Here is a 57671-nt window from a genome sequence, read left to right on the forward strand (position 1 = left end):
GGGCGAATCGGTTAAGATCGCGCACCTGGCGCGGCGGATGATCTCCCTGGCGGGCTTCGAGCCGGAGAAGGACATCAGGATCGAATACACGGGTCTGCGTCCGGGCGAGAAACTGTACGAGGAGGTTCTGTCGAACAAGGAGAACACGCTTCCGACGACGCACGACTGGATACGTATCGCCAAGGTTCGGGAGTATGACTACGGGGAGGCCTGCGGCGTTGCCGAAGAGCTGGAGACGCTGTCCCGAAAGGTGGAGATTCCCGACATGATACGGCTTATGAAGCGGACGGTTCCCGAGTTCAAGTCGAAAAACTCGAGGTTCGAGGTATATGACAAATAATCTTCAAGTGCCACGATATGGCCATTGATCAGCCAGAAGTAAGTATTGCGCTGGATTATATGTAACAATCCGTTTGTATTTAAGCAACGCTTGTTTTTAGATTGTTATTCTTTTGATTATTTAGTTTCTTGATTAGTTGCACACTTCTAACGGCGTGCTGCTACTATCTTAATCAGGCATCAAAGATATTCTTCCTGGTATTGACCATATTTTCTACGCAACAGTATTGAGGCATTATGTTTATTATCCACTGTTTGTATGAATTACGCTCCCCGATGCCCTTTTCTGCAATAGCACCATTTTCAATTCCAAATATTTAAGAAAATTTAACCATATACTTCTATTGTTATTTCTACTGTACAGGTAATCTGATTAAATCGCTTGTAAAGAGCTTTTCGTGGTGTCGTTCAATACGGCCATCAGAACCAAATTAATCCGCGAGAATATGAGAAATTTTGAAGACCTCCAAATTGCTGTAGCCGGTACCGGTTATGTCGGTTTGAGTATTGCAACTCTTTTGGCACAACACCACAAAGTGACTGCTGTTGATATTATTCCTGAAAAGGTGGAGAAGATTAACAATCGTATCTCGCCGATACAGGACGAGTATATTGAAAAATACTTCGCAGAAAAGGAACTCAACCTTACTGCAACCCTTGATGGAGCATCCGCTTATAAAGATGCAGATTTTGTAGTTATTGCTGCACCTACCAACTATGACCCTGTAAAGAACTTCTTCGATACACACCATATTGAGGATGTGATTGACCTCGTTCTTTCTGTTAATCCAAAGGCGACAATGGTAATCAAGTCAACGATTCCTGTTGGCTATTGCCGTTCACTCTATGTGAAATATGCTCAAAAGTTTGCACAGATGGAACCTCTTGCAGATGGCAAACGTCGTGAGTTCCGTTTGCTGTTCTCTCCTGAATTCCTTCGAGAGAGTAAGGCACTCGAAGACAATCTCTGGCCTTCACGTATCATCGTTGGTTATCCAAAGATGATGTCAGAGGAATGGGAGGAAGAGAATGAGGCAATCCGCAAGATTCAAGGCAATCACATGGAAGAGTCTGCCGAGATATTCGCAAAGCTTCTTCAGGAAAGTGCCATCAAAGAGAATATCGACACTCTTTTCATGGGATTGAAGGAGGCCGAAGCTGTAAAACTCTTTGCCAACACCTATCTTGCTCTGCGTGTCAGCTATTTCAACGAGCTCGATACCTATGCAGAAGTGAAGGGACTTGATTCAGCTGCCATCATCCAGGGCATCGGTCTCGATCCTCGGATCGGTACTCACTATAACAATCCATCGTTCGGCTATGGTGGTTACTGTCTGCCGAAGGACACAAAGCAGTTGCTCGCCAATTATGCAGACGTGCCACAGAACATGATAACTGCTATTGTAGAGAGTAATCGTACCCGTAAGGGTTATATCGCAGATGCAGTACTTCGCAAAGCCGGTTGGTACGATTATAGCACAAATAATCAGTATGATGGCAAAAAAGAGCCTGTTACTATTGGAGTATATCGTTTGACGATGAAATTACACTCCGATAACTTTCGTAAAAGTGCCATTCAAGGCATTATGAAGCGTATCAAAGCAAAAGGTGCTAATGTGGTAATCTATGAGCCAACACTTGCTGATGGTGAAAACTTTTTCGGGTCACTGGTAGTGAACAACCTTGCTAAATTCAAGGCTCTGTCTAATGTAATTATTGCAAATCGTTTTGATGATTACTTGAGTGATGTGGAGGAGAAAGTTTATACACGTGATATATTTCGTCGCGATTAATTGCATGATTTGATAATAATAATCCATAGTGTATTTGAGAAGTGCATGTGCTTAAGTAATTGGTATTTATATTGTTGTGTTTAACGGTCAACTGTGTGGAATTGATTGGCATAATTTTATAGAGCGATCTAATTCTGAATTCCTTAAAAATTTCGTATAGTCTCATCGGATCATGAAGTAGTCGCAGAGTTGCGAGAATGGTTCCGATACATTTTCGGCAATGGCGATATTTGGATGCTGCTGGCAATAATCGTATTGATTGCGTTGCGTAGGTATTTTCCCCAATAATATGGCTACTCTTGAATAGATTTAACTATGCGTCGGCACTCAAATACCCTTGGTCTCCCGGTAAGATACGATGATTGTAAAGTTCTTTGACATTTTGATAAATAATGCAACATCGTGAATCGCTTCCTTGTAAACAGGGAAGTGCGAATTATGGCTGATCCCTATCATTTCTAACACATGCTATGTACGAGCAAACGTCTATTCCAAGGTTCTGTCAAGCACTTGTGAAGCATATTTGTATAGACACAATATTCTGTGATGGAGTTGTAAGCCCACGTTAATCTGAACTTTCAAACTATCGGTCAGCCTTCGAAATAGCTGACATCCTGAGTCAAGGATTTCAGCCGGTGAGAATAACGTTTTATGGATTCATGCTAACTGCACGATGGTTAATTAATAACAATAAAAAGTTAATATGAGCATCTTTACAGGTAAGACCCTTATGATTACCGGAGGGACAGGTTCATTCGGTAATGCAGTATTGAATCGTTTCTTGAAGACTGATATTGCAGAAATCCGTATTTTCTCTCGTGATGAGAAGAAACAGGATGATATGCGTCATGAATATCAGATAAAGTATCCTGATGTTGCGCACAAAATCAAGTTCTTTATCGGTGATGTACGAAGTCTTCAGTCATGTCGAAATGCTATGCCTGGTGTTGACTATATTTTTCATGCAGCAGCCTTAAAGCAAGTTCCTTCCTGTGAGTTTTTCCCAATGGAAGCCGTAAAGACTAATGTAATTGGCACAGACAATGTCCTTACTGCTGCTATTGAGGCAAAGGTTGGTGCAGTAATCTGTCTTTCAACGGATAAAGCAGCGTATCCAATTAATGCGATGGGTATCACCAAAGCCATTGAGGAGAAAATCGCAGTAGCAAAGAGCCGTTATTCCGGCGACACCAAGATCTGCTGTACTCGCTATGGCAACGTAATGTGCTCACGTGGTTCTGTTATTCCACTTTGGATCGAACAGATCCGCAACGGCAACCCGATTACACTGACCGAACCTAAAATGACCCGCTTCATCATGTCGCTCGAAGAAGCCGTTGATCTCGTCCTCTTCGCCTTCGAACATGGCCAGAACGGAGATATACTTGTTCAGAAGGCGCCTGCTTGTACTATTCAGACTCAAGCAGAGGCTGTATGCGAACTTTTCGGTGGTAAGAAGGAAAATATCAAGGTTATCGGTATTCGTCATGGTGAGAAACTGTACGAGACTCTCCTGACTAACGAAGAGTGTGCCAAGGCAGAGGATATGGGAGATTTCTATCGTGTGCCAGCCGACAATCGCTCTCTTAATTATGACAAGTTCTTTACAGAGGGCGATAATAAACGTTGTGAACTTAAAGAGTTCAACTCTGATAACACTCGTCGCCTGAACCTTACGGAAACTAAAGTTAAGATTGCCGCTCTTGAGTATGTTCAGAACGAATTGAACGGTATTTTTAATCTTGCTAAATAGAATAAATGAAGGTTTTGGTTACAGGGGCAAAAGGTTTTGTCGGTAAAAATCTTTGCTCTCAACTCAATAACATCAGGGAAGGCAAGGCTCGCTGGTACGAAGGTGTACAGGTAGATGAAGTCTTCGAGTATGACCTTGGTAATACCCAGGAAGAACTTGACCGCTTTTGTGCTGAAGCTGATTTTGTTTTCAACCTTGCCGGTATCAACCGTCCACAGAATCAGGAAGAGTTCATGCAAGGCAATTTCGGTTTTGCCGGCGTCCTGCTTGACACACTGAAGGCACATAAAAACAGCTGTCCCGTGATGCTCTCTAGCTCTGCCCAAGCTTCCCTCACTGGTCGTTTTGGCAATTCTGAATATGGTTGTAGCAAGAAAGCTGGTGAAGACCTCTTTCTCCAGTACGGACGGGAAATAGGGGCCAAAATGCTCATCTACCGCTTCCCAAACCTTTTCGGTAAGTGGTGTCGTCCTAATTATAATAGTGCCATTGCTACCTTCTGTAACAATATTGCCAATGATCTCCCAATTCAGGTTAACGACCGCAGTGTAGAGATGGAAGTCCTTTACATTGATGATCTGGTAGATGAAATGCTTGGAGCCCTCATCGGCAAGGAACATCGTTGTGAGTTCGAAGGTCTCAACGTTGTTCCAACTGCTGGAGGAAAATATTGCTTTTGTCCCGTTACCCACAGAACCACTCTCGGAGAGATTGTGGACATCATCAATAAATGCGCTGTTTCTGTAAATCCACCAAAGAGTAAGGTGCAGACCGCAATGGCTGTGCCTCAAGGCAGCCTCGAATACAAGCTTATGACTACCTACCTCAGCTACCTGCCTCGGCACAAAGTTATCCACGACCTCAAAATGAACGTTGATCAGCGTGGTTCATTTACTGAACTTATTCATACGCTCAATAATGGTCAGGTTTCCATCAACATCAGCAAGCCTGGTATTACAAAGGGAGAACATTGGCACAACAGCAAGTGGGAAACTTTTATCGTAGTGGCCGGACATGGTCTTATTCAACTTCGTGAGGAGGGTACCAACGAGATCTGGAATTATGAAGTAAGCGGCGAGAAGATTCAGGCCGTCCACATGCTTCCAGGCTATACTCACAACATCATTAACTTAAGTGAAACCGAAGACTTGGTGACAGTAATGTATTGCAATGAGGTATTCAACCCCAATCGAGCAGATACCTATTTTGATCCAGTCGAAAAGGAATAAACTATGGCTGTTAAAACTCCCAAATTTGATTATAGCGACGTTAAGTGGCAGAAAAACGGTAAGTTGAAACTGATCATTATTGTCGGCACTCGCCCTGAAATTATCCGTCTTGCTGCTGTCATCAACAAGTGTCGCAAGTATTTTGATGTTATCCTCGCTCACACAGGCCAAAACTATGATTACAACCTGAATGGAGTGTTCTTCAAGGATCTCAAATTGAAGGATCCTGAGGTTTATATGGATGCAGTAGGAGATGATCTTGGTGCTACCTGCGGTAATATCATCAACTGCTCATACAAACTTTTTGTTCAGACAAAACCTGAAGGTGTCCTTGTTCTTGGTGATACTAACTCTTGTTTGAGCGTGATTGGGGCTAAACGTCTTCATATTCCTATTTTCCATATGGAGGCAGGTAACCGTTGTAAGGACGAATGTCTTCCAGAGGAAACAAACCGCCGTATCGTTGATATCATTTCTGACGTTAATATGGCTTATTCAGAGCATGCACGTCGTTATCTTGCGGAATGTGGACTTCCTCGTGAGCGTACATACGTGACCGGTTCTCCTATGGCAGAAGTGCTTCGCGGGAATCTTGTAGAAATTGAGGCATCAGATATACACCAGCGTCTTGGATTGGAGAAAGGCAAATACATTCTCCTCTCTGCTCATCGTGAGGAGAATATTGATACAGAGAAGAATTTCACCTCTCTTTTCACCGCTATTAATAAGATGGCAGAAAAGTATGATATGCCAATTCTCTACAGTTGCCATCCACGGTCGCGCAATCGTCTGGCTGCATCTGGATTCCAACTCGATCCACGCGTGCAGATTCAGCAGCCTCTTGGGTTTAATGATTATAATTGCTTGCAAATGAATGCTTTCTGCGTGGTGTCCGATTCGGGTACACTTCCCGAGGAAAGTTCTTTCTATGCTTCGATTGGTAAGCCAATTTCTGCTGTCTGTATTCGTACATCAACAGAGCGCCCGGAAGCTCTCGATAAAGCGTGCTTTATTTTGAGCGGTATCGATACCAAGGGACTTCTTCAGTCTATTGACCTTGCTGTCCAAATGACTGCAAATGGCAACCATGGTATTCCGGTACCTGACTATGTCGATGATGTATCCAGCAAGGTTGTCAAGATCATTCAGAGCTACGTTGGTGTAGTAAATAAGATGGTATGGCGTAAGGATGTGTTATAACTACATTGGCAGGCATATAATCGTGCACGTGAGAAATAGAAAGGGATAATATATGAAAAAAATAATGTTAGTCTTCGGAACGAGACCAGAGGCAATCAAGATGTGTCCGTTGGTGAAGGAGTTTCAGAAGCGTTCAGAGGAGTTTGAGACTATCGTATGCGTAACCGGCCAGCATCGTGAAATGCTTGATCAGGTGCTCAAAATCTTTGAGGTTACTCCAAACATCGACCTCAACATCATGAAACAGGGCCAGGATCTTACCGATGTGACAGCACACGTGCTCACAGGGCTTCGTGATGTGTTCAAGGAGTGTCGTCCTGATATAGTGCTCGTACATGGTGATACCACTACTTCAACCGCAGGTGCTCTTGCTGCATTCTATGCCCAGATTCCCGTAGGTCACGTAGAGGCAGGTCTCCGCACTCACAACATATACAGTCCTTGGCCAGAGGAAATGAACCGTCAGATTACCGGTCGTATCGCTACCTACAATTTCTCACCGACACCACTCTCCGAGAAGAATCTCCTTGACGAAAAGGCTCATGGCAATATCTACGTAACGGGCAACACGGTTGTTGATGCCCTCCATATGGTAGTTGACAAGCTCAAGACCGATGAGACTCTTGCTAAAGAGCAGGATAACGTACTTGCACAAGCTGGTTACGATGTTGCAAGACTTTCAAACGGAAAGAAACTTGTCCTTATCACAGGCCATCGTCGTGAAAACTTCGGCGACGGCTTCATTCGTATGGTGACCGCCATGAAGGACCTTTCAGAAAAGTATTCTGAGGTTGATTTCGTTTACCCAATGCACCTCAATCCAAATGTGCGCAAACCAATTCACGAGGTGTTTGGTGAAGACCTCACCCGTCCAAACTTCTTCTTTATCGAACCTCTTCAGTATCTCGAGTTCGTTCACCTCATGAGCATGGCTACTATTGTCCTTACCGACTCTGGTGGAATTCAGGAGGAGGCGCCAGGTCTTGGCAAGCCAGTTCTTGTGATGCGCGATACCACCGAGCGCCCTGAAGCTCTTGCGTCTGGTACTGTACATCTTGTAGGTACCGATTATGATAAAATCATGAATGAGGTCAGTATACTCCTCGACGATGCAGCCGCATATGAGAAGATGAGCAAGGCTGTAAATCCTTATGGTGATGGTCAGGCATGCCGCCGAATTGCAGACGTTCTTGCCGACAAAGAGACAGATCGTTATGGCGTGAAATAATCAACAAGATAATTAAAATAATACTTAATAATATGATTAATGTAATTGGATTGGGGTACATTGGGCTTCCGACTGCCCTTATGATGGCTTCTCACGGAGTGGAAGTTATCGGGACTGACTATAATAAGCAGCTTGTTGACACCCTTAACGCAGGTCACACGACCTTCAAGGAGGACGGCCTCGACGAACTCTTTCAAAATGCCCTCAAAGCAGGTATCAAGTTCACCACCGAGTACCAGAAGACAGATATGTACATTGTCTCTGTTCCAACTCCATACGACAAGTTCTCAAAGAAAGTTGACGCTTGCTATGTAGTAACAGCTGTTAAGGAAGTGATGAAAGTTTGTCTTAAAGGTGCAACCGTAGTTATAGAATCAACCGTTAGCCCTGGTACTATCGACAAATTCGTGCGTCCTATCATCGAGGAGAATGGCTTCGTGATTGGCGAAGACATCAACCTTGTGCATGCACCTGAACGCATCATCCCTGGCAATATGGTTTACGAGTTGATCCATAACAATCGTACCGTAGGTGCTGACTCTCGTGAGATTGGCAAGAAAGTGAAGTCTTACTATGCCAGTTTCTGCCAAGGCGATATCGTAGTTACCGATATTCGTACAGCTGAGATGACTAAAGTCGTTGAAAATACCTTCCGTGCTGTCAATATCGCCTTCGCCAACGAGCTTGCACGCATCTGCCGTCACGACGCCATGGACGTATACGAGATTATCCGTATCTGCAATATGCACCCACGTGTCAATATCCTCCAGCCAGGTCCAGGTGTAGGTGGTCACTGCATCTCTGTTGATCCTTGGTTCCTCGTAGGCGACTATCCTCAGCTCGCAAAGGTAATCGATGAGTCAATGAAGACCAACGATTCGCAGCCTGCTTTCGTTCTCAACCGCATCTATGAAATCATGGAGGAGAACAACATCACCGACAACCGCAAGGTAGGTCTCTATGGCCTTACCTACAAGGAAAATGTCGACGATTATCGCGAGTCACCAGCTCTCCAGATGCTCGAGGCTCAAGAGCGTCACCTTGCGCGGCCTCTTTGCTGCTACGATCCGTTCCTCGAGGAGCACAAGATTGCCGAGAACCAATACAACAACTTCGATGAGTTCCTGAACGATATGGATATGATAATTGTATTGATTAAGCACCAGCACATTCTCGACAACGAAGAGCGCCTGAAAGGCAAGGTCATTCTCGACTGTTGCAATATGCTGCATAAGATTGAGAAGATATACCACATTTGATGATAAGTGCAAATATATGATTATAAGAAATTTGCATGAAATGAGGGGGCGATAGTTCTCCCCGTCTATAATGCTGAAGAATATATTACGGATTGCCTGGATTCCATTCTCGCGCAAACTTATCCATACTGGAAAGCATATTGCATCAATGATGGATCGAAAGATAATACAGCATCCATTCTTGATGACTATGCAAAGAAGGATGCGAGAATCAGAGTCTTTCATACACCCAATGCAGGAGCGGCAAGTGCAAGAAACTTTGCTTTGAACAAAATAGAAGATGAAGAATGGATTTCATTCATAGACGCAGATGACTACATCGGACCTTCTATGTATGAATCCATTTTCAAAGCAATCGGAAATGAGCATATCGACTATGTGAGATTGTTCAGTCGTCGTACACCGCAAAGATATAATCCACAAGCCGTCAATTCTGATGAAAGCAAGAATGTTAATTATAAGATAGTCACAAGAGAAGAATATTTTGTCAATGAGAGTGTAGGAGGTTATACTCACAGCCTTTTCGTCAAAAAGGGTATTGTAGATGACCATCAGGTTTCGTTCCCTGAAAAGATGGTAATGTTAGAGGATCAGGCATTTTCAATAGCGTGTGCGACCCATGCAAAGAAGATTCTGATACTCGATCAGCCGAGAAATTATTTCTATTATTCTGGTAACGAATCTTCGATAACAAGAACGTCAAAAGATACAAGTGACGACATCATTCGATGTATAAATATTGTGTACAAAGCTTTCTTGGCAACAGGTTCAACGGCGATCATCAATGATTATTTCTACAGCAAGTACTTACCGGTTAAACTGGATTCTTTATACAGCAAGCGGCTTCATTACAGGCATATAAAGCTAACAGAGAGGCTCTTGCCAGAGATAAAATTACGTATCGGAAGACTCTCGTTTAAGACAAAAATAAAGTACATTATTGTCAAAATATTCAGATTGATATAAACATAATAGAATGCAGAAAGATAAGACCCGACTTAACTCAATAAGGGTGACGACTGCCGGAATTTCGGGGGGGGGAATTCGCATAGAATCAGTTATTTAGATGTTGTGAAAGGTGCGCTGATAATCTTGCTCGTGTTTGCACATTTCAGGTCGGCACTCAATAGAACTGATTTTAAGAATGATTATTTCGAATATGTGTATGGATGGAATTCTATTTTCACGTGTTTCTACATGCCGGCATTTTTCTTAATTTCCGGCTATTGCTCGAACTTCAGGAAAGACCCCAAGACATTTCTTAAATCCTTACTTAAAAGTTTAGTCCTTCCGCTTTTTGCACTATCATTGGTGAATGACACTATGTATGCTTTGATGGTGACTCATCAAGACATTTCCACAACTTTATTGAAAACAATAAAGAGTGGTGGTACACTATGGTTCATTCAGGCTCTTGTCATTGCTAAAGTAATTTGCTACAGTATTCAAAAGGTCACTGATGCTCTAATTATTATGCTTATCGCTACATTCGTCTTATTGATAGCAGGAGTGGCTTTGAACCAATTCAATCTCGGAAGCAATCCGTTCTATTATCAACACGGATTGGTAGCATCTTTCTTCGTAGCTCTTGGCCTCTTTCTCAAAGAAAATCAGTCGATCTACGAGAAAGCATTGAAGTATTGTTTGTATTCATATCCTTTGTTGGCATTGATCAACTTCTGGCGCAGCCCAAATATCACGGCCTCTCTATCGGTTTCACTCAAGACCATACCTCTCTTCTTAATACTTTCAGTCTGCGGAACTTTGTTCCTCATAGTAATATGTAAGAAGATAAAAAAGTGCAGTTTCCTTGAATTTTGGGGCCAAAACAGTCTGGTGGTATATGCACTTCACTTTGCTCCTCTGGTATACTTTTTCAAATTGTTTTACGCTTGGATACAGCCAATAAGCATACTATCCTTCGTCGGCGCTTTGTTATTGCTGTTAACAACCGAATACATGTTATGCTGCCTTCTAATGAAATTATTCCAGTATAAACCATTCAAGTGGTTGTTAGGGCGTTATTAAAAAAGAAAATGAGATGAATTCAATCAAGAAAGTTATCAAAGTATTAATTCCTTTCTACTCATCATTCGTTAAATCTGCAAGTTCAGGAGTGCATAATCAGTCCTATTGGAATTATATAAGGTTCAGGTTAATAGGTAGTTGTGGTAGAGGGGGGGGGTATTATCCAGTTCATCCGACATGTACGATTGCAAATGCAAGAAAGGTCTATGTGGGTTGTAACGCATCAATAGCACGGCCGGGATGCTATATACAAGGAGCAGGAACAGTTCATTTCGGAGATTATGTGCAGTTAGCGCCAAATGTAGGAATCTTGAGTGCTAATCATGATTTGTATGATCAGAGGAAATATAATGCAGCTCCGATAGTGATAGGGGATTACTCATGGATAGGCATGAATAGCATTGTTACAGCAGGTGTTGTTTTGGGACCAAGGACAATCGTGGCAGCGGGAGCTGTAGTAACCAAAAGTTTTCCTGATGGCTTTTGCATATTGGCAGGAGTGCCTGCCAAAGTCGTCAAGTATCTCGACAAGGAGTGTTTTCAACCTTGGCATTTAGAAAATGAATATTACGGATATATTCCGAAGGAGAAATTCGAATCCGTAAGAACGAAGTATTTAGATATATAGAATGTCGCTCGGGCAAACATCAAATTCCAAACAAGCCGCTTGGGTGGCTATTGGCAGTTTCTTTTCATTCATTGTAAGTATCATCAGTTCTATGATCCTGAGTCGATTTTTCGACAAAGGAGACTACGGAACCTACAAACAGGTGATGTATGTGTATAGCACTCTACTTGCAGTATTTACACTTGGTCTGCCTAAAGCATATGCATACTTTCTGCCAAAATACGCGACAAACTATTCAAGGGATATCATATCCAAGGTAACGAAGATCTTTTTTATTCTTGGAGCAGCATTCTCTCTATTTCTCCTGTGTTGTGCAGGCCCGATAGCATCCGTAATGAACAATCCGGATCTGAGGTCGGCATTGATCGTGTTTTCTCCAACACCATTTCTTCTGTTGCCTACAATGGGACTGGATGCTATTTACGCATCTTTTCGCAAGACTAAGTATTTGGCATATTACACGATAGCTACCAGAATTCTGACTATTATATGCATTGTTTTTCCGGTGGTTATTTTCTCAGGAAACTATATATGCGCTATTATTGGATTTGATATTGCTTCTCTGATAACGTTCTTCCTCGCTCTCTATTTGAAATCTTGGCCAGTAAAAGATGTAGAGCATCAAAAGAGTTCATTGACATATAAGGAGATATTCAAGTTTGCACTCCCGCTTTTATACGCATCCTTATGGGGCGTGATCATATCGTCGGCAACCCAGCTTTTTATTAGTAGATATTTCGGTAACGAGACTTTTGCAGAGTTTTCGAATGGATTCATGGAGCTACCATTGGTAGGAATGATATTGGGCTCTATATCCGCCGTTCTCCTCCCGGTTTTCTCTGGAATGGACAAAGGAGATGGAATGAGCAATGAGACTCTGGTTGTTTGGAACTCAGCTCTCTTGAAGTCCGCAAAACTCATTTTTCCGATGCTGATTTTTAGCGTCTTCTTCGCTGAACCGATTATGACCTGTATGTACGGAGATATATATGCTCAATCATCAATATACTTTGTCATTAAGAATTTGAGCGGACTATTTTATATTATTCCATTTTATCCGATCATTCTTGCTATTGGTAAGACTAACTCTTATGCCAATGCGCACATGATAGCAGCATTTATGATTGTAATGGCAGAATACGTTGTATGTAAAACTTTTGATTCTGCGGTTTATGTTGCGATAACTTCAGAGTTGTGCAAGCTGTTTAAAATCTGGCTCTTGCTGCGTGTCATTGCAAACTATGCACACAAGAAGATTACAGAGCTGTTGCCACCAAGGCCGATGACGATACTAATTATGATTTCGGTTTTAGCGTCATTACCACCATTTCTTCTTTTAGACTTTCTAAACATGAATAAGTTCATTGTGTTGTTTGTCTGCTTGGGATTTTTTTTGGTAGATTACTATGTGCTTTGTTGGATTTGCAAAGTTACTTATCGAGATATTGCAGGTGGGTTCTTAAAGAACAAATCAAGACTAAATGCAGTTGTGAAAATTTTACCATAAAAATCATACTTAATTGATGGTAGGCAATAATAATAGAGGAGAAAAATTCATATTGTTCCTCATAAATCCATTCATTTCAGCAATAACATCGATAAAAGATATTAGAGATGGAGTATCACACTGGTTCTTATATTTATGGTTTTTAGTGTTTGGTGTCGCTTTCTGTGCAGTAAGTGAGGCTGCGGATTCTTTTAGATATGTAGAAGATTTTTTAGTAGAACATAGCTATACCTGGTCTCAATATGTATTAGAGATCAATGAGTATTTCGCGTTTGAGTCGAATATCAAGGATATTTATACGTTGACGGTGAATTTCCTTGTTGGACGATTCTCCGATAATTACCATTGGACCTACCTAATATATGCAGCAGTCTTCGGTTTCTTTTACATCAAGTCGCTGAAGATATTCTTACGCCATAATAAGGTAAGTAATAACATAGTATTCTATGTATTGCTTTTCATGTTCTGTTATAGTAATCCTATATACAATATCAATGGAGTGCGTTTCTGGACGGCAGCCTGGATAGGTGTATATGTTGCACTCAACTTTTTTGTCGAAAAAGATTATAAGAAGATTGTACTTCTGTTGCTGATGCCATTAATTCACGGGGCTTCAGTCGTTTGGGTGGCAATTATGGCAATTGCATTATTGTTGAGCCGATTCCAGAGTGTGACAATAGTACTTTTTATTGCTTCGTCCTTTGTATCTGCAGTTTCCTATTTGAATGTATTAAACGACTATTCTTTTCTATTGCCACAATTCATGCAAAATCAGATATGGTCGTATACAGAGTCAGAGATGGCGTTGGAGCGAATGAGTGGTGTGAGTGAATATGGGGCTGCTTATGCAGACTTCTTGATTGCATTGCCCGGATATTTTCATATACTATTGTCTTTTTTACTTATTATCAATCGCAGGAAGATAAACCGGAATCCACATGCGGGTCATCTATTGACTATCATGCTTGCATTGGCAGCTATAACCAACTTCCTTTCTGGAATTCCATCGATGGGGAGATTTCAATATTTTGTAATTCCATTCTTGGTTATTGTTTGGGCGCAGAACTATGAAATCTTAAAGAAATATGATAAATACTTCTATGTAGTTCCGTTCATTTATGCTTACTCTCTTCTTTATTGGTATCGACGAATGAGCGCTATTACCGAACTTTATCTATACGCATTTCCAGCTCCATTAACAGTAATAAAATATCTTTTCTTATGAAGATCTTGATTATATCAAATCATGCATATCCCGCACAGGGGCCTCGAGCGTTTCGCACGACTGAACTCTCTGAACAACTTGTGAAGATGGGGCATGAAGTGATTCTCTATACGGTTCACGGCAAATATGACTATACCCAATATGTCAAAGATACGGGAGTAATCAGACGCGACATAAATCCGAAATTTGCGACAGCCGCTAATGATGAGACAAAGAGATACAATCACTTTGATAAGTTTATGTTCCACTTTTTCCATCGTTTATTAATGTGGCCTCAATGCGAATTCCATTTTTCAGTAGGGAAGATTATCAAAGAAAATCCGAATATGGATATGCTGATTACCATTGCATATCCACATTCAATTCATTCCGGGGCTGCCCGTGCCAAAAAACTCTATCCAGAAATTTTCCCAAAGACCTGGATTTGCGATTGCGGAGACCCGTTTATGCTCAATCCGTTTATCAAAGCACCAAAATTCATGAAGCGTTTTGAGGATATGTGGTGCTCAATGTGTGATTATATTGCAGTACCTACCAAGGAGAGTTATAAGGGCTACTACGAGCGGTATTGGGGTAAGATCCGAGTGATCCCTCAAGGTTTTGATATCTCAAAGACTCCAATTGCGGAGTACAAAAAGAATGTTGTTCCTACCTTTCTCTTTATGGGGTCTATATATCCTGGTGTTCGCGATCCTCATTCATTTATGGACTATCTCCTAAAGTTTAATAAGCCTTATAGATTTATTATGATGATGCGCACTCCTCTTGAAGAAAAGTATGTAAAGGAGTCTAACGGTCAGATAGAGTACATCACAGGCAAAGGTCGCGAGGACGTGGTATGGGAGTGTAGTAAGGCAGACTTTCTGATCAACGTCACAAATCCATCGATGGTCCAAACTCCAAGTAAGTTGATTGATTATGGCATAGCAGGCCGCCCTGTGCTGGATGTGACGAATGATTTCTCTGACGCTTCTGCTTTCTTGAAGTTCTATGAAGGAGATTATTCGGGCGAGCGTAAGGTTGACTTCTTGGATAACTATCGAATCGAGAATGTTGCTCGTCGGTTTGTTGAATTAGAGAAATAGTGCGCTATGAGAATTAAAGGAAAAGAAATCAAGATAAAGCAGATATTCTATTTGGTTTTGTACTATGGCTTCGCTCGGTATTTACCTAAATCCAACACATTTGGCAATATAGGGGGTGAAATTCGTTACCTAATTTGTAAACAGATATTTAAGAGGTGTGGGAAGCATGTGAACATTGAGCGTAAAGCTTATTTTGCTTCAGGAGTAGATATTGAGATTGGCGACTATTCCGGTATCGGAATAAATGCCCAAATCCCCAACGGAACAATCATAGGGGATTATGTAATGATGGGCCCCAATTGCTTTATTCTCGATGTTAATCATGATGTCTCTGATGTGTCTCTACCAATGGCATTACAAGGAAGTACAGAAAAAAAGACTACTCAAATAGGTAATGATGTATGGATTGGCAGAGATGTACATATGACTCCTGGAAGAACTATTGCAGACGGATCCATCATAGCAATGGCATCAGTTCTAACCAAGGACTTTCCGCCGTATTCCGTTGTAGGTGGAAATCCTGCAAAACTAATAAAAAGTAGAAAATAGGTGAAAATACTATTAGCGACCTCATCCGTAACACCTAATGCGGGCATTCCTTCCTTCAATAGAGAGCTTTGTAGCCTTTTGAATGTGGAGAATGAGATGCATTTATTGGTCGATGAAAATATTGAGTCGTATAGAGGATATGCAAAGATATATTCTATAACCGGAATCAATATCTATAATTTTGAAGATGCGTCTGAACTTCTGAACAAATTGCAGGTTGAGAACTATGATGTGATAATCAATAGTAATTCACATATCATGTCGTTGTTAGCGGCATTTGTAGATGATAAGACACGTTTGATTACAGTATCTCATTCATTGGGTACGATGGATTGCGATAATGCAGCCTTCAATAACGAGTATATTGACAATATTATAGCATTGTCCAGCAGTTGTAAGGATTACATCAGCCATCGCTTCGGTATAAAGAATAACGACAAAATCAAGGTAGTGTTCAATTCTGTTGCAGATAATCCTGAAGCAGAGGCTATGAAAAAGTCCAAGATGGCAGCTGACAAAGTAAAGATTGTTTTTGCCGGAGGGTCTGCAGCAAGCAAATCTCCAGACCTTGTGGTTCCTATTGTACATAAGTTGTGTAAAACAAACTTGTCTTTCGAGTTCTATTGGTTAGGTATTACGACTCCTCCGCTTAAGAAATTCCAACCGTTTGATGATATTCGCCAGGTATTGCCAGAAGATGAAAGAGTGATAGTAACTGGTCTTATCCCTCAACAGAAAGCAGCGGAAATCATAGCCTCATGTAATGTATTCCTTGCTCCTTCTCGAAGAGAAGGTTTTCCAATGGCTTTGTTGGAGGCAATGAGAATAGGTTGTATTCCAGTAGTGTCAGACTTCAAAATTGCAAATCAGGAGATTATTCGAAACGGAATAAATGGCTACGTTATCCCTCACAAGGATGTAAAGGCATTTGTTGATCGGCTTTCTGATATTGTTAAGAATCATGAGAACTATAAGAGAGTATATGAGGAGTCCTATAAAACTTTTATTGAGGAGTTGAGTTTCCCCGTTTGGAGAAAGCGTATTCACTCTGTTATAATTGAGAATTCTGCAACTCATAAGCAAAGGACGGCAATAACAAAGTCTGCATTTAGAAAGGTCGTGTGGCGTTTCAAAATGCTCGATAAATGCAATCTCATCGAAAATCACATGAAAGAAGTTTTGCCTTGTGCAATCAAATTCTACATGTATTATACCAAACTAAATTAATATGCCAGTAGTTGAAGATAAAGGCAATTGGAGAAGCCAGTTGAATTCTAAATTAGCGAACATTATCGCTAATGTGTTGGGACAGCGCGTGAATTACACTATCCGTTATTATCGTCACCGTGGACATCTGCCTAATTTCAAGCATCCTAAAGATCTGTCGGAGAGAATTCTTTCATCAATGCTCTCGAAGGATTTCTTGAAGTATGCGGATTATGCAGATAAAGTGAAGGTGCGTGAGTATGTGAAGGCGAAGGGGCTTGAAGGGATTCTCCTGAAGCAGTTTGGTGCTTGGGAGAATGCCAGTCAGATTCCTTTTGACCAACTGCCTAACCGCTTCATCCTAAAAGCAAATAACGGTAGTGGTGGACACTATATTTGTACTGATAAGTCAAAGATAGATATTCTTACTGTCGTCAAGAATATGGATGCAACTCTTCTGGAAGTCTCACATCTTCGTAATACAGAGCCTCATTATTGCGCCATTAAGCCGATGATTCTAGCAGAGGAACTGATGGGTGATGGTGCTACTCTTCCTACTGACTATAAGTTCCACTGCATCAAAGGCAAGGTGGCAGATGTATTCGTGGTATGCGGGCGTGAGTCCGGAGCTAAATATTGCACATTGGACACTAACTGGCAACAACTCCCTTACACCAAGCCTGAATTTATGCCAGCAAGCATGCCGCCAAAACCTGAACACTTGATCGAGATGGTAACCCTTGCAGAAACACTCTCCAGCGACTTCGAATTTGTCAGAGTAGATCTCTACGATTTCGATGGAAAGATTTATTTCGGTGAGCTGACATTCAGCCCGTGGGGTGGCATCATGAATTCATACTCGAACGAGGGGGTAGAAATCCTCGGGCGTAAGTTTGACGAATAATCTTCAGTATGAAGTTTATTTTTTGTGGCGATTTCGTAAGCCAAGATCCTAAAAGCATACAGGTTGACCTGCGACTACAGAATTTGTTTAAAGATGCAGATTATGTGGCAGTCAATTTTGAAGCCCCTGTGAGAGGTGTGGGAAAGCCGATATGCAAAAGTGGGCCTTCGTTGACTCAATCAGAAGACTCTCCAGCATTCATTGAAAATCTTGGCGTCAATATTATCATGCTGGCGAACAATCACATGATGGATCAAGATCAGGAAGGATGTGAGGCGTCTATTAAGGCATTCAAGGGTGAAACACGTATCATTGGTGCAGGCTGTTTTGATGACGCATACCGTCTGCATGTTATAGAGAAAGATGGTGTTAATGTTGGCCTCTTATGCTTGGTTCACAAGGAGTTTGGTGCTTTAGGGCTCGATGCAACGTCATTGGATTACGGTACTGCATGGATCAATCATCCTATGGTAAATAAGACCATCCTGAATGCAAAGAAGGTGTGTGATGTTTTGGTTGTGCTTCCTCATGCAGGTGTGGAAGATATGGTCGTTCCTCTTCCAGAGTGGAGAGCTCGCTACAGGGAGTTTGTCGACATGGGAGCCGACGCAGTTATCGCATCTCATCCACATACTCCACAAGGATGGGAAGAGTACAAGGGGAAAATGATCTACTACAGCCTTGGCAACTTTTTCTTCCAACTCTTCTCTAGTCAGCATGGAGCAAATTGGTATAAGGGTTTGGTAGTTGAGATGAACATCGATGAGAACAAGAATCTTTCCTTCGATGTGCATAATACAAAATTCTCAAAATTTAGTCTTGAACATGATGAAAGTATGGAATGTAAGAAGTACAATGACTACTTGTGCGAACTCTTGAGCAATGAAGACAAGTATTGGGATTATTTGAATAGGGACCTCAAAGCTCTTTGGCCAGAATATAAACTCTACCTGCTCAGAGGTTTGGCAGCGATTGCTCCAACTACCAACATACACGTTCTTTCTCATGCAGCCTATGGTTTGCTGAAAGGTCCGGATATCCCGATGATGCTCAATAATTTTCAATGCGAAAGCCATCGGTGGGCAATTGAGAGGATGTTAAGAATGCAGTAACATCAAATATAGATTTCTAATAGCATAAGTGGATGCGACACATTGCAATTCGATGCTGTCTGCCAAAGCCGAAATAGAAATGTAATTATATGGCAAAGAAAATTGCGATGCTCTTCCCTTATGCACCATCATATAGGGAAGCGATATATAAGTTGATGGACAAAGAACTGGATGTGGATTGGTTCTTCTGTGGTAATGCGAAGCGTAATCTGAAGTTGTTCGATTACTCTTTGCTCAAGCATTGTGACCTATCCATGGAAGAGACGAAAGTTCTAGGCACAGTCGTGTACTATAAAGGAATCAAGAAGCTAAACCTTCAGCGGTATGACGCTATTATTTGCCCAGGAGTTATTCGAAGTTTATCTGAGTGGTGGCTCCTTCAGAGAATGGGAAAGGGTATGAATTATTCCAAGATTTATCTATGGACTCATGGATGGTATGGCAAGGAATCTCGTTTTCAAAAGATCGTCAAAAAATTTTTCTTCAAAAAGGTGGATGGTTTCTTCTTATATGGAAACTATGCCAAAAGTGAAATGATTAAGAATGGCTTCGATGCTAGAAAACTTCATGTTATTAGGAACTCGCTTGATTACGATAAGCAGTTGGAACTTCGCAATAGCATAGTTGAGTCTAATATTTACAAAGAGCATTTCAAGAATGACTTTCCAACAGTCGTCTTCATTGGCCGTTTAACTTCCGTCAAGAAACTTGATCAGATTGTAAAGGCCGTAGGCATTCTCAAGCAAAAGGGCGAGAACTATAATATCGCTTTTGTTGGGGATGGTGAAATGCGTCAATTATTGGAAGCAGAAGTTGCTAAATATCAACTTCGGGATAATACGTGGTTCTACGGTGCATGCTTCGATGAGAAAACGAATGCCGAACTCATATATAATGCAGACCTTTGTGTAGCTCCTGGCAATATCGGACTTACAGCAATGCATGTGCTGATGTTCGGTTGTCCTGCTATTTCCCACAATAACTTTAAGCGGCAGATGCCTGAGTTTGAGTCAATCATTCCTGGACAGACGGGAGACTTCTTTGAATATGACAACGTTGATGACCTTGCTCGTAGTATCTCGCGGTGGTTTGCTTTAAAAAGCGGGTGCCGTGAGGAGGTTCGTAAGACATGCTACAAGGAGATTGATGACTATTGGAATCCACACTATCAGTTGAATCTCATTAAAAAAGTGTTTGAGGGTAAATGAAATCAATGGATATTAAATACTTGATTTTTAGCGATATGGCTCGGTGTGAGGGGGGGTATCCTTCGTGCGCATCTTTCGTAACGTCTTTCTCGCAAGGAACTCCAGTCTAAAATTTATTTTTTGGTTCAGGTGCTGTAAGTCGAATAATCGCGTTATTCGCACATTTGCAAAGATTCAACGAGTTAGACTAACAAGAAAGTACGGTGTCCAGATTTCGGAAATGTGCACTATAGGCCCGGGGTTGGAACTACCACATTGTTTACCGATAGTTGTTCACTATAACGCCAAAATCGGAAAAAACTGCACGTTGCATCAGTTTGTGACAATAGGCGGTAATGGCAGAGGAAAAGCCCCGATAATCGGAGATAATTGTTTTGTTGGTGCTGGGGCTGTAATTATTGGTGACATAAAGATTGGTAATAATGTAACAGTAGGAGCAAACGCTGTTGTGACGAAGGATGTGCCTGATAATGCAACTGTGGGTGGCGTACCTGCTAAGATTTTGCATTATAATCATCCTGGGATGTTTATAAAAAATCCAATTTAATGAAATTATTAAGACGTTTCATGGGGAAATGTTGTCATCTATTCCATATAAATGTTTCCAAAATCTTTGCTCCGCAAGGACGAGTACTGATGCTGCATTGGGTAGGGGACGAAATACAGGATGAAGAGACAGAACCCTATCGCATCTCTACTGAACAATGCAGACGATTCCTCGTGTGGCTGAAATCCAAGAATACAATCCGCCTGGAGAATTGGGAACGAGAGGAAGATTTTTATGCTCTTACCATAGACGATGTGCCTGAAAACTTCTATTACAATGCGTATCCTCTGCTGAAAGAAGCAAGTATTCCTTTCACCCTTTTTGTGAACGTATCGCTTTTGAATAAGGATGGTTTCATTACAAAGGAGCAACTCGTTGAAATGTCTAAATGTGAACTTTGCACAATAGGCTCTCACGGGGTTAGCCATGGAGAGTTTGCCTTGTTCAGTTGGAAACAGGCCTTGCGTGATCTGAAAGATTCCAAATGTGAACTGGAGCAGATAATTGGAAAGCCAGTTGAGATGTTTGCTTTTCCGTATGGTTCGTATTACGCTTGTGGTTATGCTAACAAGCACCTGGCGGGAGATGTGTATAAATATGCCTTTGGTACTGTGGCTTGTCCTATCACGAAGCCTTCGCTATTGAAGATATACTATTTGCCAAGGATTAATGTCGACATGGAATTCTTGAATTTATTATGATGAAAACAGTAAGTGTCATTATACCGTTTCATAGTCATATTGATTGGTTATATGAAGCCATAAAGCATATGTTTATCTCTAATTGCTTAACAATAAAACAGATGAAACATGCAACCTAAATTCTCTGTTGTAATGCCCGTATATAATGTTGAGAAATATCTTCGAAATTCAATTCAGTCAATTCTCAACCAAACCATATCAGATTATGAGTTGATATTAGTGGATGATGGTTCACCTGATAACTGCCCTAAAATTTGTGATGAGTATGCTGCTCAATATCCTCAGGTGCGAGTTGTCCATCAAAAGAATGTTGGTTTGTCAAGTGCCAGAAATGCAGGCTTTGCCATAGCAAAGGGTGAGTTTGTGTATTTTCCTGATAGTGATGATATTATTCACCCTGACACGTTGGACTATTTCAAAAGAGTAATAGAAACAGTACCCAATGTGAAGTATATCATTTCAGATTTTCAGGATGTAACAGAAGAAGAGGCATTCAAGGCTGCTGGATATGATCATGGTATCGAAATATATTCACGCTCTCAAATACAAGTATTGTTCCTAAAACGTCAGATTAGGATTTTAGCTCCTGGATCATTGCTGAATATCAATTGGTACAAAGATAACAATTTGACTTTTGAAAATAATCCATATGGAGAAGATCAATTATTCATTTGGAAAGCCCTTCTTCATGTAGATGAGGTTGTGCATATCAAAAAACCTTTGTACAACTACCTTCACCGCCCTGGTTCGATAATGACAGCATCCGGTGTACAGAAAATTATAAAAGCATATCCTTTCTTCCTAGACTTGCAAAATCTTTATCAGAGGTCAGAGAATGCTGCTCCTTTTGTGAAGAAATACTTGCTGCCGTTCTGGGTAAGAGGAATACTCCACTCATCTGCCAAAATTATTTCATACTCTGAATATAAATTGGTTCTTGTAACATTTGAAGCAAATAAGCATTGCACAACCCTAAAATCATATCCGTCAATTATTGTAAGAACTTTATCTCATTCTTATTTCTTAAGTAAAAGAATATTTTATTTGGTGAATAAATTCCTATAAAAGAACGATAGATAATCTTGCATCGGAAAAAAGGGCTGTAAAGAATATTTAATCTATAATATCTCTATTTTTTTCTGGTCGTTTGTTTTTTTAAGAAAAAGTAGGAGGAGTCTTGCTGCAATTAATTGTATGTTAACTCCAATTCTGCAATCATATCGGATAATTCAAGATCCATATAATACAAATGTCTCCTCATTTGTGGAAGAGACTATCTCCATTAAATCATCTTGCCGGCAACAGACTTTTAGCGTTGCTGGATGTATAGTATCATATCAATTCCAAGTACTTACGGATTTATCTCAACATTCTGCTACAAAATTCAATCGCCGATATTTCGGCCAGATTCTCTTCGATGGACTGATGGTAGTTGCCGTTGCATACAAAAATTGGTTAGGTAAATATCGCATAATCGCATAAAGTAAGGTATATGGGTAATAAGAAGAAAATACTGTTCGTGTGCCAGTATTTCTACCCTGAGATATTTCGTGGTAATGATGTCGCCTTTCATTGGGCAGAGGAGGGACATGATGTGCATGTAGTGACCGGCATTCCGAACTATCCGGATGGGGTATTCCATAAAGGGTATGGGATGTTTAAGAACAGAAATCAGGTGGTGAATGGAGTACGAGTGACACGTCTGCCTATCTTTCCTCGTGGCAACAATAAGATTATGCTGATTCTGAATTATTTCAGCTATTTCATAGTGGCTTGGGGATATGTGCTGTTTCTCGCTATCAGCCATAAGTACGATTTTGTGTTTGTGCAGCAGTTATCGCCAGTTATGATGTCAGCTCCTGGTGTTCTTTATAAGAAACTTCGTAAGGTGCCTCTCTATACTTGGGTGCTGGATTTGTGGCCGGAGAGTCTGGCTGCTGCAGGAGGTATCAACAATAGACATATTCTGGGATTCTTTAATCACTTTGTAAAGAGTGAATACAAGTGGAGTGATAAGATACTGACTAGTTCGAAGAGTTTTGATCTGAATATTCTGAAGTATGGGAATTACAAGGATAAGATTGTGTATTATCCTCAATGGTCAGATGGTAATGGTTCGAACATGGATTGCACGAATCTCGCGGATATTTTAAATGAGAAGGGGATTGATGAAGAAATGGTTTTTGATGAAAGAAACTTCAAGGTGATGTTTGCTGGTGCTGTAGGAGAAGCTCACGGAATGGAATGCAATCTACAAGCTGCATTGCTGACAAAAGAGCGCAAAGATATTAAATGGGTGATTGTGGGTGATGGACGCAGGATGTCTTGGGTACAGCAGTTTGTAAAGGAACATGGGCTTGAAGAGACGGTATTGACTTTGGGAAGGTATCCGTCTGAAACTATGCCTCTGTTTTTTAAAAAAGCAGATGTAATGTTGGTTTCGCTTACGGATTCGCCTCTATTCAATTTGTATGCTCCTGCAAAGATCAGTTCGTATATGGCTGCGGGTCGTCCTATCATTGCAAGTCTAAATGGTGAGGGCGCTGAAGTGGTGAAGGATGCTGAATGCGGATGGCATGTGGCACCTGGTGATGCACAATCGCTTGCTAAACTTGTAGTCCGGCTCTCCGAAACCGCCAAGGAGACGTTGGCTCAAAAGGGTGCCTCTGGTAGAGCCTTCTATGAAGAAAATTTTATGAAGGAGAAATGTTTGAGGAACCTTGATGAGATAGTAGGATGTTAAAACGATAATCATAAAATGTAATATTGTTTATGAATACTATTCTCATATACGGAATCATCTTCGTAATTCTTATTGCTTTAGAGTTGGTATACTTTAAGATTGCTGATACATTCAACATTATTGATAAGCCTAATGAGAGGTCGAGCCATTCGACGATTGTTCTGAGGGGTGGTGGAATTATTTTTCTTTTTAGTCTTTGGATATGGAGCGTATTTTTGAGCTTCCCATATATCTGGTTCCTTTTGGCTGTGACTCTCGTTGCCGGTGTTAGTTTCATAGATGATATCCGATCTCTGCCCGATTTTGTAAGACTAGTGGCTCAATTTATTGCCATGGCGATGATGTTTTATCAGTTGGACATTTTGCACTTGGATATGTGGCGGATAGTAATTTTGGCTCTTATCGTATGTGTGGGTGCGTCAAACGTGATTAACTTTATGGATGGCGTAAATGGTATAACGGGTGCCTATGCTATGGCATCTTTGATTCCACTCGCCTTGCTGAATAATACAATGGATTTTGTGGAACAGTCGTTGATTGTGACAGTAGTGTTGGCTGATATCGTATTCTGTTTCTTCAATTTTCGCCAAAAGGGAAAGGCAAAATGCTTTGCTGGTGATGTGGGTTCAATCGGGATTGCATATATACTTCTGTTTCTGATTGGTAATCTTGTACTCGCAACTGGAGATGTAACCTTCCTGATCTTCCTTCTCGTATATGGTGTGGATGGCTGCTTGACTATTGTGCATCGTATTCTGTTGCATGAAAATCTTGGTGAGGCGCATCGTAAGCATGTGTACCAACTTATGGCGAATGAGTTGAAGATAGGTCACGTTAAGGTTTCGAGTTTCTATGCGTTGCTGCAATTGGTGATTTCGCTTGGCTTTGTGTACTTGTGTCCTGATACGGTCGTAGCGCATTGGATTTATTTGATAAGCGCAATTATTGTGCTTGCATTGATATATGTGTTGTTTAAAAAGAAGTATTATCATTTGCATGAAGAATACCTTGCGTCTTTAAAAAATGGACAATAGAGATAAAACGCTTTCATCTTGCCCCATCAGTATGTAACTTCGGTTGTGTAATACTTGCAGGAACATGGCACACGGTTGAAGTAATAGAATCATCAGTAATTTATGAGACGAAAGTGGCTGCGAGACGCTTGATGAATTTATTGCAAAAAAGGATAACTCTGAAAATTCCGAAACATTGCCAATTATCTACCTATTGGAAATATTAAAAATAATTCGCATTTTTATATCACAGTATAGAGATGTCATAAAGTGTAAAACGATCGCTACAACCCCGTGACCTTAAAAATAAAGAACTGTTATAACATATTGATGCATAAAGGGCAAAAACATTTGGGTCCGATCCCTGTTTTGAGGGGGGGGTAATCAATGAATTGTCGTCCGCTTTTCTTTTTTGTTGTGTGTCGCAAATGTACGTTGTGAGCTTAATTGTAAAAAAGTAGGTTACATTCAATGACGTGCTGTATATTCCTGAATGAGACTGATTCTGCGTAGTTTAGTAATATCGCTGTGCTCCCTCAATTTGGTTTTAATGTATCGTAGATATCCCTTCGAGCGCATTGTTCGTATTCGGGAAAAATGTCCACAGCCGCGGCTTGTTTCGTTTTAAGTTCAGATAGGCGTTTTGAGGCGTTTGTGGATGTAGGTGGTCTTACCGGTTTTGCTGTCGGTTGTACACTCCTTGAGGAAGTCCGTTCACTTTGCAGCCCATTTGTCGAGCATGCCACATTATGTAGTTGTTTCTGCGGCCTATGCACTTTTGCAGGTTGTGATCTCGTTCGGAGCCATCTATCTGCCAGTCAACGGATGGGTTTATTTCGGGATTGTAGTCGTATTGCTTTCCATTGCCTACGTGTTGTTCAAAATGAAATATTACTGTCTTCACGAAGCATATCTTCAAACGAAAAGGTAAAAATAGTAACGGCGGTGTATTGGCAGGTCCCGGAGTTCATGCTTTGGGACTTGTCCGTTATATGTAAACGCAAAAGCCGCAACCTAAAAAGGTTGCGGCTTTTGCGTTGGTTGTCCGTCGGCTACCGTCCTCCGGCGACGGGACGCAGCAGGAAGTTGAACGAGTAGTCGCCGTAGGGCAGCAGGTATTCGGGGCGGGGGAGCCGTCCCCAGCTGTTGACGCACCCCAGTCCGGACTGGACGCTCTCGATATTGACGTGCGTGCGGCCGTCGGGCACGAGGTCGCCCGGGTGGCGGACATATTCCGGCGAGCCGTTGTCGAGCTGCGGGATGGCAAACGGGATGGCCGATGCCGAGAAGTGGCGGTCGGAGCAGATCTCCACGCCCAGGCCCGAGTCGTCGGTCAGCCGCCACCAGCGCAGTCCGCTGCGCGTTCCCGACTCCTGCGGGCTGACGTATTTCATATGGAACTGGTCGGCGACGCGCTGGGCGTAGCGTCCCACGAAGGCGGCGCCGGAGCGGTCGGCGTAGTTCTCCATCGGGCCGCGGCCGTAGTATTCCACGGCGTCGAACATGCCCGGGGTTTCGAAGGCCATGCCGAAGCGCATCAGGTCGGCGACGTCCTTGCGCGCGGGGTCGGCGGTCATCGTTTCGCTGATGCGCACCGAGCCGTCGGCCGCAACGGTGTAGGTGAGACGGAGCCGTGCGCCGACGGCGGGGATCGCGTAGTCTGCGACGGCTTTCACTTCGCTGTCGCCGGGCGTAAGGGCGAAGCCCGTGAGCTGCGGTTCGGCCTTGGCCCACATCCGGCTGTCGGGGTATTTTCCGGTCTGGCGCACGCCGAGGTCGTTGTCCGTGGCTGCGCGGTAGAAGTTGGGCCGCACGGGACCGGCCAGCAGCTCGACGTTGCGCAGGCGGTAGGAACGGATGAAGCCGCTCTTCGGATCGAACGCGACCGAGAATCCTTCGCCCGAAACGGTTTTGTCCGCCACGCGGAGCGTCCCGGCGGGAGCGGTCGCGGCAAAGCGTGCCGCGGGGTCGTCCCCGCGCAGCGTCAGCTGGTCGGCGGCGACTTCATAAAGTGCGTCGAGCAGTCCCTGCCGTTCGCGGAGCTGGTAACGCACCGTGAGCAGCAGTTCGCCGCCCAAGGCATAGACCTGTTCGGGTTTGTAGCCCAGCGTCACGGCGGCGGTGGTCTGCGGAGCCACGTCGAGACGCTCGACCGTGCCGCTCAACACGGGCTGTCCGTCGGAGGTGATCTCCCAGAGCAGGCGGTAGGGCGAAAGGTCTGTGAAGAAATTCTCGTTATAGACGTTCACGACGCCGTTTTTCAGGTCGCGGGGCGTGGTGTGAATCGGCCGGTGCTGGTGCTTCACCTCGTAGGCGTGGGGATGCCACGAGCGGTCGGAGGCCAGCACGCCGTTGCAGCAGAAGGTGCTGTCCGAAGCGTCCGTGTCGTTGTAGTCGCCGCCGTAACGGTAGGTCAGCCGGCCTTCGGGACTGCGCCAGGCAAGGGCCTGGTCGGCGAAGTCCCAGATGAATCCGCCCTGGTATTTGGGTTCGCGGCGGGTCATGTCCCAGTACTCCTTGAATCCGCCCATCGAGTTGCCCATGGCGTGGGCGTATTCGCACTGGATCAGCGGTTTCTGGGGATTTTCGGCGAGGTATTTCTCACACTGCCCGTAGCTCCAGTACATCGGGCAGACGATGTCGGTGTTGTAGTCTCCGTGGTAGGAGGCCTGCTCGTACTGCACGGGGCGCGACGGATCGAAGGCTTTGATCCAGTCGTAGCAGCGTTCGAAATTGGGGCCGTTTCCGGCCTCGTTTCCCGTGCTCCAGACGATGATCGAGGGGTGGTTGTAGTCGCGCAGCACCATGCGGCGGTTGCGGTCGAGGTGCGCGGCGGCGAAGGCGGGGTTGCCGGCGAGGTTCTTCGACTTGTCGCGGTAGTGGTAGCCGTGCGATTCGACGTTGGCTTCGTCCACGACGTAGAGACCGTATTCGTCGCAGAGGTCGTACCACAGCGGCGTGTCGGGGTAGTGGCACGTGCGCACGGCGTTCATGTTGAGGCGTTTCATCTCGCGGATGTCGCGCACCATCTCTTCGCGCGTGACATAATAACCCGTGTTCGGCTCCATTTCGTGCCGGTTGACGCCTTTGATGAGGATCGGTTTGCCGTTGACCAGCAGCTGTCCGCCGCGGATCTCGACCTTGCGGAATCCCACGCGGAACGCCGCGGCTTCGGTCACCGAACCGTCGGCGGCGAGGGCCTCGGCCGTGAGCGTGTAGAGGTTCGGGGCTTCGGCGCTCCACTGCTTCGGGGCGGCGACTTCGAACGTCGTTTCGGCTGCGTTGCGGCGGGGGCGGAGCGTGCGTGCGTCGAGCGTGCGGCCCGCCGCGTCGCGGAGCGTCAGCCGTACGCTGCCGATGCCCGGCGTCGTGGCGATTTCGGCGCGGAGCGTGCCGTTGCGGTAATCGTCGACCAGATCGGGCGTCAGCCGTACGTCGGCCAGCCGGCGTTTGTCACGGGCATAGAGGTAGCAGTCGCGGCCGATGCCCGAAAGCCGCCAGAAGTCCTGGTCTTCGAGGAACGAACCGTCGCACCAGCGGTTGACGCGCATCACGATCAGGTTGTCGCTGCCCGGCGTCAGGTAACGGGTGATGTCGAATTCGGCTTCGAGTTTGCTGTCTTCGCTGTAACCCGCTTCGCGGCCGTTGACCCAGAGCGTCACGTTCGAGGTGGCCGAGCCGATGTGAATGAATATGTCGCGGCCCTTCCAGTCGGCGGGAACGGTCACCGTGCGGCGGTAGAGGCCCGTGTAATTCTGTTCATGGGGAATCAGCGGAGGTTTCACCTCGAAGAACTTGTGCCACGGGTAGGGTTTGTTCGTGTAGACCGGGTCGCCGCAGCCGTTCAGCTCCCAGATTCCCGGCACGGGCATTGTACCCCACGACGAGTCGTCGTGTCCGGAGCGGAAGAACCCTTCGGGTTCGGCTCCCGGTCGGTCCACGCGCAGGAAGGACCATTCGCCGTTGAGCGTGCGGTAGAAGGGCGAACGGGTGTAGTCGTTTTCGGGAATGGCCTCGGCGGCCGTGGGGAAGGCGATGAAACTCGTGCGCATCGGTGCGCGGCCGACTTCGAAGCATTCGGGATCGAGCCAGCGTTCGGCGGGGGCTTTCGCCGAGGCCGCCGTGGCGGCGAAGAGTGCGAGCAACAGCAGTCTTTTCATTTTTCGGTGGTTTGGGGGTGGCAAATGTTGTGTCGGAACAAAAATAATAAAAAAACGAAACTTTCGCAAGTTATATAACGAAACCTTTCGTTTTTACCCGGTGAAGAGGCCTTCAAGGGCGTGTTTTTGAAAATTTGACGGATTTTCGGCCGAAAGTTCAGGAATTTACAGGGAGGGTTCTTGTGATCTTAAAAATTTTTACTATATTGTTGCCCCGCATATAACCCGAAGGCCGGAATATCCCCGCTCCTGCCGGCCTGTTTTGAATGGTTCCATTTCTAAAAAGACAATGCTTATGAAACAAAAGAAAATGCTTGCACTGACCCTTTCCCAACTCGTACTGCTTTATCGTCAGGAGTTTCCCGGCCTTGCGGCCCTTGCCGACGCCGACGCCAGCGGCGACGGCGAACGGTTTCGCATGGGCCTCCGGGAGTTCGTGGACGCACACCGGGCGGCGGAAGGCGAAGCGGCGGAGCAGATTCGACTGTTGATCGACTACGACGGACGCAGCGTCCGCGAATTATCCACCGACCGGCAGCTGGAAGTCAGGACCCTCACGCTGCTGTGGCAGTTTCTTACCGGAAGGCTCGAAAACCCCGAAATGCCTTCCGACCTGTTCGTCGATCTGTACCATCTCTTCCGCCTGCTGGATGCTCCGGAGATTCCGCTGCCTTCGCCCCAGCGCGTGCGCAGCCGCACCGAACGCTGGCTCTCGGGACAGGACGACGGGGTGCGGGCCATCCGCGCCGACAACCGCGAACGGATGCTCCACCTGCTGATCCAGAAGATCGAGAACCGCAAGTCGAAGGTTCCGTCGCGCTTCCAGTTCGCCGACGGCATGACCTACGAGGAGAAGTACCGGCAGGTGGCCGCCTGGTGGGGCGATTTTCGCTTCCAGCTGGCGATGGCCGTGAAAAGCCCCTCGGAACTGAACCGCTTTCTGGCTGGCTCGCTCTCGTCGGAGACGATGTATCTGCTCTCGAAGGCCCGCAAGAAGGGAATGCCCTTCTTCGCCACGCCCTATTACCTTTCGCTGCTCGACGTCACGGGCGGCGGCTACGACGATGCCGCCATCCGCAGTTACATTCTTTATTCGCCGCAGCTGGTCGAAACCTACGGGCAGATCCGCGCCTGGGAGCGCGAGGACGTCGTCGAGGCCGGACGACCCAATGCCGCCGGGTGGCTGCTGCCCGACGGACACAACATCCACCGCCGTTACCCGGAGGTGGCGATCCTGATTCCCGACACGATGGGCCGCGCCTGCGGCGGGCTGTGCGCCTCGTGCCAGCGCATGTACGACTTCCAGAGCGAACGCCTCAATTTCGAATTCGAGACCCTGCGCCCCAAGGAGAGCTGGGACCACAAGCTGCGCCGCCTGATGAACTATTTCGAGGAGGACACCCAGCTGCGCGACATCCTCATCACGGGCGGCGACGCCCTGATGAGCCAGAACAAAACCCTGCGTAACATTCTCGAAGCGGTCTGCCGCATGGCCGGCCGCAAGCGCCGGGCCAATGCCCGACGCCCCGACGGGGAGAAGTACGCCGAATTGCAGCGCGTGCGCCTCGGGTCGCGCCTGCCGGCCTATCTGCCGATGCGCGTCAACGACGAACTGGTCGAAATCCTCCGCGAATTCCGCGAGAAGGCCTCGGCCGTCGGCGTGAAGCAGTTCATCATCCAGACCCATTTCCAGACGCCGCTCGAAGTGACGCCCGAAGCCGAGGAGGCCATCCGGAAGATCCTTTCGGCGGGGTGGCTCATCACCAACCAGCTGGTCTACACCGTGGCCGCTTCGCGCCGCGGGCACACCACACGCCTGCGCCAGGTGCTCAATTCGCTCGGCGTGGTCTGCTACTACACCTTCTCGGTCAAGGGGTTTCAGGAGAATTACGCCGTTTTCACCCCCAACAGCCGCTCGATGCAGGAGCAGGTCGAGGAGAAGGTTTACGGGCGGCTCACTCCGGAGCAGGCGGCCGAACTCGACGATTTGCTGGCCGACGGGACGGATACGGCTGCGAAAATCCGCCGCTTCATGCGCCGTCACCACCTGCCGTTTCTGGCCACGGACCGCAGCGTGCTGAACCTCCCGGCCATCGGCAAGAGCATGTCGTTCCGGCTGGTGGGCATCACGGCCGAGGGCAAGCGTCTGCTGCGTTTCGACCACGACCGGACGCGCCGCCACAGCCCGATCATCGACAGTATGGGCGAAATCTTCATCGTCGAGAACAAGTCGCTGGCCGCCTACCTGCGCCAGCTGGGCAAGATGGGCGAGGACCCCGAGGACTACGCTTCGATCTGGGCCTATACGCACGGCGAGACCGAGCCGCGTTTCGGGCTTTACGTCTATCCCGATTTCGGGTTCGCGACGACCGACCGGGTGAGCAACCTGGAGTTGGAGTGACGCAATAACCGGCATATGATTTGCGTTTGTATTCAATGATTATTGAATGAATGCAAATTATGAAAAAGACGATTCACAGAGCCGCGACCCGCGGGTATGCCGATCACGGCTGGCTCCGGACCCACCATACTTTCAGCTTCGCCGGATACTACGATCCCGGGCGGATTCATTTCGGCGCCCTGCGCGTGCTCAACGACGATACCGTGGCCCCGGGCGAGGGGTTCGGAACGCATCCCCACGAGAATATGGAGATCGTTTCGCTCGTTCTCTCGGGCGCCTTGAGGCACGGCGACAGCATGGGCAACATGCAGCTCCTCAAGCCGGGCGAATTGCAGGTGATGACCGCCGGTACGGGCATCACGCACAGCGAGATGAACGCCAGCCGCGAGGAGCCGGTGAAGTTCCTGCAGATCTGGGTCATCACCGACGCCGAGGGCCATACGCCCCGTTACAACCAGATCGAACTCGCGCCCGCGAAGCGCAATGAGTTCCGGCTGATCGTGGCTCCCGAAGGCCGCGGCGGGGAACACGTGGGATGGATTCACCAGACGGCATGGTTCCATACGCTCGACCTCGACGCCGGGCGGGAAGCCCGGTATCGCATGAACCTTCACGGCAACGGGGCCTATGTTTTCGTGATCGAAGGCACGGCCGAGGTCGCGGGCGAACCGCTCGGTCCCCGTGACGGCATGGGCATATCGGACGCCGACGATTTTCTGATCCGCGCTTCCGAAAACGCACGGCTGCTGGTCATCGAGGTCCCGATGATCTGATGTGCGGCAGCCTGATGTGAAAAACCGCCGGAGTCGAATGCTCCGGCGGTTTTTTAGTGTCAGGCGGCGTCCTAAAACTCCGAGGTGAAGTGGAAGCGGATATCCTTGAAGTTCTCCTGCGCGAGAGCCAGCCCGTAGCTGGTGTCGGCGAGGAAAACGTCGCGGCCGTGCTTGTCCACGGCCATGTTGGTGTGCTTGCGGCGCTTGAAGTCGGCCAACTGCGCGGCGTTGTCGCTGTCGATCCAGCAGGCCTTGTAGATCGAGATCGGCTCCCAGCGGCACGCGGCGTTGTACTCGTGCTCCAGACGGTACTGGATGACCTCGAACTGGAGCGCGCCCACCGTGCCGATGATCTTGCGGCCGTTGAGCGAGCTTGTGAACAGCTGCGCCACGCCCTCGTCCATCAGCTGGTCGATGCCTTTGGCCAGTTGCTTGAATTTCAGCGGGTCGGCGTTCTCGATGTAGCGGAACTGCTCGGGGGCGAACGACGGAATTCCGGTGAAGCGGAGCTTCTCGCCTTCGGTGAAGGTGTCGCCGATCTTGAAGTTCCCCGTGTCGTGCAGACCCACGATGTCGCCCGGATAGGCGAAGTCGATCACCGACTTTTTCTCGGCCATGAAGGCCGTCGGGGAGGAGAATTTCAGCTGCTTGCCGCTGCGTACGTGGAGGTAGTTCCTATTCCGTTCGAACGTGCCGGAACAGATCTTCAGGAACGCGATGCGGTCGCGGTGGTTGGGGTCCATGTTGGCGTGGATCTTGAAGACGAAGCCGGTCATTTTCGGCTCCGCAGGCTCCACCTGCCGGGTTTCGGTCGGCGCCGGGCGCGGCGAGGGGGCGATGCGCACGAAGCATTCGAGCAGTTCGCGCACGCCGAAATTGTTCACCGCCGAGCCGAAGAACACCGGGGCCAGTTCGCCCCGCAGGTAGGCGTCGCGGTCGAACTGGTCGTAGACGCCCTCGACCAGTTCCACGTCGGAACGCAGCTGGGCGGCGAACTTCTCGCCGATGTAGCCTTCGAGTTCCTGCGAGGCGAGGTCCGAGATTTCGGCCGTCGAGGCGTCGGCCGTGAGCTTTTCGTCCGACGTGAAGAGCGAGAGGTTCTTCTCGTAAAGGTTGTAGACGCCCTTGAACGTGGGTCCGTTCGAGATCGGGAAGGCCAGCGGCCGCACGCGGATATGCAGTTCCTTCTCCACCTCGTCCAGCAGGTCGAACGGCTCTTTCGACGGGCGGTCGAGCTTGTTGATGAAGACGATCACGGGGGTTTGGCGCATGCGGCAGACCTCCATCAGCTTGCGGGTCTGGGCCTCGACGCCCTTGGCGCCGTCGATGACGATGATCACCGAGTCGACGGCCGTCAGCGTGCGGTAGGTGTCCTCGGCGAAATCCTCGTGGCCCGGGGTGTCGAGGATGTTGATCTTGCAGCCCCGGTATTCGAATCCCATCACGGCCGTGGCCACCGAGATGCCTCGCTGGCGTTCGATCTCCATGAAGTCGGACGTGGCGCCCTTCTTGATCTTGTTGCTCTTGACGGCTCCGGCCACATGGATGGCGCCGCCGAACAGCAGCAGTTTTTCCGTAAGGGTGGTTTTGCCCGCGTCGGGGTGGGCGATGACGGCGAAGGTCCGCCGCCGGGTTATCTCTTCCTGTTGTGTCATGACTTGCGCAATTAAAAATTAAGAATTAAAAATGAAAAATAGCCTCCTTGGCGATTGTGAAAGAGACGGTTTTTTGACATGCGTTATCGAAAAACCTGTGCTTTGGACGGTTTGCCTGCGAATCCCATTTTTAAATTTTTCATTTTTAATTCTTAATTCTTAATTATGCGGATTATCCCTCCTTTGGATAATCCGCATTGTAATGGCAGCCCACCGACTCCTTGATCTCGCGGCCCTGCTTGATGACCAGGTAGGCGATGGCGATCATGTTCCGCAGCTCGCACAGTTCGCGGTTGGGCTTGGTCTTGTTGTAAAGTTCCTCGGTCTCCTGCCAGAGAATTTCCAGCCGGTGCATGGCGCGCTTGAGCGAGAGGTTCGACCGCACGATGCCCACGTAGTTGGACATGATCGTCTGCATCTCGCGCTTCGACTGGATGATCATCAGCATCTCCTCGGTGTGCTGCGTGCCTTCGAAATCCCAGTCGGGAATGCCCTCCTGAAAATCGACTTTCTCCAGCAGCGACGCCGTGTGGCGCGCGGCCTGGTCGGCGTAGACCACCGCTTCGATCAGCGAGTTCGAGGCCAGGCGGTTGGCGCCGTGCAGTCCCGTGCACGAGGTCTCGCCCAGCGCGTAGAGCCGTTTCACGGAGGTTTCGCCGTTGGTGTCGACCTTCACGCCGCCGCAGCAGTAGTGCGCCGCAGGGGTCACGGGAATCCAGTCTTTGGTGATGTCGATGCCGATCGAGCGGCATTTCTCGTAGATGTTCGGGAAATGGCTCTTCACGGCCTCGGGGTTCTTGTGCGTCACGTCGAGGTAGACGAAGTCGGAACCCCGTTTGGTCATCTCGCGGTAGATGGCGCGGGCCACCACGTCGCGCGGCGCGAGGGATTTCATCGGGTGGTATTTGTCCATGAACTCCTTGCCGTCGGGCAGCCGCAGGATGGCCCCGAAGCCGCGCATGGCTTCGGTGATCAGGAAGTTGGGCTTCTCGCCGGGGTTGTAGAGCGTCGTGGGGTGGAACTGGATGAATTCCATGTTCTCGGTCATCGCCTTGGCGCGGTGGCACATGGCGATGCCGTCGCCCGTGGCGACCACGGGGTTCGAGGTCGTGGAGTAGACGTTGCCGCAGCCGCCCGTGGCCACGACGGTGAATTTCGAAAGCATGGTCTCGATCTCGTTGGTGTCGAGATTCAGGACGTAGGCCCCGAACGAGGCCAGTCCGCGCGTGTGGCGCGTGACGAATTCGCCCAGATGGTGCTGCGTCAGCAGGTCGATGGCGAAGTGGCGTTCGAGAACCGTGATGTTCGGATGCTCCCTCACCGACTGCACGAGCGCCCGTTCGATCTCGGCTCCCGTGAGGTCCTCGTGGTGGAGGATGCGGTGCTCCGAGTGTCCGCCTTCGCGGTTGAGCTCGAAACGCCCGTCGGGGGTCTTGTCGAAACGCGTGCCCCAGGCTATGAGGTCGGCGATCAGTTCCGGGGCCCGCCGCACGACCAGTTCCACGGCCTTCTCGTCGCATTTGCCTGCGCCGCAGATCAGCGTGTCGCGGATGTGTTTCTCGAATGTGTCGGGGGCGTACGTTACCGAGCAGATGCCGCCTTGTGCATAATTGGTGTTGCACTCTTCGATCGCGCCCTTGGTGACGATCGTAACGTGTCCGTGGGCTGCGGCTTTCAGCGCGAACGAAAGGCCCGCGGCGCCGGAACCGATAACCAGAAAGTCGGTTTTCATGGGTTTTTCCTTTTTCTATTGCCTTGCAGCGCCGCAAAGTTACAAAAAATAGTAACTTTGCCGCATAATTTCGGGCAAAATATGGAACGACATATCGACATCAGCCGCTTCGATTACGACCTTCCGGACGAGCGGATCGCCAAATTCCCGCTCGCCGAGCGCAGCGCCTCGAAGCTGCTCGTCTGGCGCGGCGGAGAAATCGCGGAAAAGCGTTTCGCCGACATCGGCGACGTGCTGCCGGCCGGGGAGCTGCTGGTTTTCAACAACACGAAGGTGATCCGGGCGCGGATCGTCATGCACAAGCTCTCCGGGGCGCGCATCGAGGTCTTCTGTCTCGAGCCGCACGACCCGGCCGACTACGAGCGGGCGTTCGCCGTCACGGGCGGCTGCACATGGTCGTGCATCGTGGGCAACCGCAAGAAGTGGAAAGAGGGGTACGTGGAGATCAATTTCGAACGCGGGGGCTGCGCCGAGCACCTTCGTGCATGGATCGTCGAGGACCACGGCCGCGAGTGCGTCGTGCGTTTCGAGTGGACGGCCCCGATGACCTTCGGGCAGCTGCTCGAATACCTCGGGCGGATTCCGATTCCGCCCTACCTGAACCGCGAGAGCGAGGAGATCGACAACACGCGCTACCAGACGGTCTATTCGAAGTTCGAAGGTTCGGTGGCCGCACCGACCGCCGGGCTGCATTTCACGCCCGAGCTGATCGGGGAGATGAAGGCGCGCGGATTCGCCTTCGAGGAGGTGACGCTCCATGTCGGGGCGGGCACGTTCCTGCCCGTCAAGGACGAGGACGCCGCGCGGCATCCGATGCACACCGAGCATTTCGAGGTGCGCCGTGCGACGGTGGCCCGCCTGCTGGAGAAGTGGGGGCATATCACCGCCGTGGGAACCACCTCGGTGCGTACTTTGGAATCGCTTGCGGCCCTTGCGTGGCGCATCCGCACGGCCGGGACGCCCGATGCCGGGCGGGTCGTGGGGCAGTGGGAGCTGTACGACATTCCCGCGGAGTTTTCGGGCCGCGAGGCGTTGCAGGAGTTGTCGGGGTATATGGAGCGCGAGGGGCTGGACCGGCTGAAAGCCTCGACGCAGATCATGATCACGCCGCTGGACTACGAGTTCCGCATCGTGCACAATATCGTCACCAATTTCCACCAGCCCAAATCGACGCTGCTGCTGCTGGTTTCGGCCTTTGTGGGCGACGGGTGGCGGCGGATTTACGACTACGCCCTCGGCCACGGCTTCCGCTTTTTGAGCTACGGCGATTCGTCGGTGCTGCTGCGGGAATGACCGTTTATGCGGAACGGAAAAGGGACGCCCGACGAGGGACGTCCCTTTTTTATTGGCGCAGGGGCGGATTAGAAATTGTATCCGACGCTGATCGTGAAGCAGTTGTTGCGCATCGTGCCCTCGCCGTCGCTCTCCTTGACCAGATTCAGGCAGCCGATGTCGTAGCCCAGTCCGAAGTAAATGCGTTTCCAGACGACGCCGGCGCCCAGACGCACGCCCAGATCGGAACGTTTCAACCCGCCTTCGTCTCCGAAGATGTCGCCCTTCTCGTCGCCGACCTTCACTTTGCCGCCGATGCCGAGCCCGTAGTAAAGACCTGCGAAGGGTTGGATCGTAACGATGTCCTTGATGTTGAAGTGGTAGTTCACCAGCACGGGGATTTGCAGGTAGGAGGGGCGGAAGCTCACGCCGTCGACCTTGCCGCCGCGGCTCGAGAAGGCAAGCCCGGTTTCGAGGTAGAAGGGTAGTTTGTTGCAAAGCAGGATCTGATCGGTCACGGCGACGTGGAACGAGGCCCGCGAGTCGGTGCTGATGGACGCACCTCCGGCCGAAATCGAGTAGCTCGACAGGTTCAGTCCGGCGCGGACGCCCAGGATGTTCTTTTCGTAGTTTTGCGCCGAAACGGCATTTGCCAGCAGGATGGCGGCCACGATAAGCAATACTTTTTTCATAATGAATGGGTTTGGGTTTGTATACGTGGCAAATATAGGATAATTTTTTCGAAAAATCCCCCCCCCCGAAATTTTTTACGGACAATGAAGCAAAATATCCGTAAATGCTTTTGCTTTAGCAGGATAGCTATCGGATGTCAGAAATTGTAACCGATGTTTACGGTCAGGCAGTTGTTGCGTATTTCGGCGCTTTCGGGCTGGAGTGCGTAGCCGAAGAATTCGCCGCCCCGGAACAGGTCGCGGCAGCCGATGTCGTAGCTTATGCCCAGGTAGATGCGTCTGATGACGAACCCGGCGCCCGCGCGCACGCCGAAATCCATGCGGGAGAGGAAGCCCGGGGCGCTGAACATATCCTCGTTGCCGTATTCGGTCTTCATCGCGCCCCGGATGCCCACGCCGCCGTATATGCCCGCGAAGGGCTGGATCGTGAGGAGATCCCGGATGTGGAAATGGTAGTTGACGAGCAGGGGGACCTGCATGTAGAACGGACGCATGGTCATGTTGTAGATGTCGCCATAGATTTCGGCGGCGGCCCTGCCGCCGCGGCTCGAAAAGCCGATGCCCGTTTCGAGGTAGAGGGGAAGGCTGCGGTGGAGCAGGATCTGGTCCGTCACGGCGAAGTGGAATCCCGCGCGCGAACCGGTGTTTATCCGCACGTCTTCGATCGAGATGGCGCAGGTCGACACGTTGACGCCGGCGCGGACGCCCAGGATGTTCTTCTCATACCGCTGCGCCCGGACGGCTCCCGCCGACAGCAGGACGAGCAGGATGAATGCGTATCTTTTCATGGAGGTCGATGAAATTATGCTTCGGGTGTGCAGCTTTTCAGGGCCAGTTTCTTGACCCAGACGACGAAGCCGCCCGTGAGGATCAGGTTCAGCACCAGCGTCAGCACCGAGATGATCAGCGCCGGGCCGCCGAGGCTGTATCCCAGGGCGATGAAGATGACGCCTGCGCCCACCTCGCCGCGGGTGAACATGCCGATCGAGAGTGCGAGCCGCTCGTTCAGTTTCCGGTCGCGGTAGAAGAAGACCGGGACCAGCTTCCCAATGTTCGAGAGCGCCGAAACGGCCACGACGTGCAGGATCAGCACGCCCCACGGCATCATCGGCTGCGACGCCGTGATGGAGGTGGCGGCCGCGGCGGCGTCTGCCGCCGAAGCGCCCGTCACGAGCGGCATGCTCATGCCGACAAGCAGCATGAACAGGAACGAGATGCCCGTTGCGGCGCGGCGTTCGGTCGGGGTGTCGATCTCCCTGTGCTTCATCAGCATGCCGATCACGAAGGCCGGAAGCAGCACCTCGATGTGTATGCTGTTTTCTGGTCCGTACCACCGCGCGGTGACGATGTAGAGCGCCTGTGTCAGGGCGCAGACCACCGCCGAAAGCCCCAGGATGCGTTTCCAGTCCTGCCGGACGTTCCACCGCGCCTGCCACCGCCAGCCTGCGATAAGCAGTACGACGACCACGCCCACGATGGCGAACATCTGCCATTTGAGGCCGATCATCAGGATTTGCAGCGGGATCATCAGCAGGATGGTGTCCAGGTCGTCGAAGATAGCCAGCACCTGGATCTTACGGTATATCCAACTGTTTTTCAGGCTTAACGCGGCGAGCATCGTGAAGAGGATACCGGCCGAGGTCGGGGCCGCGAAACGGCTCAGCAGCAGATTCTCCTTCCACGCCGCGGAGTCGGTCCAGAGGTCGGAGGGCAGCAGTACGAAAATATAGTAGAGGACGATCAGCAGCCACGGCAGCGCTGCGGTGGCCATGGCGATGAAGTAATCGGCGGTGTAGGAGCGCCAGCGCGACTTGTCGATTTCGAACTCCCGTCCGACGTTGATCATAATGAATCCCAGGCAGATGTAGAGCAGGGTGTCGGCAGTCGCCTTGAAACCCGGATAGGCCGTGCCGAGTGCGCCGGGAAGCAGCTGCGAGGCGACGAGGCCCAGCATCAGAAAGAGCGAGAACGAAAGAACTTTTCGCATTGATTGAAAGTCGTTTACAGGTTATGCGTCTGTGCCGCGGCACAAAGATACGATATTTGTAGAAAAATCCGCGGAAACGAATGCTGTTGTCGTGAAAAAAATAACAATAATGAAACTGCAATTCACAATTATTTTGTACCTTTGCCGTGCCGATTCAGGGAATTAGCATTCAAACACCATAAAATTCAAATTATTACAACTATGCAGATTGTAGAGATTCACGCAAGGGAAATCCTCGACTCGCGAGGCAATCCGACCATCGAGGTCGAAGTTCGTACCGTATCGGGCGCATTCGGCCGCGCTGCCGTTCCGAGCGGAGCGTCGACGGGCGAGAACGAGGCCCTTGAGCTTCGTGACGGCGACAAGAGCCGTTACCTGGGCAAAGGCGTCCTGAACGCCGTGAAGAACGTTAACGAAGTGATCGCTCCGGCCGTCATCGGCATGAACGTAGCCGACCAGGTGGGCATCGACAAGGCCATGATCGCCCTCGACGGAACCCCCACCAAGTCGAAGCTCGGCGCAAACGCCATCCTCGGCGTGTCGCTGGCCGTTGCCCGCGCTGCCGCCGACTATTTCGGCATGCCGCTCTATCGCTATATCGGCGGCGCGAACGCCAAGACGCTGCCCGTTCCGATGATGAACATCATCAACGGCGGTTCGCACTCGGACGCTCCGATCGCATTCCAGGAGTTTATGATCCGTCCCGTGGGCGCTCCTTCGTTCAAGGAGGGCATCCGCATGGGCGCCGAGGTGTTCCACAACCTGAAGAAGGTGCTCCACAACCGTAACCTCTCGACGGCCGTAGGCGACGAGGGTGGTTTCGCTCCCGCGCTCAACGGCACGGAGGATGCCATCGAGTCGATCATCGAGGCCATCAAGATGGCCGGCTACAAGCCCGGCCGCAAGTGCGAGGGCGGCGACGTGTCGATCGGCATGGACTGCGCTTCGTCGGAGTTCTACAAGGACGGCGTTTACGACTACACCAAGTTCGAGGGTGAGAAGGGCGCCAAGCGTACGTCGAAGGAGCAGGTGGAGTACCTGAAGGGACTCGTCGCCAAATACCCCATCGACTCGATCGAGGACGGCATGTCGGAGAACGACTGGGAAGGCTGGCAGATGCTGACCGCCGAGATCGGCGACAAGTGCCAGCTCGTGGGCGACGACCTGTTCGTCACCAACGTGGACTTCCTGAAGAAGGGTATCGAAATGGGCTGCGCCAACTCGATCCTGATCAAGGTAAACCAGATCGGTACGCTGACCGAGACGCTCGACGCCATCGAGATGGCTCACCGCGCCGGCTATACGTCGGTGACGTCGCACCGTTCGGGCGAGACCGAGGATTCGACCATCGCCGACATCGCCGTGGCTACGAACTCGGGTCAGATCAAGACCGGTTCGGCTTCGCGTTCGGACCGTATGGCCAAGTACAACCAGCTGCTCCGCATCGAGGAGGAACTCGGCGACGAGGCTATCTACGGCTACACGAAGATCTACCGCAAGTAATTTGCTGCCGGAATATAAAGAGAACCGGATGCCGCGAGGCGTCCGGTTTTTTTATGATGCAGCCCCGGGAACCGGAGCACGGAGGCGATGTCGCCCGACGGATTCGTATCGCATGTTCCGTGTCGGCCAATTGAACTGTCTGCACATGCCAACGAAAAAAGGTCTTCGCAAGAAGACCTTTTCGGGTGGAAGAAGGGGCTCGAACCCTCGACCTTCGGAACCACAATCCGACGCTCTAACCGACTGAGCTACATCCACCGTGTGATACGTGTTCGTCGTATCGGGATGCAAATGTAATACGATTTTTCGGTCCGTGCAAAAAAAACGGCTGAAAAATCGTCCGGAAATGGCGGAAATGACAAAATGGCAGTCGCCTCTGCTCGTTTGTCACGCAAAATCTGCCAAAAAACGGTTGGCACATCTATTGATGGGATAGAGGTTGCGAAAGCGAATGAAACATATTATATCAAACAAATTTAAAACACAAAGCTATGAACGTAAAACCATTATCGGACCGCGTGCTGATTCTCCCGAATCCCGCGGAGGAGAAGACGGCCGGCGGATTGATCATCCCCGACACGGCCAAGGAGAAACCGCTGGCAGGCAAAGTCGTTGCAGTAGGCCCCGGAACCTCGGAGGTCAAGATGGAGGTCAAGGAGGGCGACCAGGTGCTCTACGGCAAGTATGCCGGTCAGGAAATCCAGGTCGACGGCGTGGACTACCTCATTATGAAACAGAACGATATTTTGGCAATCATCTAAATTCGATAAACAGTCATGGCAAAGGATATTAAATATAACGTAGAGGCGCGCGAACTGCTCAAGGAGGGTGTCGACGCGCTGTCGAACGCCGTTAAGGTAACGCTCGGTCCCAAAGGCCGCAACGTGATCATCGACAAGAAATTCGGCGCTCCGCAGATCACCAAGGACGGTGTGACGGTGGCCAAGGAGGTGGAACTGGAGGACGCTTTCGCCAACATGGGCGCCCAGATGGTCCGCGAGGTCGCTTCGAAGACCAACGACGATGCGGGCGACGGTACGACCACCGCAACCGTGCTGGCGCAGTCGATCATCGGCGTCGGCCTGAAGAACGTGACGGCCGGAGCCAACCCGATGGACCTGAAACGCGGTATCGACAAGGCCGTTGCGACGGTCGTGGAGTCGCTGCGGAAGCAGAGCCAGGAGGTCGGCTCGGATTTCGCCAAGATCGAGCAGGTGGCCACCATTTCGGCCAACAACGACGAGACGATCGGTAAGCTGATCGCCGAGGCGATGGCCAAGGTCAACAACGAGGGTGTCATCACCGTCGAGGAGGCCAAGGGAACCGAGACCCATGTCGAGGTGGTCGAGGGCATGCAGTTCGACCGCGGTTACATTTCGGCTTACTTCATCACCGACACGGAAAAGATGGAGGCGCAGCTCGAAAAGCCCTATATCCTGATCACGGACAAGAAGGTTTCGACGATGAAGGAGCTGATGGGCGTGCTGGAGCCGGTGGCCCAGAACGGCCGTGCGCTGCTGATCATCGCCGAGGATGTCGACGGCGAGGCCCTTTCGGCGCTGGTTGTCAACAAACTCCGCGGCACGCTGAAGATCGCCGCCTGCAAGGCTCCGGGCTTCGGTGACCGCCGCAAGGAGATGCTCGAAGACATCGCCGTCCTGACGGGTGCGACCGTGATCTCGGCCGACAAGGGCATGAAGATCGAGGATACGACGCTGGAGATGCTGGGTTCGGCCGACAAGGTGACGCTCAACAAGGAGAACACCACCATCGTCGACGGCGCCGGCAAGAAGGAGGAGATCGCAGCCCGTGTGGCCCAGATCCGCTCGTCGATCGACAAGGCTACGTCGGACTATGACAAGGAGAAGTTGCAGGAGCGTCTGGCCAAGCTGGCCGGCGGTGTCGCCGTGCTCTACGTCGGAGCCGCCACGGAGGTCGAGATGAAGGAGAAGAAGGACCGTGTCGACGACGCGCTGGCCGCAACGCGCGCAGCCGTCGAGGAAGGTATCGTTCCGGGCGGCGGCGTGGCTTACATCCGTGCCACGGCGGCTCTCGAAGGCCTGAAGGGCCAGAACGAGGACCAGACAACGGGTATCCAGATCGTGAAACGCGCCATCGAGGAGCCGCTCCGCCAGATCGTCGAGAACGCCGGCGGTGAAGGCTCGGTGGTCGTCAACAAGGTGAAGGAGGGCAAGGACGCCTTCGGTTACAACGCCCGCGACGACAAGTACGAGGACCTGCTGAAAGCCGGTATCATCGACCCGACGAAGGTGTCGCGCGTAGCGCTGGAGAACGCCGCGTCGATCGCCTCGATGTTCCTCACCACGGAGTGCGTGCTGGCCGAGAAGAAGTCCGACGCTCCCGCCATGCCGGCGATGCCCGCAGGCGGTATGGGCAGCATGATGTAACGGATTCCCATTTATAAGCGGATATTTCCGCACATCTCTCGAACGGGGCGAATGGAATGTACCTGAGTACTACCCATTCGTTTCCCGAGAGGAGAAAATGGTGTAAATATTAAATATTCAGCGATTTAATCTTTGCACAGGGTTTCTTCTTCGAGGGATTCCAAGCATAATAAGGTAATTCCAGACGAGGTTACGGTTTCCAGATCGTTACCTCGTCTGTTTTGCTGTATTTTGCATAAAATATTCGTTTGCAATTTCTTGCATCGCGCTTCATCTTGACAGACAACTCTGAGGAAATTAGTTTTAACCCCCAAATTTCATCGGAGTATGCGCAGTACATTCAAGGTTCTGTTCTACCTCAAAAAGGACAAACACAAAGTTCAGCCGGTTGTTCCCGTCATGGGCCGTATTACCGTCAACGGTACGATCTCCCAGTTCAGCGCCAAACTTAGCGTTCCTCCCCATCTGTGGGAGGTGAAGGGCGGTCGCGCCAAAGGCAAAAGCCTCGAAGCCGACCGTATCAACCGCTATCTGGATAATATTCGTATCCAGATCGGAAAGCATTACCAGTCTATCTGCGACCGTGACGGATATGTTTCCGCCGATAAGGTGAAGAACGCCTATCTGGGTTTCAGTAAAAGGTATAAACTGTTACTGGAGTTATGCGATGAATTCTGCAAAGAGTACAAGAACCGTATAGATGTGGACCGTACTATCCATTCCTTATTCCGTTATCAAACGCTACGACGCGATTTGAGTCTTTTCATCTGTCAGGACTATAAAGTCAAGGATATACCCCTTGTGGAACTGGATCAGTCTTTTGCAGAGAAGTTTGCCGCCTATCTGAAACATGTCAGGGGCCTTGCCGACACGACGATCAGCGTTGAGATCAAATCACTGAAGCATATCGTCAAGAAAGCGTTTAACGACGGGCAAATGGAGAAGAATCCGTTTGCCTATTACTACTACTTTGCCGACCAGCCGGAAATTGAATATCTCACCGAAGAAGAAATCAATAAACTAATTATCGGCAAAGTCAAGCAGCAGCGTCAGGATCGGACACGGGATATGTTTCTGTTCTGTTGTTTTACGGGCCTGTCCTATGCCGATCTGGCCAAACTGAGTTATGAGGAGTTGAAACAAACTCCGAACGGAGCATGGTGGATTAGCAGTATCCGTCAGAAAACGAAAGTACCGTTTACGGTAAAACTACTTCCGGTTGCGAAAGCTATTCTTGAAAAGTATCGTATTCCTGCCAACCGATTCAACCGGCTCTTTCCCGAGAATCCGGGAAAGGTTTTTCCGGTAGCTTCATTGAAATCCTCGGATGTCTGCCTGAAACATATCGCCAGACAATGCGAAATTACCAAGAATCTGAAATTCCACATGGCGAGACATACCTTTGCAACGACGGTCTCCTTGATGAACGGCATTCCGCTGGAAACAGTGTCAAAAATGTTGGGACACAAATATACGACCACGACTCAGATTTATGCCAAGGTGACAAACCAAATGATAGATAATGCGATAAGCCGAATAGAGGACCAAATTGGCGAACGGTTCCAATGTCCAACTCTGAAAGAAGAGAGCGACGGCTAATCCGAAAGACATCGGCGGAAAAGGCGACATTCTGCGGTTCGGATGCCAGTCGCTTCGCTACGTCCATATCAGAAACCCAAAGTAATCGCTTATCGCATTGTCTGTTTAAAATAGTCGTCTGTTGTTCTTCTTCTCGTGGAGATAATTCAACTCGTCGCTGTAAATTCCGATTACAAAGCGCAGCATATTGTCGACCAAAGCTGTAAGCCTTGTATTCTCATTCCCAATAAGTGGAGGATTGCCGATACTTTGTACTTGGTTGCCGCACTGATATAGATCGCCGAACGGTTACGGCAGTCCGCCGGGGCAAAGAACGTGCGTTCGAAATCCGGCAGCGGAATCTTTTTGCGACGGAATCCGGCCAGCTCCTTTACGTCACTCGTTTGGGTATTGGCGTCTGTCCTTTCAGCAGTCGGAGCCGATGCTCCGGATACCGTTTCCGATGTCTTTCCCTCGGGAGCGTCCGTATTTTCCGCTTCCGGTTCGGGAATCCGGCGGATGACTTTCGAATCCAAAGGGGCCTGTCCGGCGATCATCTGACGCATCAATTCTTCGTCGACTTCGATACGGGGACGCTTCGATGGTTTTGTTGCGAGGTTGTCGGTTTCTTTTAATGAATCCATGGTACAATGTTTTTAAGATTGAACGTTCGCTTTATGCTTGTAAAGCGTGTGTGTCTGGTTTTATGGTTTAAACCATTCAAAATACCATTTTCTGCTTCACGCAGTTTATATCGGAATAATGAACGGAACAAGAAAACCTACCTTTCATGATGCAGGATACCACCGACTGAAATACCTCGGTTTTGATGTCCGGCCACGACCGCTCCAGTCCGCACCTAGAGCTTGTTTTGGCGCCCGGACGGTTGTAATATTGCAACCGGGAAAGACCCGTCCTCGAAAGCCGTAGCGGAGGTTTTTCAAAGTTTTCACAAAAAATTTCCGCCGCGGATTTTTGTTATCGCCAGATAACAGCGAGCTGTACCTTTGTATGCCGAAAAACTTTTCGGCATACGAAAGGTGCTCGCTCTGCGAGGCCGGGATCGCTCCCGAGTCGAACGCCTTTTTAACCGATGTCATGAATACCGACCGAAAACTGACAAACGGGATTATTTTATCTGCTGAACTGAATCAGAGATTGACTGCTTGAATATTCCGATTAATGCATGTCTTCCAAAAAATCCAATATTTCCCGGCGAATCTGCCGGAATCTGGACACTGACGTGTCGTACCGGTCGAAATCGAATATGATTGCATTGACGAAAGCCTGCGCACGGATTGAATCCCGGGCCTCAACCATTTTCAGTAGGTCGTAGTCGCGAATGCCGTCACGCATGGCAGTCAGCCGGATCGAAGGATAGAGTTTCCGGTAACCGGGGTAGACGATATGCGAGTCACCGCCGGGCCAGTCATTGGCGGGGGCGGAAACATCCCCGAAAGGATCGCCGTTCGCTCCCCATGCATTGAAGCCCCAGTGAAGGTATCCCGGAGAGCCGTATTTGTAGTTTATCCAATGCAGCAGGCGTGTCTTAATGAGCGGCAGTGTTACGTAACGGTTTGCGAAATTCCCCCGGGGATACATGCAAGTGTAAAACCAGCAACTATGTCCGGCAGGCATTGTCCGATAGATTTCCCAAGCGAATTCGTCGAGTTGCGGCACCAGAATGTCGATCAGCGCCGGGTCGTAGGACGAAGAGCGGTAAGCTTCGATGATTCGGATATCGGGGGCAGCCTGTTTTACCTGGTGGGCCAATCCTTCCCAGGAGGTCTTATTTTCGTCGAGCGGTTCGTCGGCAATGTGTTGTGTGTAGATGTCAAGCCAGCTGCGGCCGCTTCCGTCATTGATCGTTTTGGAACGCAAGTGTTCCTGCAGAGCCGGGAAATACGCTGCGATGTATTGTTGCACGCGCGGGTCGTCATAAGGCAGACGCTGGTAAACATAGGAGCCCTCGCCGTCGGGGACCGGTACGTTGGCCCAGAAAGGATCGGTCCATCCGTTGTGGGATCGCTTGGCGAAATGGTTGGCCTCGATCAGCCGTACGTCGGCATGTCGGAGCAGGAATTCGATCGTTTTGTCCATCCGTGAGAAATCGAACGTCAGTCCTTTGCCATCGGCTGTCGGAACCGGCGTTCCCGTTTCGTAGAGCAACCAGACGTTCTGACCATAGGCCGAGGCGGTTTCGACGAGCTGCCGCATACATTCCCAATAGGCCGGTGAATCGTCCTCCACGTATTCGTTGTCGTTCATAAAAGAGAATTTATCGGGGAAATACCAGTTGGTAACCAATAACGACTGCTTGGGAAGCGTGACCGGATAAACTTGTATGGTGAATTGTCGGTCGGCAACGATCCGTTTTCCGTTCTTTAGCCCGGAAATGCGTACCGATCCTTCGTAAAGCCCCGCTTCGGCATCGGCCGGAATCGGAATGTCCAACCAGAGAGAAGCGGTCCCGCCTGCGGCGATAGATACGGTGGTGTCGGTCAGAATGGGATCGGGATATTCTCCGGACGGTGATTGCAGGGCGTCGGGGGCCGCCGGCACGTAGGCGTGGGAAGCCTGTACGTTCCGGACCCAGCCCAGAACGGCTTTGTCGAGCGAAGCTCCCTGCTTTGTTTTGAGACTCCGGAGGACAGGATTCATTGCCGCGACGGAGTCGTCTGCGGAGATAACGAATTGCAGAACGGCGTTCTCGCCGCGGGCCACGCGGACGGTATCGTCCCCGGCAGGAGGGCAAACGATTCCGGGAAGAACATTGGTCAAAGGATCGATGACGCGGATCGTGAGTCCGCTTTCATTACAGGCTATCGGTAGCAGCAGGAGTGCAGGACAAAGGGTTCGGATCGTCCGGTTGACGAGAAGTCGGAGCGGGAAAATGTTCATTTCGGGTTCGGTTTGAATTCTTAATTGCATTGCGGGAACACAGTAAGCCGGAGTTCCGTGCATCCGTAGGGAATCAGTTCGAGGTATTCGATACAGTCGGATACGGCGCAGGCTATCCCTTTGGTCGGAAGACGCGGCGTGTAGCGTCCTTTTTCCAATTCCCAGTCGATCTGTTTGACGGGAACCGAGATTTTCACGGGCGTATGTTTCGGATCGAACGGATAGCTTCCTGTGGCTGCGGATTTTGTCCGAACGACCTTCAGGGGTATGACCGGATCGGAGCAAAGGGCATAGTTCCAGGATCCGGCTGGCTCGATGTTCCAGCATTCGAATTCGGGGTTGCCGGGAACTTTGCCGTTCATATTCGCATAGACCGTCCGGTCGGCTGTTTTCCGTTGAGGAACAGGATAGGAGAAGAGCAAAGGTCCGCGCTGCACATAGATTCCCTGTCCGGGAACGGTGTTCATGGCGGGTTGCATGCCGAGACACAACCGAATCCGGTCGCCGTTCCTGAATTTGCGCCGGAGAGTCACGAACGTGCCGGCAGGACATGCGTCTCGCCACAGTTTGCCGTTAACATATATTTTGGCATCCCTGCACCATGTGGGAATGCGCAGCAGAAACGAAATATTCGTCCTGTTTTTCAGACCGAAGGAGAACTCGATCTCTCCGTCGAACGGGTATGAGGTTTGCTGTACGATACGGCATTGTTGGCCGTTCGGCAGTTTGAATGTTGCGGCCGAAGGTCCGTAGAGCGCGGCGGCAATAGAGCCGTCTTTTCCGCGTATCCACATATGTGCGACGTAATTGGGCATGAAACGATGAACGTTTCCGGCGCAGCACTCCGTTTCATGCGTCGGCCGGAAGGCCATCCAGGTCGAACCGTGAAAGAATTCGTTGTGATTTGAACGCCCCGTTGCGATTACCTGATTGACGGACGAAAAATACTGCAACGATCGGAAATCCTTGGTAACGGCTCCCGGTCCGGCATTGAAGACCGCTTTTTCTATTTTGTCAGCCCACCGGACTTCGCCCGTGGTCAGGAGAAATTGCTCCAGCGTCCAGGTGTAGTCGGAAATGTCGCAGGTTTCGTGACTGTTGATAACGTTCCCGTTTCCGACGAGCGCTTCTGCACTGGCCGGAACGCCGTCGGGGAGCATGTGGTCGCGGGTGAGTTTGCGTTCGGCGTTGAGTGCAAGGTCCAGGTAATATCGTTTGCCCGTATAAGCATAGAGCAGCATCGGGAGTTTCAGTTCTTCCATGCAGGTGACGCCATGCATGACGAACCGTTCGTCGCCGGCCGCGACTGCGGGCGTCAGGTCCCCGAATTTTCCGCCATTGTAGGCTCTTTCGCAAATATCCAGCAACTTCGCATTGCCGGTTTTGCCATAAGTCCACAACATTCCCTCGATGCTGACGATGTTGCGCCATTTCTCGACCTGCTCCTGCGTAAAGTTCATGTAGTGCCTTTCCAAGGCTGCGGGGATCGCCGGATCGCCCGTGCGCTCGTAATAGGCTTGCAGCACCCGGAAGTAGACACACATGGGCCACATCGACTCAATCGCTTTGTTGCCCAAAACACCTGTGGACGATGCGTTGGCCAGCGTGTAGCGAATCCCCTCCTCGGCTTTGGCGATCATCTCCCGATCACCGAGCAGGTAACCCAGGCGGAGCAGACCGTCGGTGTAATAGGCTGTCTGCTCGTAGCGCCACCAGTCGCTTCCGTAGGTTTCGGTGTTACGTCCGATCTCACCCGCCCAAAGGCAGGAGTCGTACGGATAGGACATCGCCTCGGGATGTCCCGTAAGTCCCGTTTGTTGGCGGTGGAGGAATTCCTCGATCCAGCCCTGCGGCTCTATGCAGCCGATCATGCCGCCCTGAAACTGGGCATAAGGGGCCTGGGCGTTCGTCGCGGTACCGACGAGGCAAAGTGCAATAATTGAAAACAGCTTCTTCATGCGATTTCTTGACTATTTGTATTTTTCGACTCTTGCATCCCGGATGACACCTTTCCAGTCGAGCCCGAAAGCGAAATCATATGTATTTCCTTCCGAGTCCGTATAACAAACCATATCTTTCGGAACGTCTTCATGCTGCTGTTCCACGGTTTTCATGTCTGCGGGCAATTGCATCGGCAGAAGTGCCGACGGTTCCCGCCGGCCGGAGATAATATCCAGCACGGCCTGACGCTGTACCCCGAAAGCAAGCAGTATGGCATCGGCCGAAGGTTCGAATTCGGCCGGAACGAACGGTCTGGTCGTGGAAACGACAGCCACGACGGGCTTGTCTCCCATCTGCCGTTTCGTTCCGAGTACCCGTTTCAACTCTTCCCGGTTGGAACTCCGGACGGTTTTCCCGCGGTAACTCCGGTCGATGGACGGTTCTTTCGGGTCCCCGCCGGCAATACTCTCGGGGCGTGCGTGGCGGGCCGTGTAGTCGCCGTATTGCAGGCTGATCGGGACATAACCGTTGCCGCCCTTTTCCCGATCGGCCGCATCGTATCCGCAGCCTCCGTCGGGTTCGTCGATAAAAACGATCGCGAAGTCGGCATTTTCGGGGCTTTCTGCCAATTCGTAATATTGTTTGACCAAAGAGGTGTCTACAGGTAGGCGGGATTGTCCGCATTCGGGCAGATATACGCTCCGGCGGGTCGATGCGGGCAGGGTTCCCGCCCGGTTTTTCAGCAGGACGACCGACCGGAGCTGCGCTTCGTAACCGGCTTGCATAAATTCCGGATTCCCGACCGTCGCTTCCGTCCGGTCCGGGTCTACATAGGGATTTTCGAACAGACCGGTCCGAAAAATATTGAGCAGCAACCTTATGGCGGAACGTTCGAACCGCTCCCGGGCAGATTTTTCGCCGAATTCGGCGGTCCACATTCGGTAGGCTTCCAGCACGGGACCTTTGTCGTTGTTGCCGCCGAACTGGTCTACTCCGGCTTTGAGCGCTTCGTAATGCCGCTGCGGGATGCTCAATGCCTCCACTCCCCAGCATTTGCCGTCAGCCTCCTCGATGCTGGAATAGTCGTGCGTGATGCCCCAATCCGTGCAGACGACGCCGTTGTATCCGTATCTGTTCCGCAGCAGATCGGTGACGATATATTTGCTAAAACCGTTGCCGACCTTTTTTCCCGAGGGGTCCACCCCGTGGGAAACCGTATAATAGGGCATGACGGCTGCGGCCTTTCGTGTCTTGCCGTTGAGGCGGAAAGCTCCTTCCACAAAGGGCCGGATGTGTTGCTCGAAATTTCCGCCGGGGTAAACAGTGTATTTCCCGAAGCTGAAATGGGCATCCCGTCCGCCTTCTTCCGGGCCGCCGCCCGGCCAATGTTTGACCATGGCATTGACGCTTTCATACCCCCAGCCGTCCGCAATCTCGGCAGCTCCGACGGAGGTCTGGAATCCGTCGATATAGGCCCGCGCCATATCGGTGTCCAGATCGGGGTCTTCGCCGAAGGTACCGTAGAACCGGTTCCACCGGGGTTCGGTCGCCAGATCGATCTGCGGCGACAGCGCTGTGGCGATACCCAAGGCGCGGTATTCGGCGGATGCGATCCGTCCGAACTTTTCGACCAGTTCGGGGTCGAACGTAGCGGCCAGCCCGAGCGGACTGGGCCACAACGAAATCTTTCCTCCTGACCCTGCGTTGTATTCGGCCCAGGCTCGGGTTTCATTCCGGGGATCGGAACTGATATTGACCGGAATGCCTTGTCCGAGGCCTTCGACGAAGGCCTGCATGTTGTTGTTCCATTCGGCTGCAATGCGGGGACTTTCAACCCGGACGACGAGCACGGCCCGGAGATTGTCGTCCCGGAGGAACTTCCGCTGTTTGTCCGAAACAGCCGAGTGGGGAAGTCCGCTTTCCCGGAGTGAGGTCCCGTTGTAGGTCGAGGACCAGTAACCTACCGAATCCGTCGGGACGGCCTGATGGGAACTGTATAACATCAATCCGGCAATCTCTTCGACGGAGAGTCGCTTTGCAAGGTCTTCCGCCCGTTCTTCCGGGGTGTACCGCCAATCTTCGTAGCAGTCGAGAATCCCGTTTCGGTTCAGGTCTTTGAAAGCGTATCCGTCGGAATATAAGATACGGACGCCGGATCCGGGGAAATAGCCCAGAGTCTGTCCTCCGTCTTGCCGAATCAGACAGTAGGTGTCATGCGGCTCGACCGTCCATTTTCGGCCGCAGGCACAGAGTATCGGCAACATAAACGCCAAAGATACTATTCGACGTACAAGATCTGTTTTTGTTGTCATATCGTTATCAGGGTCGGTTCGTTCTTTAGGGGACTTGGGAAAGCAGTTACAAAAGAATGAATTTTTATCGGCCGCGGGGTTGAATATTTTCCGGAAAGATTCTTTCCCGTATACGGATACCTTATTGAAATAAAGGCGAAATTGCAGTTGTCCGGACGTTTTGAGCCGTATTGCGCCGTTCTCTTTCGGCCAAATGATCGTACAATTCGGCGGGATGCAGTTGTGTTTCCCGAAAAAAATGTATACTTTAGTTTCCGAAAATACCCGTTATGCATCGTCGCTTTCTTATATCCCGTTTTTTCATAGTCTGCATCGGATTTGTCCTTTCCGAGATACAGATCGTTGCTGCCGAGTCTTTTCCTCAGGTGCGTTTCACCCCGTTACCTTCCGACATTCTGCCGTCGAACGAAGTGCGCAAACTTTATCAGGATTCCGATGGATATATCTGGATTCCAACTTATAACGGATTGGCCCGCTACGATGGATACGGAGCCATCACCTACGGTATGCGTGATGTTTCGAACGGGTTGTTCAACACGTTCGTCAATGTCGTTGCCGAGGACCACGACAAGAACCTGTGGATCGGAACCGAGCACGGCCTTTTTCGGCTCGACAAGGTTTCGGGAAACATCGTGGCCGACGAATATCCAGAGTTGGCGGATTGCAACATCGCAGTCATTCTGTGCGATACGGGCAACGGCATCTGGATCGGCGGCGACAAGGGCCTTTTCCGCAAAAATGCGCTCGACCGTAATTTTCATCCCGTCCCGATCTCCAATTCGGCGGGTCGTCCCGTCAAGGCGGTCACCTCCATCATCAAGGATGACAAACTGAACCTGTGGATCGCCGCTTTCGATCAGGGTTTGTTGCGTTATGATATCCGTGAGGATCGCGCCTATGCTTGCGACGATGCCGTGCTGCGTAAAGCACATGTTTTGGCACGTGATGTCGCGGGTAATATCTGGGTGGGTACGTGGGGCGCCGGAGTGGTGCGGCTGGTTAATCCTCTGGCCCCGGGACCGACCCGTTACGTGCATTATAAACACGTGCCGGGCAGAACGCACTCGCTGCTCGACGATATTATTTACGATATTGAGGAAAATCCCGAGCAGAATACCATCTGGATCGGTGGTCGCAGCGGGTTGAGCATCCTCCACGACATCGACAATCCCGATTCGTTCCAGAATTTCTTTCCCGGCGACAACGTGGGAGACCTGCCCTATAACGAGGTGAATTCGATCCTTCGAACCCGTGACGGACTGATGTGGATCGGTTTGTTGGGTGGCGGCGTCTGCAAGGTCCAGACCAGCGGAACCAAATTCGAGTCCGATCGGCTGGAACCGATCAGAACCCGTTACAACACGAGTTCTGTTCGAAGTATGTATTACGCCGGAAACGGCGACTTCTGGTTCGGGCTGCTTGATTTCGGCCTTATAAAATACAACATTCGAAGCGGTAAAATCGTCGATTACCACGAGCATCCCGATTTGAAGTCGCTTCCTTACACTTCGACCGTCAATACGATCATCCGCCGCTCGACTACCGGGGAACTGTATTTCGGAACGCAAAACGCCGGTATTTGGGTGTATAACGAAACGCAGCACAAGGTTCGGCAGATCAATCATTTCAACCAGCCGAACTTTCTGGACGACTGCGTGATTGCTCTGTGTGAGGATACGCACGGCAATCTGTGGATAGGCTCCCGGTTAGGTATTTACGTCGAATCGACAGACGGGCGTTTCCACACCGCTGCTGAATGGCTCGGATACGCTACGCCATTCGATCAGACTTATGTGTTCGACATCTGTTGCGACAAAGCAGGCGATGTCTGGATCGCTTCCAACGGTCAGGGCATTCTGCATATCCGTACGGCAGACGGAACCTGGAGGCAGTATACACGCGACAACGGCATGATTTCCGATCATGTCTATTGCCTGCAGGCCGACGATACGGGGTGTATCTGGGCCGGAACTTTTGCGGACGGACTTGCGGTCCGTATTCCTTCGGAAGGGAGCTTTAAGGCCGTGTCGGCTTTCCCGAATCTGGAAAACAAAGGTATCGGCAATATTGCCCGGGATGAAAACGGCCGGATGTGGATTACCACGAATAATTCGGTCTTTTCCTTTTCGCCGGACAGCCTGGGCAATCCCGAGCATATCAATACCTATATTATATCGGCCGACATGCAGTCGTTCTTCTTCAACCGAAACGCTTCGGCGCAGGTCGATTACGGACGCATTGCTTTCGGAGGATCGAATGGGCTGATGATATTCACCGGCAATCGCACGCAGCCCCACCAGACGAGACTGCCGATCGTGCTCACAGACTTCAAGGTGCACAATCGTTCGTTACGGACCATTCCCGCACGGGAACGATCGCGCATCTCTCTCCGGGATATCGATTACACGGATGCCGTGACGCTTACGCACGACCGGAACAACTTCTTCATCGAATTCTCGATGCTCTCCTATGCCAATCCGCGCGATCATATTTTTAGATACCGGCTCGACGGATTTGATAAGGAGTATGTTACGGCCGATTCGCACCACCGTTTCGCCTCATACAGCAATCTTTCACCGGGAACCTACACATTCCGTCTGCAGGCTGCCGGGGAAAACGGCGTGTGGAGCAGCAACGAGCGGACGCTCACAGTGCGGATACTCCCCGCCCCGTGGCTTTCGTGGTGGGCCTGGACGATCTATTCCGTGCTGCTGCTGGTGCTCGCCTATGGGGTCGTGCGGTTCCTGCGCTACCGGCTCCGGCTGCGTCAGGAGGTGCAGATTTCGAAGTTGGAGCGACAAAAAACCGAAGAACTGAATCATGCCAAATTGCAGTTTTTCACCAACGTCACTCACGAACTGATGACTCCGCTGACGATTATTCTTACTTCGCTCCAGAACCTGAACAACGGCACAGGGGACAATCAGACTCTTTACGGTGTCATGTCGGCCAATGCGACGCGGCTGATGCGACTGATTCAGCAGATACTCGAATTCCGGAAAGTCGAGAGCGGGAATCTGAAAATCCGTGTTTCGCATGGCGATGTCGTCGGATTCGTTCGCCGGTGTGTGGAAGCTTTTGCCCCGCTTGTGGCCCGAAAGCAGCTCAAGGTCTATTTCCGTGCTTCGTCGGAACAGGTCGACGGCTGGTTCGATCCCGACAAACTCGATAAGATCGTCTACAACCTGCTGTCCAATGCGGCAAAATACACGCCCGACAAGGGTGAAATTATCATCCGGATCGAAACCGGAGACGACTGTTCGGTCTGCATTTCGGTCGCCAACAGCGGCGAACTGATGACCCAGCAGACTATCGACGGACTTTTTCGCCGGTTTTACGACGGCAATTACCGGAAACACCATACGATTGGAACCGGTATCGGTCTATCGTTGGTCAAGGATCTCACCGACCTCCACCGAGGTTCAATCCGGGTGTCGAGCGACGAGCAGGACGGCAACTGTTTCCGAATCACGCTACCCATAGGTCGAGATGCTTATACCGAAGAGGAGATCGACGATGATACCGGAGACGATGCCGCGGAAAAAATTTACGAAGGGGCCGGAGAATTCGTTCCGGTGCAGCCCGATGCGGCGATGACCGATACCCCCTCCCGCACACGCACTGACCATACGCTGTTGGTCGTCGATGACAACGAAGAACTGCTCTTGTTGATCTCCAATCTTTTGGCGCCCTATTTCCGAATTGAAACGGCATCCGACGGAGAAGAAGCGCTTCGTATATTGTCCCGACAGCCGGTCGATCTGGTCGTTTCGGATATCATGATGCCCGGCATGGACGGTATCGAATTGTGCCGACGGATCAAGCAGACCTTCGAATACTGTCATATTCCGGTTATCCTGCTTACGGCCAAAAATGCCGACGAAAGCCGGATTGAAGGGTACAATTCGGGGGCGGACGGCTATGTCACCAAGCCCTTCAACCTGCAGTTGCTCTACGCTCAGATTGTCAATCAACTCCGAAAATTGGAGATTCGGGGCCTGCATTTCCGCAACCAGCCGATTTTTGAGGTGGAGAAACTGGAGTATACTTCGATGGACGAAAAGTTCATGCGTCAGGCTATGGCGTGCGTCAATGCGCATATCGACGATTGCGAATTTGCACAGGCCGATTTTACCCGTGAAATGAATATGTCGCGTACGATTCTTACCGAAAAACTCAAATCGCTCACCGGGTTGACTCCGGCTGCATTCATCATTGACGTGCGACTGCGTGCTGCCTATCATTTGCTCGAAGAGCAGAAGAAGATGCGTATTGCCGATCTGGCCTATGCTTCCGGATTCAACGACCCGAAATATTTCAGTACGTGCTTCAGAAAGAAATTCGGATTCTCTCCCAAGGAATTTATCGACAGACTGAACGAAAAAGGCGATAAAATCGCTTGATTGTCCGCAGAAGCGGGCCTACAACCGTTTTTCGGTAAAAATTCGACCTGCATGATCCATGTCAGGAGTATTTTCGTACCCGGTAGATTTTGTCCCGGCAGAGTGGATGGAATCGGCTCAATCCATAGGATATGATTATGAAACTCATTTTTGCAATCTCCATTGTCGCTCTTTCGTTCTTCGGCACTGCCTGCCGGAGATCTGTCGGCGAAATGATTCTGGTGCCGATGCCGCAGGAGGCAACCTTTACGGGAGGTTACTTTGAAACGGACAGCGCCCGATTCGTGGAGCGTGCAGGCGATGGGTACGTTGCCTGCCGAATCGATCCTTCGGCTCCGGAGATTCGTCCGGAGGGTTACCGGCTGAAAGTGACTCGCCGGGGCATTGACCTTACGGCCCTGGATTCCGCGGGACTGTTCTACGGCCGGCAGACGCTGTGCCTGTTGGCGACCGCACAGGGGATTCCCTGCGTGGAAATCATCGATAATCCCTGTTTCGGTTATCGGGGTATTCATCTCGATGTTTCGCGGCACTTTTTCCCCGTTGAAACGATATTCCGGCTCCTCGATGAAATGGCACGGTACAAGCTTAACAAATTTCATTTCCATCTGGCGGATAACGGCGGCTGGCGCATCAGGATCGACGCTTATCCGCTGCTGACCCGGCTGGGAGCATTCCGTACGGAGTCCGACTGGC

The 57671-nt window shown here is 50.0% G+C and carries 42 protein-coding genes, 1 tRNA gene and 1 pseudogene (1 of these 44 running past the window's edge); 33 read left to right on the forward strand and 11 right to left on the reverse strand.

What is annotated here, in order from left to right:
* The 24 genes from BHV64_RS12465 to BHV64_RS12575 form a co-directional block, all read left to right on the forward strand.
* Positions 1-340, forward strand: a 340-nt coding sequence (locus BHV64_RS12465; protein ID WP_288116136.1) for a polysaccharide biosynthesis protein, incomplete at its 5' end; no start/stop codon positions are given.
* A 445-nt stretch (positions 341-785) separates the two neighbouring features.
* Positions 786-2132: a nucleotide sugar dehydrogenase gene (locus tag BHV64_RS12470; RefSeq protein ID WP_149887963.1), complete on the forward strand. Its 1347-nt coding sequence runs from the start codon at positions 786-788 to the stop codon at positions 2130-2132.
* A 703-nt stretch (positions 2133-2835) separates the two neighbouring features.
* Complete coding sequence (locus BHV64_RS12475; protein ID WP_118406204.1) at positions 2836-3885, forward strand: polysaccharide biosynthesis protein; 1050 nt, start codon at positions 2836-2838, stop codon at positions 3883-3885.
* 5 nt (positions 3886-3890) lie between these two features.
* A complete protein-coding gene (locus BHV64_RS12480) occupies positions 3891-5114 on the forward strand; it encodes a polysaccharide biosynthesis C-terminal domain-containing protein (protein ID WP_118406203.1) in 1224 nt (407 codons plus the stop codon).
* A gap of 3 nt (positions 5115-5117) precedes the next feature.
* Positions 5118-6314 (forward strand): UDP-N-acetyl glucosamine 2-epimerase, encoded by a 1197-nt coding sequence (locus BHV64_RS12485; RefSeq protein ID WP_118406202.1) that lies wholly within the window; start codon positions 5118-5120, stop codon positions 6312-6314.
* Between the two features lie 52 nt (positions 6315-6366).
* Entirely contained in the window at positions 6367-7542 is a 1176-nt protein-coding gene (gene wecB, locus BHV64_RS12490; protein WP_118406201.1) for a non-hydrolyzing UDP-N-acetylglucosamine 2-epimerase, read from the forward strand.
* Positions 7543-7574: 32 nt separating this feature from the next.
* On the forward strand, positions 7575-8801 hold the full coding sequence (locus BHV64_RS12495) for a nucleotide sugar dehydrogenase (protein ID WP_118406200.1): 1227 nt from the start codon (positions 7575-7577) through the stop codon (positions 8799-8801).
* A gap of 51 nt (positions 8802-8852) precedes the next feature.
* On the forward strand, positions 8853-9767 hold the full coding sequence (locus tag BHV64_RS12500; RefSeq protein WP_118406199.1) for a glycosyltransferase family 2 protein: 915 nt from the start codon (positions 8853-8855) through the stop codon (positions 9765-9767).
* A gap of 87 nt (positions 9768-9854) precedes the next feature.
* The gene (locus BHV64_RS13310) at positions 9855-10829 is read left to right on the forward strand and encodes an acyltransferase family protein (RefSeq protein ID WP_149887223.1); all 975 of its coding nucleotides are present in this window, start codon (positions 9855-9857) and stop codon (positions 10827-10829) included.
* 13 nt (positions 10830-10842) lie between these two features.
* A complete protein-coding gene (locus BHV64_RS12505; protein ID WP_118406197.1) occupies positions 10843-11457 on the forward strand; it encodes an acyltransferase in 615 nt (204 codons plus the stop codon).
* 1 nt (position 11458) lies between these two features.
* On the forward strand, positions 11459-12964 hold the full coding sequence (locus tag BHV64_RS12510) for an oligosaccharide flippase family protein (protein WP_254886330.1): 1506 nt from the start codon (positions 11459-11461) through the stop codon (positions 12962-12964).
* 16 nt (positions 12965-12980) lie between these two features.
* Positions 12981-14189 (forward strand): EpsG family protein, encoded by a 1209-nt coding sequence (locus BHV64_RS12515; protein WP_254886333.1) that lies wholly within the window; start codon positions 12981-12983, stop codon positions 14187-14189.
* On the forward strand, positions 14186-15274 hold the full coding sequence (locus BHV64_RS12520) for a hypothetical protein (RefSeq protein ID WP_118406194.1): 1089 nt from the start codon (positions 14186-14188) through the stop codon (positions 15272-15274). The genes BHV64_RS12515 and BHV64_RS12520 overlap by 4 nt, the downstream gene beginning before the upstream one ends.
* Before the next feature lie 6 nt (positions 15275-15280).
* Positions 15281-15823: an acyltransferase gene (locus BHV64_RS12525; RefSeq protein WP_181989593.1), complete on the forward strand. Its 543-nt coding sequence runs from the start codon at positions 15281-15283 to the stop codon at positions 15821-15823.
* The gene (locus BHV64_RS12530) at positions 15824-17050 is read left to right on the forward strand and encodes a glycosyltransferase family 4 protein (protein ID WP_149887178.1); all 1227 of its coding nucleotides are present in this window, start codon (positions 15824-15826) and stop codon (positions 17048-17050) included.
* Position 17051: 1 nt separating this feature from the next.
* Positions 17052-17933 (forward strand): ATP-grasp fold amidoligase family protein, encoded by an 882-nt coding sequence (locus BHV64_RS12535; RefSeq protein WP_149887179.1) that lies wholly within the window; start codon positions 17052-17054, stop codon positions 17931-17933.
* Positions 17934-17941: 8 nt separating this feature from the next.
* Positions 17942-19045, forward strand: a complete 1104-nt coding sequence (locus BHV64_RS12540) for a CapA family protein (protein WP_149887180.1) — start codon at positions 17942-17944, stop codon at positions 19043-19045.
* A gap of 89 nt (positions 19046-19134) precedes the next feature.
* Positions 19135-20253, forward strand: coding sequence for a glycosyltransferase (locus tag BHV64_RS12545; RefSeq protein ID WP_118406192.1), 1119 nt, complete (start codon positions 19135-19137; stop codon positions 20251-20253).
* Between the two features lie 307 nt (positions 20254-20560).
* Positions 20561-20800, forward strand: a complete 240-nt coding sequence (locus BHV64_RS12550) for a serine O-acetyltransferase (protein WP_254886329.1) — start codon at positions 20561-20563, stop codon at positions 20798-20800.
* Positions 20800-21501 carry a polysaccharide deacetylase family protein gene (locus BHV64_RS12555; RefSeq protein ID WP_022062272.1) on the forward strand — a complete coding sequence of 234 codons (702 nt, stop codon included), beginning with the start codon at positions 20800-20802 and terminating at the stop codon, positions 21499-21501. The genes BHV64_RS12550 and BHV64_RS12555 overlap by 1 nt, the downstream gene beginning before the upstream one ends.
* A gap of 108 nt (positions 21502-21609) precedes the next feature.
* The gene (locus tag BHV64_RS12560) at positions 21610-22566 is read left to right on the forward strand and encodes a glycosyltransferase family 2 protein (protein ID WP_149887181.1); all 957 of its coding nucleotides are present in this window, start codon (positions 21610-21612) and stop codon (positions 22564-22566) included.
* Positions 22567-22993: 427 nt separating this feature from the next.
* Entirely contained in the window at positions 22994-24244 is a 1251-nt protein-coding gene (locus BHV64_RS12565; RefSeq protein WP_022062270.1) for a glycosyltransferase family 4 protein, read from the forward strand.
* Positions 24245-24273: 29 nt separating this feature from the next.
* Positions 24274-25278, forward strand: a complete 1005-nt coding sequence (locus tag BHV64_RS12570) for an MraY family glycosyltransferase (protein ID WP_022062269.1) — start codon at positions 24274-24276, stop codon at positions 25276-25278.
* Between the two features lie 2 nt (positions 25279-25280).
* A complete protein-coding gene (locus BHV64_RS12575) occupies positions 25281-25484 on the forward strand; it encodes a DUF6016 domain-containing protein (protein ID WP_288116187.1) in 204 nt (67 codons plus the stop codon).
* Between the two features lie 825 nt (positions 25485-26309).
* On the opposite strand, the gene BHV64_RS12580 is transcribed toward BHV64_RS12575, so the two are convergent.
* The gene (locus BHV64_RS12580; protein WP_217726879.1) at positions 26310-29417 is read right to left on the reverse strand and encodes a glycoside hydrolase family 2 TIM barrel-domain containing protein; all 3108 of its coding nucleotides are present in this window, start codon (positions 29415-29417) and stop codon (positions 26310-26312) included.
* A gap of 295 nt (positions 29418-29712) precedes the next feature.
* On the opposite strand from BHV64_RS12580, the gene BHV64_RS12585 reads away from it, so the two are divergent.
* Together BHV64_RS12585 and BHV64_RS12590 are read left to right on the forward strand one after the other, a co-directional pair.
* On the forward strand, positions 29713-31818 hold the full coding sequence (locus tag BHV64_RS12585; protein ID WP_217726878.1) for a KamA family radical SAM protein: 2106 nt from the start codon (positions 29713-29715) through the stop codon (positions 31816-31818).
* A gap of 59 nt (positions 31819-31877) precedes the next feature.
* A complete protein-coding gene (locus BHV64_RS12590) occupies positions 31878-32591 on the forward strand; it encodes a pirin family protein (protein WP_015547370.1) in 714 nt (237 codons plus the stop codon).
* A gap of 71 nt (positions 32592-32662) precedes the next feature.
* Here the strand turns inward: BHV64_RS12590 and BHV64_RS12595 are convergent, their stop codons facing one another.
* The gene (locus BHV64_RS12595; protein ID WP_015547371.1) at positions 32663-34246 is read right to left on the reverse strand and encodes a peptide chain release factor 3; all 1584 of its coding nucleotides are present in this window, start codon (positions 34244-34246) and stop codon (positions 32663-32665) included.
* A gap of 172 nt (positions 34247-34418) precedes the next feature.
* Positions 34419-35978, reverse strand: a complete 1560-nt coding sequence (gene nadB / locus BHV64_RS12600; protein ID WP_217726877.1) for an L-aspartate oxidase — start codon at positions 35976-35978, stop codon at positions 34419-34421.
* Between the two features lie 81 nt (positions 35979-36059).
* On the opposite strand from nadB, the gene BHV64_RS12605 reads away from it, so the two are divergent.
* Positions 36060-37271 (forward strand): S-adenosylmethionine:tRNA ribosyltransferase-isomerase, encoded by a 1212-nt coding sequence (locus BHV64_RS12605; protein ID WP_217726876.1) that lies wholly within the window; start codon positions 36060-36062, stop codon positions 37269-37271.
* 68 nt (positions 37272-37339) lie between these two features.
* Here BHV64_RS12605 and BHV64_RS12610 read toward each other — a convergent pair whose 3' ends face one another.
* The 3 genes from BHV64_RS12610 to BHV64_RS12620 form a co-directional block, all read right to left on the reverse strand.
* On the reverse strand, positions 37340-37942 hold the full coding sequence (locus BHV64_RS12610) for an outer membrane beta-barrel protein (protein ID WP_015547374.1): 603 nt from the start codon (positions 37940-37942) through the stop codon (positions 37340-37342).
* A gap of 137 nt (positions 37943-38079) precedes the next feature.
* Complete coding sequence (locus BHV64_RS12615) at positions 38080-38730, reverse strand: porin family protein (RefSeq protein ID WP_217726875.1); 651 nt, start codon at positions 38728-38730, stop codon at positions 38080-38082.
* A gap of 14 nt (positions 38731-38744) precedes the next feature.
* On the reverse strand, positions 38745-39929 hold the full coding sequence (locus tag BHV64_RS12620; protein WP_149887186.1) for a sodium:proton antiporter: 1185 nt from the start codon (positions 39927-39929) through the stop codon (positions 38745-38747).
* Positions 39930-40130: 201 nt separating this feature from the next.
* Between BHV64_RS12620 and eno the strand changes: the two genes are divergently transcribed.
* Positions 40131-41432 carry a phosphopyruvate hydratase gene (gene eno / locus BHV64_RS12625; protein WP_015547377.1) on the forward strand — a complete coding sequence of 434 codons (1302 nt, stop codon included), beginning with the start codon at positions 40131-40133 and terminating at the stop codon, positions 41430-41432.
* A 183-nt stretch (positions 41433-41615) separates the two neighbouring features.
* Here the strand turns inward: eno and BHV64_RS12630 are convergent.
* Positions 41616-41691 (reverse strand) — tRNA-His (locus tag BHV64_RS12630).
* Positions 41692-41923: 232 nt separating this feature from the next.
* Here BHV64_RS12630 and BHV64_RS12635 point away from each other — a divergent pair.
* The 3 genes from BHV64_RS12635 (at position 41924) to BHV64_RS12645 (ending at position 45439) form a co-directional block, all read left to right on the forward strand.
* Positions 41924-42193 carry a co-chaperone GroES gene (locus BHV64_RS12635; protein WP_022062262.1) on the forward strand — a complete coding sequence of 90 codons (270 nt, stop codon included), beginning with the start codon at positions 41924-41926 and terminating at the stop codon, positions 42191-42193.
* Positions 42194-42208: 15 nt separating this feature from the next.
* On the forward strand, positions 42209-43840 hold the full coding sequence (gene groL, locus BHV64_RS12640) for a chaperonin GroEL (protein WP_217726874.1): 1632 nt from the start codon (positions 42209-42211) through the stop codon (positions 43838-43840).
* A 327-nt stretch (positions 43841-44167) separates the two neighbouring features.
* Positions 44168-45439 carry a site-specific integrase gene (locus tag BHV64_RS12645; RefSeq protein WP_015546725.1) on the forward strand — a complete coding sequence of 424 codons (1272 nt, stop codon included), beginning with the start codon at positions 44168-44170 and terminating at the stop codon, positions 45437-45439.
* Between the two features lie 105 nt (positions 45440-45544).
* Here the strand turns inward: BHV64_RS12645 and BHV64_RS12650 are convergent.
* The 4 genes and pseudogenes from BHV64_RS12650 to BHV64_RS12665 all read right to left on the reverse strand — a co-directional run bounded on the left by BHV64_RS12650 (position 45545) and on the right by BHV64_RS12665 (position 52524).
* Positions 45545-46062 (reverse strand): annotated as a pseudogene (locus tag BHV64_RS12650) (DUF3408 domain-containing protein).
* Between the two features lie 535 nt (positions 46063-46597).
* Positions 46598-48319 carry a DUF4091 domain-containing protein gene (locus BHV64_RS12655; protein ID WP_129650809.1) on the reverse strand — a complete coding sequence of 574 codons (1722 nt, stop codon included), beginning with the start codon at positions 48317-48319 and terminating at the stop codon, positions 46598-46600.
* A gap of 20 nt (positions 48320-48339) precedes the next feature.
* Complete coding sequence (locus tag BHV64_RS12660) at positions 48340-50277, reverse strand: beta-L-arabinofuranosidase domain-containing protein (protein ID WP_217726870.1); 1938 nt, start codon at positions 50275-50277, stop codon at positions 48340-48342.
* Positions 50278-50289: 12 nt separating this feature from the next.
* Positions 50290-52524, reverse strand: coding sequence for a glycoside hydrolase family 3 protein (locus BHV64_RS12665; protein ID WP_288116155.1), 2235 nt, complete (start codon positions 52522-52524; stop codon positions 50290-50292).
* A gap of 413 nt (positions 52525-52937) precedes the next feature.
* Between BHV64_RS12665 and BHV64_RS12670 the strand changes: the two genes are divergently transcribed.
* Together BHV64_RS12670 and BHV64_RS12675 are read left to right on the forward strand one after the other, a co-directional pair.
* A complete protein-coding gene (locus BHV64_RS12670; RefSeq protein WP_254886328.1) occupies positions 52938-56975 on the forward strand; it encodes a hybrid sensor histidine kinase/response regulator transcription factor in 4038 nt (1345 codons plus the stop codon).
* 131 nt (positions 56976-57106) lie between these two features.
* Positions 57107-57671, forward strand: partial view of a beta-N-acetylhexosaminidase gene (locus BHV64_RS12675; RefSeq protein WP_009599147.1) — the start only. Its footprint extends 1289 nt past the window's final position; only the first 565 of its 1854 coding nucleotides appear in the window; it begins with the start codon at positions 57107-57109; its stop codon lies beyond the right edge, outside the window.

Source organism: Alistipes sp. 56_sp_Nov_56_25 (assembly GCF_001915285.1).
GTDB lineage: Bacteria > Bacteroidota > Bacteroidia > Bacteroidales > Rikenellaceae > Alistipes > Alistipes shahii.

Bases quoted from the DNA above. Each gene is read 5' to 3' on its own strand.
- BHV64_RS12470 (WP_149887963.1), top strand. From the start codon at position 786: ATGAGAAATTTTGAAGACCTCCAAATTGCTGTAGCCGGTACCGGTTAT.
- BHV64_RS12475 (WP_118406204.1), top strand. From the start codon at position 2,836: ATGAGCATCTTTACAGGTAAGACCCTTATGATTACCGGAGGGACAGGT.
- BHV64_RS12480 (WP_118406203.1), top strand. From the start codon at position 3,891: ATGAAGGTTTTGGTTACAGGGGCAAAAGGTTTTGTCGGTAAAAATCTT.
- BHV64_RS12485 (WP_118406202.1), top strand. From the start codon at position 5,118: ATGGCTGTTAAAACTCCCAAATTTGATTATAGCGACGTTAAGTGGCAG.
- wecB (WP_118406201.1), top strand. From the start codon at position 6,367: ATGAAAAAAATAATGTTAGTCTTCGGAACGAGACCAGAGGCAATCAAG.
- BHV64_RS12495 (WP_118406200.1), top strand. From the start codon at position 7,575: ATGATTAATGTAATTGGATTGGGGTACATTGGGCTTCCGACTGCCCTT.
- BHV64_RS12505 (WP_118406197.1), top strand. From the start codon at position 10,843: ATGAATTCAATCAAGAAAGTTATCAAAGTATTAATTCCTTTCTACTCA.
- BHV64_RS12510 (WP_254886330.1), top strand. From the start codon at position 11,459: ATGTCGCTCGGGCAAACATCAAATTCCAAACAAGCCGCTTGGGTGGCT.
- BHV64_RS12515 (WP_254886333.1), top strand. From the start codon at position 12,981: ATGGTAGGCAATAATAATAGAGGAGAAAAATTCATATTGTTCCTCATA.
- BHV64_RS12520 (WP_118406194.1), top strand. From the start codon at position 14,186: ATGAAGATCTTGATTATATCAAATCATGCATATCCCGCACAGGGGCCT.
- BHV64_RS12525 (WP_181989593.1), top strand. From the start codon at position 15,281: ATGAGAATTAAAGGAAAAGAAATCAAGATAAAGCAGATATTCTATTTG.
- BHV64_RS12535 (WP_149887179.1), top strand. From the start codon at position 17,052: ATGCCAGTAGTTGAAGATAAAGGCAATTGGAGAAGCCAGTTGAATTCT.
- BHV64_RS12540 (WP_149887180.1), top strand. From the start codon at position 17,942: ATGAAGTTTATTTTTTGTGGCGATTTCGTAAGCCAAGATCCTAAAAGC.
- BHV64_RS12545 (WP_118406192.1), top strand. From the start codon at position 19,135: ATGGCAAAGAAAATTGCGATGCTCTTCCCTTATGCACCATCATATAGG.
- BHV64_RS12555 (WP_022062272.1), top strand. From the start codon at position 20,800: ATGAAATTATTAAGACGTTTCATGGGGAAATGTTGTCATCTATTCCAT.
- BHV64_RS12560 (WP_149887181.1), top strand. From the start codon at position 21,610: ATGCAACCTAAATTCTCTGTTGTAATGCCCGTATATAATGTTGAGAAA.
- BHV64_RS12565 (WP_022062270.1), top strand. From the start codon at position 22,994: ATGGGTAATAAGAAGAAAATACTGTTCGTGTGCCAGTATTTCTACCCT.
- BHV64_RS12570 (WP_022062269.1), top strand. From the start codon at position 24,274: ATGAATACTATTCTCATATACGGAATCATCTTCGTAATTCTTATTGCT.
- BHV64_RS12580 (WP_217726879.1), bottom strand. From the start codon at position 29,417: ATGAAAAGACTGCTGTTGCTCGCACTCTTCGCCGCCACGGCGGCCTCG.
- BHV64_RS12585 (WP_217726878.1), top strand. From the start codon at position 29,713: ATGAAACAAAAGAAAATGCTTGCACTGACCCTTTCCCAACTCGTACTG.
- BHV64_RS12590 (WP_015547370.1), top strand. From the start codon at position 31,878: ATGAAAAAGACGATTCACAGAGCCGCGACCCGCGGGTATGCCGATCAC.
- BHV64_RS12595 (WP_015547371.1), bottom strand. From the start codon at position 34,246: ATGACACAACAGGAAGAGATAACCCGGCGGCGGACCTTCGCCGTCATC.
- nadB (WP_217726877.1), bottom strand. From the start codon at position 35,978: ATGAAAACCGACTTTCTGGTTATCGGTTCCGGCGCCGCGGGCCTTTCG.
- BHV64_RS12605 (WP_217726876.1), top strand. From the start codon at position 36,060: ATGGAACGACATATCGACATCAGCCGCTTCGATTACGACCTTCCGGAC.
- BHV64_RS12610 (WP_015547374.1), bottom strand. From the start codon at position 37,942: ATGAAAAAAGTATTGCTTATCGTGGCCGCCATCCTGCTGGCAAATGCC.
- BHV64_RS12615 (WP_217726875.1), bottom strand. From the start codon at position 38,730: ATGAAAAGATACGCATTCATCCTGCTCGTCCTGCTGTCGGCGGGAGCC.
- BHV64_RS12620 (WP_149887186.1), bottom strand. From the start codon at position 39,929: ATGCGAAAAGTTCTTTCGTTCTCGCTCTTTCTGATGCTGGGCCTCGTC.
- eno (WP_015547377.1), top strand. From the start codon at position 40,131: ATGCAGATTGTAGAGATTCACGCAAGGGAAATCCTCGACTCGCGAGGC.
- BHV64_RS12635 (WP_022062262.1), top strand. From the start codon at position 41,924: ATGAACGTAAAACCATTATCGGACCGCGTGCTGATTCTCCCGAATCCC.
- groL (WP_217726874.1), top strand. From the start codon at position 42,209: ATGGCAAAGGATATTAAATATAACGTAGAGGCGCGCGAACTGCTCAAG.
- BHV64_RS12645 (WP_015546725.1), top strand. From the start codon at position 44,168: ATGCGCAGTACATTCAAGGTTCTGTTCTACCTCAAAAAGGACAAACAC.
- BHV64_RS12655 (WP_129650809.1), bottom strand. From the start codon at position 48,319: ATGAACATTTTCCCGCTCCGACTTCTCGTCAACCGGACGATCCGAACC.
- BHV64_RS12660 (WP_217726870.1), bottom strand. From the start codon at position 50,277: ATGAAGAAGCTGTTTTCAATTATTGCACTTTGCCTCGTCGGTACCGCG.
- BHV64_RS12665 (WP_288116155.1), bottom strand. From the start codon at position 52,524: ATGTTGCCGATACTCTGTGCCTGCGGCCGAAAATGGACGGTCGAGCCG.